The sequence below is a fragment of the Polaromonas sp. genome (assembly GCF_010365105.1).
Lineage (GTDB): Bacteria > Pseudomonadota > Gammaproteobacteria > Burkholderiales > Burkholderiaceae_C > Polaromonas.
In genome coordinates this window covers 1-56,042 of the sequence record NZ_JAAFGZ010000017.1, presented here as the reverse complement: position 1 = coordinate 56,042, position 56,042 = coordinate 1, and the positions used below count along the sequence as shown (strand labels likewise).

The window sequence follows — 56,042 nt, the reverse complement described above, 5'->3', positions numbered from 1 at the left end:
CCTGTCTACTCTTTTCGAGTCAAACGGCTGGGGGGATTTGTTCTAGATTGCTGCCCCCGACTCATGTCAATGCAGCTAAACAGGAGACATCATGATCGAATTAAGAACGTCTTTTTTGCGTCTAGTGCCAGTGAGCATGGTTTCACCGGAAAACTTTGACCAAGCCTCAGTAGCCCTGTTCGCCAGACTTATTGCACTCAAATTTTCGAATAATACGAAACTGGAGAGCTTGCAATGTGCAATTTGATTGAAGAAAAAGACGTTACCCCTGTGACGTTATCGTTGGAACTTGAAACTGCCGTAATTGAACATAAGTTAGAGCAAGATGAAGATATTTACGTCACTGAAGGTGGGGTTTTCCCATGCTGGATCAAGGTAATTAAAAACTCTGGATACATTGGATTCACGTCGTACATTATGTTCAGGAAAACATCCTCGTACTTGGATCGATTGGAATTAGCGAACCGCTTCAACAAAAGAAACTACATGACAACAAATCATGTTGACGGTGATAAATTAATGATCGATCATGTTCTTTGTTATAAAAGCGGCATTTTGAAGGAAACGTTCATTCGAGGCTTGCGCCAATATTCCAGCGCAATTTGCAACTCGATCACTGAAATTGATCCTGGCTACATAGTGCTGTTGCCACTAGGAGAAACTGAGTCAAATGAAACAACGAATGAACAAGCCGATAAACCAGAAGTCTAATAAGGAGTTTTTATGCCTTCAATAATTAATTGCGAATGGTCGATTTCTCGTCTTTATGTTGATTCGTCCGACGTGTCAGACGACAACCCAAACAAAGCAAAACTTGTAAAAGCAATACAGTTTCTTCGTGCCCGAGAAGGATTGAAAAAGAAAAAGGAAATTGACAAGCTCGAAGCCCAAGCTTGGAATGCCATGCTGCCTATGCAGCTCGAAGTGAATTTTTCAGATGGCGATATTTTTGATCTTGGTGGACAAGTCACAATTGAAATGAGTGACAAAAATACGTCTTGGAGTATTTGGACCGAACAAGAAAGTGTCGGGTTTCACCTTTCCGTGAAATTTGACCTCGAAGCGATGAGTAACGTGACTGAGAAACAACTTAGGGCATGGGAACGGAAGTCCGGTTGGGACTTTATTGGCGTATCCATCGCCACTGAAGGATACGAAATGGACAATGGCTCTGAAATTCAGTGTTCAGTGGTTGAGGAATAGGTGAGATACATGCATCCAGCCATATCCACTGACCGTCTTGGCCATGCTCGTGGTGCGCTGCTTGGATTGGCATGCGGCGATGCAGTAGGTACCACCGTAGAGTTCAAACCTCGTAATTCCTTCGCGCCGATGACTGACATGGTGGGTGGTGGCCCATTTCACCTCAAGCCTGGTCAATGGACAGATGACACCAGCATGGCCCTTTGCTTGTCATCGAGCCTGATCGAAAAAGGGTTTGATCCGCTTGACCAGATGAACCGTTATGTACGTTGGTATGAGCATGGATACATGTCTAGCAATGGCAGGTGCTTTGACATCGGAAACGCCACCTACGACGCGCTGATGACCTTTAAACGCACTGGTAACCCTCTTGCCGGTTCAATTAGCCCAGACAGTGCAGGTAACGGTTGCACTATGCGCTTAGCCCCTATTCCCATCCGTTACTTGGACATACCTGAACTGGCTCTTGACCTGTGCGTAGAGCAATCCAGAACAACGCATCAAGCCCCGGAATGTTTGATGGCTTGCCGATTACTGGGTGAAGTGCTGATTCGAGCCTTGCAGGGTAGGTCGAAAGACGAAGTGCTGGCACCATCGCAGCAAGTATTGAGACTGTCACCCGGCTTGAAGTCGGTTGCTTCCGGTAGGTACAAAACGAAAACAATGGATCAGATTCGCGGGTCTGGCTACGTCGTTCAAAGTCTCGAAGCAGCCTTTTGGTGCTTTGAGCGAACTGATAATTTTAAGGATTGCGTGTTGCTTGCTGCCAATCTGGGTGACGATGCTGATACAACTGCCGCCGTGGTTGGACAGATCGCTGGAGCCTACTATGGTCAATCAGGCATTCCTGTGGAGTGGCTGGAAAAGCTAACCATGGCTGATGAAATCGGTGTATTGGCGGAGCAACTCGTCAAGGGGGTCTGCGATAGCAAAAGTGGCTTTGAAAAAAGCCATCAATCGGGTTGATAAGTCAATCTATCAACCAAGGATGTGCAATGTTTTCAGAATCCATTATTGATGCAGTGACCCGTCAAGCGTACCTAGAGACTCACTACTACGTTCATGGAGACTTGCCTATGACTTTGCATGTGGGTGTGGCTAGTGAGCCGTTAGCAGCCTACTACAAGACCATGCAGGTCAACTGCTGCACCTTCATCACGGCTTGCAATCCCTACAGTCAATCACTAAAAAATTCAGTCAATGCAGAACGACACAAAGTTCTTGCGCATGAGTTGCGTCAGCTTGACATGAAATTTATCGAAAGCACTGGTCAGCATCCTTCAAACCTTTGGCCGGGTGAGGCCAGTTTTTTGGTATGGAACTTGTCATTGGAGGACAGCAAGAAGTTAGCCATAAAGCATGAACAAAACGCCATCATTTGGTGTGGAAGTGATGCAGTACCACAATTGGTACTTTTGCGGTAATAAAATAAAAGTTGTTGATTTAGATAATCTAGAACGGCTCGTCTGCCGACCATTCCGGTGAAAGACAACAGGGGGGATTTGATCCAGCTTGCGCACCCCGACAGTTTTTGTCAAAGCGCCTAAAAGGAAAGCCAAAACATGGTTGCTAGTACCGTTTTAAGCGTATCCACACGCATTCAGCAGATTTTGCTGATCACAGCGCGTCATTTTTTGATTCCAATACAGGGTCAACACAATCCTGTACTGTGTACTCCACAATCAAATACTCGACGTTCCAAATTTTTAGTAAACCGTGGTGAAATTAATCTTCTCCCACTCGTGATTGTCCGTGTTGCCTGAGATTATATATCATCCGTTTTAATACTGATTATACATGAAAAAACAAAATGAAAAATATAATTAATTATTTGTCACCAGAAGCAAAATCACGGTTATTTGAATATAAGCATTGTAATGTTGGATTTTTTATCAATAGCAATTTTGTGCCAAAAGAAATAATTAAGAATAGAGTTTACACAGTATGCCTATATCCAAAAAATACAGTATTTGATCAATCATCAAACGCTGGAAAAAGCATTACAGAATATCAAAAAAATCAACCATTACCTGTAAAATCTTTTACCGTTGTGGTCCGGGATTCGTCTTTTGATTCTGGTTATTTGTTTGGCGTTCTTGAAAAACATTCTACTCAGGGATTCTTATACAAACCATTTGATTCTGAAAATTTCAAAGATTTCGGGTGCGTTAGGTGTGATTACGCCAATACCGTGGCGAAGTTATTAGAGCCATACTCTTTTCGTAAAGGTGGTGGCAGGATGTATTAATTAAAAAAATTAAAAATGCGAAAAGTGAATCGATTTTTTATGTCGTAGTTATGCTGTCTTTATCAAACATAAAATGTAACTATCAATACTGTATTGTCTGACTAAAATTACCAAAAGGAATTTCTATTATTACTAAACTGCATTTGTCACGTTTGCTCTATGAACAAGACCCAAGAAATACCTGTTGCCGTGTTAATAAAGGAATGGAAGATGAATATGATAGAGTAGCTGGACACATTGTTCAGCAACTAAAGTTTGGTATTCCATTTAAAACTGCCTTTCATGATATTTTCTCATTCTTCTGGTGGAATGGTTGCATGATCGAAAATCCATTCGTTGTTGCCATTATTGAAGCACAATATTACAATCATATTATTCGTCAGGATGTTTAATAATAAAATTAAATGATTATTAAAAACTTCATTGCTTGCTTATTTAAAGACTAACAGAGCCAGATTTTCGACTAAATAAAGCACGTAGCTAAAAATGCAACAAAAAAGGAATCGTTGTGGTCATTACACTCTCTGCCGAGCAACAAGCCCAACTCTTTGCATGGCTTCGGCCAATCACTGAAGCCCATGTCAATGATGGCTGTGAGCCTCCGGGATACTCCCTTGAAATTCGTGTTGCTGGTGGTATATGGGGAAGTGATGCAATGGCGATCTGTGGTTCCCAAAGATTAGATTTGGGCGACGTTAAGGTGACAGTCTCTTGACATTCGATGTTTTACGTAAGCATCTTTTTGTGGGGGTGTGGCATTGTGGTTTTCATCCAGCCTTGTCGAAAATGGGCTTTTGCCACACAGCTTTGACTATCGAGTGACATCTCATAGCCACCCATCATGGCCAGAACGGCGTGGGTGAGGCTAATAGGTGAGTTGGGTAGTTCACCATTAATCCACCCCCAGAGCGCGGCAGGTTGATTCTAGTGTGGTCTGGTATTGGTAAGTAACTATTAATTGTTGCTAGCGTTTTAATCCACAACATCAATAATAGCTTGATAGATTGCTGGAACCAACTTTAGACCATCAGGTTAATATATGGAATGGCTTTCTAAGCTAATTTGGATTGAAAAATTGCTGAATTGGACAATAAGCCTGTTTTGATTAAACCATTTTAAATTAACAACTAAATAAGTTGACCTAATTCCAAAAAACGGTTTGTTTTCTTTTGATAAATATATTAGTCGATATTAGTCTCACTTTTATAATAAAATTAACAGAAGCAAACAGTGCCAAATCTACAATCCATCATTACTCTACTATCCTATTTGTGTTATTGTTCTATTTATGCCATATTACTTTTTTATATTTAAACTTTAAGTTAGATAGCAGGCTATAATGAAGGTTGTATTGAGTGGCTATATATTGTGCGTTGAATTATTAACTCTTAATGCGCCTATAGTTAGAGTGAATGTACGCTATATTTTTGTTCCGTATATGCTCATCGTAACTCTGCTGCAATATTAATGTAATTTTAATATTCTCTTGCTTTTGATGAAGAAATTTAATTTTCGCTGCCCACTCTGGATTCTCTAAAAACAATATTTGAAAATTATCTGGAATCTTTATAGAACTCCATTTTTCGCGATTGCATGGTCGGCAGGAAAAAACAAGATTGTATGATTTTGAAACTCCCCCTGATATAGGTGGAATCACATGATCTATTTCGCTGTGTTTCGGATTCACTATTCCGCAATATTGGCAGGTAAATTTATCTCTAATTGCTGTTTGTTTTTTTAATGCGAGAGTTGGCGGTAAAATTACGATGCCAAATTCATTGTATATTTTAATATGTTTGATAATTGAATATATAGTAGATGTTGAGCAATCAAAATCTGAAGCAAATATTTTGATAAATTTTGAAGGAATTTTATCGAAGCAACGCATCATGTTTTCAATGCAATACCTTCTAAAGTCAGCATAACTGTATTTTAGATTATCGCTAGGATATGGATAGCTAAAACGTCGCATAAAATATTGCATTCTTAATTACTGGTCTGAAGCTTCATCAATAATTTTCTTGATCCATTTGGAAGCTCCAAGAGATAGAAATTTTTGATGCTGGAAAGGTGTAACTCTTATCGATATCGACTTGCTTGCAGGATTAGTAGAAGGTGGCCTACCCGCGCCGCCACCGGGGTTTCGATAGCCATCATCTTCAATCTCATTTCCATACTCATCAAATTTTGGTTTCCTAATCTTCAATTGTTGCGGTCTATAAGACTCTTCTTCCGTTGTCGTGAACAATTTTCTTGATGGAGCAGGCTTTTCAGGACTAACGCTAATCAGCCAATGATTAAATTCGTTATCGAGTTCGTCTTCATCTAAGTCATAGTCGCGCATGTGGCAGATGCATTCAAATAATAATATTTAATATGTCAATGAGTTGACTTAAGACTAAATAGTTTTTGAGAATGCCAAATTTGAAACAAAGACATAGCGCAAAATCGATTATTTGGGGTTATTGTATTGCAGGGCCGTAAAGCGGTTATAAAGAGTCGGCAATGAGTTGGGCAGGGTAGGGAATTTTAAACGCCTCTGCGCCCTTTTAGTGGGTACTGGGACGGTTGCTGTAATGAGGATACTTGCGATTTTTTGTGATGACAAGTTCTAATTAAAACTTGACTATGACATACCTATATCAAAAGCTCGACAGCAGTTGAATGTGTTTCTAAGCCAAAATTCCAAAGTGCAGCGGAACGCATGGCTTTGACGATAGGCAGAACATCGGACTTTGGCAAATTACCCAAGTTTCAAGAATGAATTTGTCTAGCAAGTGAAGAATGGCACTGATCGTCACGTCGCCCACTTCACACGAATGATTTTCTGATCAAGATAACATTGAAGGCGGTCAATGTACTAGTGCTGCTACACAATGCAGTCGATCCAGTTGGCACTTTATGATTCCGGCCTATCCGCTGTGCTTCAATGGTAGACGGTCTGCACTTCGACAACAACTGCTCATTGCGCACCACAAAACCAAAAATTGTTAAACGCGGAAGTCTTTCTTATCCCGCCCACGCAAAAATACGGGCGGAATTCCAACCCCATTCCATGTTTCGCCAGATACGGGGTCTTTGTATTTCACCTCGGATGCAGATTTTGCTGCATTCCTACTTTTGTAGTCAGAGGGTCCGAACAGTTCTTCTTTGGTCAGGGTGTGTCTGTCAACAAGGGCAAGCACTTCTGTAATCGCTTTAGTGCGTTCGATAGCAATTAGTTCGGAAATTTGAACTTCGAGTGCTTCTTTTTTGGCGATCAATTCTTCAAGTGTTGCGGTCATTGGGCAGTGTGGTCTAGTGAAATTGTTATTTTACCTTTGCGACGCAGAATCATTCTCAAAGGTGGATATCGATGCGCAATCACTAGCCAAGAAACAATCCACAGTGATAGATACCTTTGAATTTCGAATAACAATCCTTGAAACACGTTGATTTTTTAATTCGATGTCTTTTTTGTTGCTAAGGATCAAGTGGAAGCTTGCTAGAAAGGCCGTGGCAGCGTTTTCGAGTGTAGGGTAGGGGGGTCTGTGGCTTGGATGCTGTTGCGTGCGTCTACGGTCGTTTAAATAGTTTTAGGTTCATTTTTCAATACTGTATTGATTTATCAATGACTATTCTAATAATAGTTGAATGGCTGGCAGTGCGTACTTAATATTGTTCTGAGTTTCGATCATTCCTGAATCAAAAATAGATATTGTTTTAAGAAATGAATTTCTCCACAGGAAATAGGTAAAAATCAACAATAATCGGATCGATCATCGATAGAATAAATATTTGTGATATAATGCAAGCGTTGATCGGTGGAATGGTTTTGCCGGTCAACTCCAGTCTCGGGAATAGATTCTTCAACAGTTGTAAAACCAAATGAATTTATTGCTAGGCACGGAAGTTCAATTGAAACTTCTGGCCGAGCAATGTTGTTTCTGGGTTTTTAATTAACGAAAAGGAATTTATGACCGATACGCGCAACCTCACCCCCACTTTGCCGATGGGGTGCCTCAAAAATGATCAGATAATTCGCATATCTGATCAAGTGATTTCAGTGGGAGAGAATCATGTTTGATTTCACCCAGCATCTGAAATTCCACAAACCTGTCCCTGTTCTTTCTTGTGACTTTTCATCTGAATACGATGAATCTGAGTTCCTTGGGTTAACACTGGGTGATGATGATGCATATGATCGATATGCCTTTATCAATCCAGAGAACGCAGGTACTAAAACACTGCCTCACTTGGGTGGACATTTCAGCAAACAAGTTGTTGCCCCTGATGAACAACGATTCTTGAAGGGTTCCCACACCAAAAAGCGATTGGCAACAGCCTTAGCTACCATGGGCAATGAAGGTTTGCTCAAAAAGACTCTACTGTGGCCAGCGGTCAGCAAATTAGAAGCAGATGATCTATTTCTGCGTTTTTGTCGCAAGGCAGCAAAAATAGATGAACGTGAAGCAGGTAAGGCAGCCAAAATATTGAATAGAAATGGCAGACCCTACAGAAGGGGCGAGAAAAGAACAAATCCATTCAGTACATATCAATCATTCAAGTTTTTGACTATTTTGCACAAAGTGGTTCATCTATGTGATGGTGAGGCAGTCAATGCAGTCAAGCAAATGATGTATCAGGTGAATGAATCTTTCAGTAGGGTATCTGGTGTTTCATGTCTAGGTGCGGCTGAATGCGAAATTATATCTCGACGGTTGATGCGTAAAATTCGTCAATTGACTATAGATGGCAAGAAAAGTCAGATTGATTTTAATGGTGGCTATATTTCGGTGGAACGAAAGAAAGAAATAGAAAAAACTATTGAAGCTCAAGAATTTAGAAAACTTAATGTTTGTGAAGGATTGAGTCTTGATAATGATGCTTCTTTGTATGCTAATGATGCGTCTGAAATATTGATTCATTTCCATGGCATTGTATGTGCACCATCGCATGCAAAATTCGATGAAATACTAAATGTTCTTAAAAGTAATTCAATGTGGCAAAAACAACCATGGCAGATCGAACTAAAGTGCTTGACTAAGAAGTATGGTAAAAAAGTTAAATCTGTGGTTAATAATTTTCGTGATATCAGTGACTACGTTGTCAAGGGTGGAAATGATTGGGTTGGGAAGAAGGCATACCTTCGGTACAAACTAAGATTTTCTAATGATATGCCATTAAGTGAAGAGGAAATGGATAACATCAATTGGCGTACTAATGAATTACTTAGGCTGGATAAAAAAGACCATGGACAGGTAAAAGATTTACTTTCGTTATCGGTTAATGAAATTAATATTTTGGCGAAAACAATAGATGCAATGATGAACTTAAAGAAAAACTGTAAAGGTCACATCTTCTGTTATGGTCATTGGTAAATCTGAAATCTTGAATTTTCATAGACATCAAATTACCATTTAGTGTATCTAGGTTGGATGATCAACCTTATGATTCCTGAGTGATCAAATTTGTTGGGTGTAGGGTAAGTTGAATTTTGTCCATAGATTTGTTGCAGGACAATTGGCTTGCAGCCCAATAGGCATGCGGGTCGTGGCATAGATTCAATGATACCTAAAAGAATGGCAATCACATGACTACATAAATTGGTGGTAAAAATACATGCTTTGTTAGAGTAAATTTCAGCGCCCAATTATCTGATATTTTGGTTGTTCTGATTTAAGCAATACCTTCTCAGCAACGAAAAAAGCCATTTGAAATTTCTTTCAAATGGCTTTTGATTTTTTGTTCAAGTCTATGTGCGACTTGTGTGGTTTATGTAGTAGATCAGTGTAGTAAATTTCTGTCATTAATTTTGGATGTAATCCATTCATCGACTTCATTTGATGGCCAAGCCACGGATTTTGATGTGATCTTGACTGGGCTTGGAAATTGACCTTCTCCAATCATTTTATAAATAATTGATCTACCTAGCCCCGTTTGATTTTTAACGTCATCAAGTCGGAGTAGGGTAATTTTGGGTGTTGGGTTTGTCATGAATTGCCTTTCAAAGCTTTGAAATATTTAATTGTTTCTGCTTCTTATTTATCCCAAAAAATACACGCGTTGTGAATCTCGGTGGACTTACGCGGAATTTGGTTGATATTTCCTATGTCTTTTTATGGCAATGCTGTTTTTCACGCTGCACGTACAGTGAGTACGTTGTTTGGCTTATTTTGAAGGAGGTCAAGCCTTTCACCCCATAACTTCCATGCTTCGCGCATAGGCCCCTCGTAGGTAGCTCGTTGATATATACGCTTCATCTTGCTTTCTTCAGTATGGTTCAAGCATTTCTCAACAACATCCGGTAGAGCACCTAGTTCAGCCATAGCAGTGGCTCCTGTGCGACGCAAGTCATGTGGCCGCCATTGACCACCTGCAAGCTGTAGCGCGTCAATTTGCTTGGTCCTGCCTGACATTGGCCCATTAGTGCGCTGGCGGTCGGCAACTTGCTTGGTCACTGTTTTGGGGTCTAGCGGCCCGGTTAGCTTTGAGTTGGGGAAGAGCCATGCTGTAGCGCCAGTGATGTTTCTCAGAATTTCAAGTTGACGTATCGCAAAGTCACTCAGCCATATTTGATGCGCTTTTCCATTTTTTGTATGAGGCAAAAGCCAGAGTTTCCGTTCGATATCCACATGTTCCCATCGTGCTGCCACAGTTTCCCCAATTCGTGTAATAGTCGCCATTTGAAGGAGAAGGGCACATTGCGAAGTCGTCGCCAAGCCTGACAAAGGTAGTTTTTTTAAGAGGTCGATCAATTCGGCTTCGTTCAAAACCCTTTCACGTTCACCGTCTGGTCCAATCTTTGCTTTTTTGATTCGCGCTGTCGGGTCTGAATCTACAAAATCTCGGTCCATCGCGAAGCCGAACATTTGTCGTAGGTCTGACAGGACGCGTTTTGTCATTCGAACAATGTCCCGCGCCATCATGGAATCAACAATATGTTGAACGTGCGCTTTCTTCACATCTGCCACGGCCATATCACCGATGAGCGGAAACACATCGCGCTCAAAGGCCCGTTGGGCTTCTGCTCCGTTGTCAACTCGATGTTTTAGAGAAAGCGTACGCCAAAGGTCAAATAAACCCCTGACGGTCAATCTTGCCTGTTTTTCTGCGATTTCTTCCAAACGGTCGAGTTGATGATGGTGTGCTTCAACCTTGTCAACTTCGATCTTCAGCTTGTCGGCAGCTTTTCGTTCGATAGGGTCAATCCCTTTTTTTACTTCGCTGCGCAGTTTGTCGCGTTCGGTTCGCAAAAGTTTGAGAGTGAGCTTGGGCCACGAGCCAATACGCATCTGACGGGTTTTGCCGTTTAGCTTGAACCTCCACTGGAAATCAACACTTACCGGATCGTTTTCATCCTTAGTTGCTCGTACCATGCCGAACATAGAACCGCCATCCGTTAGTCGCTTTCCGTTATCCGTGACCTTTAACGCCTCAAGTGCTTTTACCGTTATCAATGACATATCAATTGCCCCCACTATTGCCCCCACTGTGGGAGTGGCTCTAAGTGTAACTTGATGGCACTCAGTGGACAATAAAAAACTTATGTTCCGACAAGTATGTTGATTTATATAGAGATTTTTTTGTTTCTAGAAATGTGGTGGTTTTGCGTGGACGAGCCGGATGTAGCATGGGGTGCAAGGGGTCGAAGGTTCGAATCCTTTCACACCGACCAATAAAATCAAGGGGTTACAGATTTCGGTCCGTAACCCCTTTTGTTTTTTCATGCTGCGTGTCCTGCTGGCATCCGGTTTAGTCTCATAGCGCCTCAATTAATCCTGCACAGATCGTCAAATGCGCAGCAATTAAAACTCACCCTTTGCCTGATTTGCTGCGGGCAGCATCAGGAACGTTGAGGCGACTTCTGCTCACCGCGCGCAAGTGAGTGCTACAGACCATACTGCAACTTTTCAATTCAGCATGATTCCGTTTCAGGTGGAAATAGCTCTGTACGCGTTGTTCACGCTTTGACCGTTCATCGGGCAGTTCGGGTTGGATAAGCAACAACAGATTCCGCTTTGGGCCGCTCGATTTCGTCGCGTAAGTCTTCCGGTGGTTGACGGGGCACCATGGGCCGAACCTGATGCGAGTTTTTGATTTCTGACTCAATGCGGGCAATTCTTTCGGAATACATTTTTGCCAGTGCCGCATGGTGTTCTGCTGCTGCCTGATGCTCAACCCAAGCCAGATTCGCCTCTTCAAGGTACTCAAAGGATCTGCGAATGTGCGCTTCGATGCGTGGCCTGAATAAACGAAATCTCATGACGCCCTCCTGTCGAGATGTAGTCTGATGACTGTAAAAAACAAACCAGTCTGGAAAAATTTCTTGTCAAGACTGTTGAATCATTCATAACTGCCCAATCGGGTTTTGTCAATCAGACAACTCTGATTTCATGGCGTTCAACTTTGGCTTCGAAATTCGCAGCAGATATCTGCCGAATTTTTTCACTTCTGTTGCTCACAGAGACCAAACGCAATCTCACTCTGCCCAGCTGTTTTCTTCGAAATCTGTAACAGAAACCAGGCTTTCAATCCTGGTCGAAGCAACACTGCAAGGACTTGAAAATTTCACCTAACCGCCGTGCAATCGCCATGCGCGGTCTTTTCGGTCAGTTCGGCTTTTATGCGGCGGCGAGAAGGCGTTCTGGCGCTTGCCCGGCTGCTGCTGGCGGAGCCGATGCGTCCATGGACAACTCACCGCCTAGCGCTTCCAGCAGGTCCGGGATCAGCGCCGACAGCTCGCCTGTGACAATGGCGGCATCGGTGTCAAAGCCGTCGTCGTCCTTGCCGTTTTCCTGTACCCCGTCAAGCACCACGTCGAGCAGCTTGATCTTCCGGACCTGGGCCATGTCAGTCAGCACGAACGACACCCGCTCGTTCCAGGTCATGGCCAGCTGCGTGGGCACCTTGCCCGAAGCAATGTGCTCGGCCACTTCGTCGATCTCCAGCGTGTGGCGTGAATAGCGGACGGTTGACTTCTGGTCGTCAGGCATCTTGAGTTCGCAGTCGCGGTCTACGGTAAACCCGACGGGCGCTTCGCGGCTGGCCAGCCAATGCGCCATCGCGGCGCTGGCTGCCATGGTGGTCTGCACCGGCTTGGCCATCAGGCCGGGTCGGGAGCCGGGAATCTCGCTCAGTGCCTCGATCAGCTGGCTGACCACCTTGTCGGCACCGGCCAGGCTGGCTGAATCAACCACCAGGAACTTGTTGTCCGGATCGATCCACAGCGTCGTCGATGACCGCTTGGTGAAAGCGCGCGGCAGCAGTGACTGCAGGGCTTCTTCCTTGAACTCTTTCTTGATCTTGGCGCTGGCGCGTTCGCGACCGGTTTCCTGCTTGTACTTTTCGACGCGTTCTTCCACCTCGGCCTTGACGGCGGAGGCGGGCACCGGGCGGCGCTCGATGCTCAGCCGCAAGATGACCTGCGTGCCTACGGTTTCAACCATCACCGTGCTTTTATTGCCGCGCGGCGGCACCCAGCCGACCGATTCAGGCTGCGTTGCGCCGCAGGGCATGAACTGGGCTGTCTGGAGCACCTCTTCCAGCGCTTCGAGCGGTGGCAGAACAAAATCGGTGGCGATGCGAAAAAAAGAGGCGGATTTGAACATGGGGTTCCGGTGTTGGGGGATTCGGGTGAATAGGGAAAGCGTCAACGGCGAAAGCCGGAGCAGGAAGGCTGTAATAAAGAGAGGCGAAAGCGAAGCCTGAAATTCTAAGCCCGGCCTGCATGGCCAAATACGCCGGGCCCGGAGGGAAGCCGGGTAGGAAGGTCAGGAAACATCCAGCACATGAATGCCGAAACGGCCCTTGCGCCGATCGTCAAAATAGCATTCCAGCGTTTCCCTGACGGTTCGAAATGCAATCTCGTCCCACGGGATTTCGGACTCTGTGAACAATCTGGCTTCGATGGTTTCGTGGCCCGGATTGAAGTCGGTGCTCAGCAGCCTGGCCCGGTAGTACAGATGAACCTGGCCTACGCGGACCACATTCATGATGCTGAAGAGGTCCTGCATCTCATACTGCGCGCCCGCTTCCTCGTCGGTTTCGCGGGCAGCGCCTTCTGCCGTGGTCTCGCCCATTTCCATGAAGCCGGCCGGCAATGTCCATTTGCCCCAGCGCGGCTCGATATTGCGTTTGCACAGCAGCACCTGCCCGCCGTCCTCACCCCACACCGGCACCGTGCCGACGACGTTCAAGGGGTTTTCATAGTGGACGGTGTTGCAGCCCGGGCAGACTGCCCTCTGCTTGGTGTCGCCGTCATCAGGCAAGCGGTAAACCACGGCGGTGCCGCAGACGCGGCAGTGTTTCAGAGGGGGACGATGCATCAAATGAGTGTAGCGGCTTTGGCGTTTGACTTCGGTTCGTGGCAGTGTTCAGGGCTTTGATATGCTTCAAAAAGCATAGCTAAAAAAGCATGCCAGTAAAGCGCAGAGGGCATAAATGACCAAAAAATACAGTCAGGCCGTACGGGCCGACCGAGTTTTCCCGGGCGCCGGATGGCCGCCATTGCGGCCGCATCCGGCCACGGGCTTGATCGCTCAGGAAATCTGGATGCTCAGCGGCTCCAGGCCCGCGACGCCGCCCGTCAGGGTGTCGCCTTTCACCACCGCTGCCACGCCTTCGGGCGTGCCGGTGTAGATCAGGTCGCCGGGCTGCAGTTCCCAGGCGGCCGACAGGTGCTCGATCGATTCGGCAATCGACCAGATGAGCTTGGACACATGGCTTCGCTGCCGGTCCTGGCCGTTCACCTGCAGATAAATTTCAGCATGCTCCACATCGCCGGCCTGGGCTGCCGGGGTGATCGGACCGATGGGCGCGGATTGCTCGAACGCCTTGCCAATGCACCAGGGACGTCCCTGCTTTTTCATCTCGTTTTGCAGGTCGCGGCGCGTCATGTCCAGGCCCACTGCATAGCCAAAGATGTGATGCTGCGCGTCGGCCGCCAGGATGTTCTTGCCGCCCTTGCCAATCGCCACCACCAGTTCAATTTCGTGGTGCAGGTTGTGGGTCAGGCTGGGGTAGGGCATGCTGGCCTGGGAGCCGGCGTCCACCGCAACAATGGCGTCTGCGGGCTTGAGGAAAAAGAACGGTGGCTCGCGTCCGGTGAACCCCATCTCCTTCGCATGCTCTTCATAGTTGCGGCCGACGCAATAAATGCGGTGGACCGGAAAGCGGTCTTGCGTGCCGACGACAGGCACTGAAACGGTGGCGGGCGGCGTGACGACAAAAGACATGGCGGGAATTCCTTGACAGGTCTGTGCCCGGACCGACGGCCGGGCGGTTAAAAAAGTGGGAAACCTACACGAAGGCCTGGCAAAAGGCCCGCTGCGCAGTGTGCCACGGTGGCCGCAGCCAAACAGCTCAACCGCTAGCCATCCATCGCTGGCCTGGCGCTATTCAAGCCTGATGCCGCGCGTCTGGATGATGTTGCCCAGAATGGCGGTTTCGTCCTTGAGCCGGCTGCGCAGCCCGTCAGGCGATGTGCCGACGGCTTGCCAGCCCTGCGCAAACAGCTTCTGGCGCGTGTCGGCATCCCGTATGATGCGCGGCACTTCCTGGGCCAGCCGTGCCTGCGCCGCGCTGGACAGGCGGGCCGGGCCGATCAGCGCGGTCCACACCTCCAGGTTGACATTTTTCAAGCCAGCTTCGCTAAGGGGCGGCACGTCGGGTGCGAGCAGGCTGCGCCCGCCTGTCAGGCCAATCGCCCTGAGCTTGCCCGAGCGGATATGCGGCAGGGCGATGCCGGGCGGTATCAATGCCATCTGGATCTGGCCGCCCAGCATGGCCGTGACCACTTGCGGGTTGCCTGAATACGGGACATGGACCGGCGTCAGGCCGGTCGAGCGCTGCTTGATCAGTTCCATGCCCAGATGCCCGACCGATCCGTTGCCGACCGATCCGTAGTTCCACTGGCTGCCAGCCTGCCGCGCCGCCGTGAAGAATTCGGCTCCGCCCGGAAGGCTTGCCGGTGCAACCAGCATCAGCGGCGCGGTGGTGAGCAGCGAGAGGGGCGCAAAGTCCCTGGCAGGGTCGTAGGGCAATTTGGCATAAAGCTGCTTGGCCGAGGTCAGGTTGCCGTTGATGACGATGCCCAGCGTGTGATCGTCCAGGGCCTTGGCGACCAGGTCCGCGGCGATATTGCCCGACGCACCCACCCGGTTCTCGACAATGACCGGCTGGCCCAAGGCCCTGGATAACGGCTCTGCCAGCGTTCGGGCCGACATGTCCGGGGTTGATCCTCCGGGAAAGCCCACCAGGATGCGCACCGGCCGGGTCGGCCAGGTGGGTGCAGTTTGCGCGTTTTTGTCAGTGTTTTGCGCTGTTGCGCAAATGGGCAGGGCGCAAGCAGCTATCAAAAAAGTAGTATTTACGGCATGGGTTGAACAAGCGCGGCCAAGCCGTTTCAGCCGGCTGGGTATCAGGTCAGGAACTTTCATTTTTTTTAACGCAGTCTTTCATCAGACGGATTCCACTGCCAGATTGAAGTGCTCCACTGTGGGCGGGCCTGCAAAGAACGGTCCGACAATTGCCCGCCAGTCGGCAAATGCAGCCGACTCGCGGAAATCGACGGTGTGGTTTTCCAGCGTTGCCCAGCGGATTTGCAGCAGGTAACGCTCGGGGCTTTCGATGCCCTTGAAGACCTGGTAGCCCTGAAATCCTTTGGCATGGGCAATCACGGTACGAACGCCGCGTTCGATGGCTTCGTCAAAAGCGGTCTGCTGACCGGGGTGGATACGGATGTCGGCAAGTTCGAGAATCATGAATGCTCCGGTGAAGGGGGTGATTGCAAAGGCATCACTCTAGCGGCAAATTCATTCTGCACGGCCGTGTGCATGCGCAATCGGATCAGGATCGTTAAAAAAATCGTCAGCATCAATGACCTCTTTTGAAGTAGTGTTGATTTGTATCAGTTGTAACTTCGTTTTTGCGTTATTTAATGTTTCCAACGAATTTGAATGCACGACTACGGAGTAAATGATGCGCACAGACATGTTTCAGCAGGCGCTGGAGGACTTGAACGGCTCGACAGCCGACATCGAGGCTTCAGCGCTGATTTCGACCGACGGCCTGATGATTGCCTCGGCCCTGCCGCATGGCATGGACGAGGACCGTATCGGCGCCATGTCGGCTGCCTTGCTGTCGCTGGGCGAGCGCACCGCACGCGAACTGGCGCGCGGTACGCTGGCGCGGGTGCTGATCCAGGGTGAGCGCGGCTACGTCATCATGAGTTCGGCAGGGCCTGAGGCCGTGTTGACGGTGCTGGCCAAGTCGAATGCCAAGCTCGGCCTGATCTTTCTGGACATCAAGCGGGCAGCCGAAACGCTGTCCAAGCTGATCTAAGGGAGTCGCCATGCAACTTTCCGACATGACCCGGCCGACCCTAGATGCCGTCGAGTCCAGGCTGACCTACACCGACGGAACCTCCCGGACGGTTTTCACCACCGTTGTGGAAGTGCCGTTCCCCGAAGGGCGCCTGATTGTTTCCCGCACCGACCTGGAAGGCATCCTGACCCATGCCAACGATGCGTTTGTCGAACTGAGCGGCTGGGAGCGCGACGAGCTGATTGGCAAGCCGCACCATATCCTGCGCCACCCCGACATGCCCAAGGCCGCGTTCAAGGGGCTGTGGGACACGGTTGCCGAGGGCAAGAAGTGGCATGGCTATGTCAAGAACCTGCGCAAGGATGGCTCTTACTATTGGGTGTATGCCACCGCCGTTCCCAATATCCGCAACGGGCAGATTGCCGGCTACACCTCGGTTCGGCGCAAGCCGTCGCGCACCCGCATTGACGAGCTGATTCCGGTGTACCGGCAGTGGCTGGAGCAGGAACAGACTCAGGACCCAGAGAAAGCTGCACCATGACCCTCAATTTCCTGATCGCCCCTGATTTTTCACCCGAGCGTTTTGCTGGCTGGCACATGCTCAACACCCTGCTGCAACGCCGTTCCGGCATCAGGCTGCATCTGCTGACCCCGGCCAGCCCGCCGGAACAATCCAGCCTGCTTGCCGGGGGTGACGTTGACCTGGTCTATGCCAACCCGTTCGACGCTGTTGACATGATCCGCCACCAGGGTTACGTGCCGTTCGCCCGGCCCGCCGGGAAGTTTGACGAGATGGTGATTGCCACCGCCGCCGAATCGGCCTTGCAACGGCTGGAGGACATCCGGCCTGGCAGCCGCATTACGCTGACCGACAACAAGGACGTCAAGCTGATCGGCCTGCGCCTGCTGGAGCCGGCCGACCTGACGCAAGACCTGATCGAATGGGTGCCGGTGGACAGTTTCCAGGCGGCGGCGCGCCTGACGATCAAGGGCGATGTGCAGGCCGGGTTTTTCCTGGCCGAAGCCTATGCATCGCTCACACGCATGACCCGCAGCCAGCTGCGCATCCTGGTGGAAAGCCGTATCAGCGATATCTCGCACGTGGTGCTGGCGCACCCGCGCATGGCCGGCGACCTGCCGCGCGTCAGCCAGGCCTTGCTGGGCATTGGCAGCGAGCCTGCAGACCGCGACGTGCTGGACGCGTTGGGCCTTCCCCAAGGGTTCGAACCCATGAACCAGGAAGACGCGGAATTCATGATCGACCTCATGGACACGCTCCTTGACTGACACGGCACCAACGGATGGCACGGCACCGCGCCTTCGCGATGCCCGACTCGCCGTGCGGCGGCATGCGCGGCGCATGCTGCGCGTTCCGGCCGACCATGACGCCCATATGGCGCGCCTGCAGGCTGCGCTGGAACTGCCCGGCGCCGAACCGGTACAGGGGGCGCTGGCCGACCTGTTCAGCTGCTTTGGCGCGCCACACGCAATGCTCAAGCGCACCGCCCTGCAACTGGCAAAAGGACGGCTTTCGGCACATGCGGCCCGCTGGTTCGAAGCGCAGATCGGCCAGTCGCCCTTGCCCGTCATCAACCCGCTGGCCACGCGCTGGAGCGTGCTGGCCCATCCTTCGGCCGATATTTCCACCCGCTCGCGGCGCTGTAGCGCGGACGATTCGCGCCTGCTGGCCGGGCAGGCGGTGCGAGCCTTCGAGGCGGGGGATACCACGGCCCAAAATGAATTCCTGCACCACTGCGTGACTTGCCATGACAACCTGGCCTTCATGCTGGCGCGTCGCGACTTGCGCAAGTCGGGTGCGGACCTGCCCGACGACTGGGAAGCGGTCAGCCTGCAGCTGGAACAACCCCGGGAGACGACATGAACATCGCACTGGTCGGCCTGACGGCACGCGAAGAAGTGGCCCTTGGCATGCTGGTGGGCAAGACATTGCCCGGCTGGCAGTGCCTGCCGGCAACGGACGGACCCAGGGCGCCCATGCCAGCCGCAGACCTGTACGTGGTCGATCTGGCGGGCAGGGGAATGGCGCGCTGGACCGATGCGGCGCAAGGAGAACTGCTGGATTCGCTCGGCGGCGCGCCCGCCGTGCTGGTGGCGCCCGCTTTTGACCAGACCTGGTCGGCGCTGGATGCACTTCTCATTCAAGGCCAGCCGCTGGTGCTGCTGCACAAGCCCTACGGCGTCGAAGCCATGCGGGCTGCGCTCCAGCAGGCAGCGGCCCGGGCGGTCCCCGCACCATCAACGACCCTGCAGGCGAAAAAGCCAGCATCGCCTGGCAGGACGAGTGCCCCCCAAGCCCGTGCAGTTTCGCGGCCCTTGTTGCCCGTGGCGCCTGCCCCGACCCTACCTCCTGCCAGGGTACTACCCGCCCCCATGCCGACCGTAGCGGCACCGGTCCTGGTTGAGCGCACGCTGGCCTGCAGCGAGTTCCAGGCCCAGATGGGTCCCTTGAGCGGCAAGCCACTTTTTCTGCGAAGGCTGGCTGAATCGCTGGGGCAGCAGCATCCTTTCGAACTACGGATATCGTTTGTCAACCGGATGATTTTTCATCCCGGAGAGCAATGGGCCGCGAGCAATACGCCTGCGCCTGCGCTGGCGCAGCTGTGCCGGGACGAAGAATTGGCCTTTAGCGTCGAGATCGACCCGATCGACGGTCAGGATGCAAGGGCGCGTGCGGTGCGACTCGACATCCCCGCAGAGCCGCTGGAAGCCTTGCTGTGGACACTGGCGCACGACTTTGCCGACCCCCGGCCCTGAATCTGCCGCGCGTTTGCCAGAAAACCTTTTTTAACTTTCTCTTAGCCGAGCACCTGCCATGACCCTGACTGCATCCGAATGCTTCATGCTGACGCCTGCCGGCGTGCTGCATGCGTTTGCCCACAAGACGCCGGATGACACCGCCACCGCCCTGCAAAGCCTGCTGGTCGGCGAGCATTCATTGAGCCTGGCCGACTGGACTGCCGCCGAGCCGTCGGCGCCCGCTGTGCTGGCTGGCGCGCTGGAACGCGGCTGGGTGCAGGCGCTGCCCGGATCGCTTCAGGGTCCCGATGCCCGGCTGGACGATTTTTTGCAGCATGTGATTGCCTCGCTGTCGGGCGAACGCCGTGCAGTCCTGGCGTCTGAAGGCGGATTTTGCCTGGGCCGCGCCGGCGTCGGCCAAGATGAGGCCGAACTGCTTTGCGCTGCCGCTGCCGACTACTCGGATTTCGCGGCACGGCAGGCACGGCGCGGCTGGGACGGCGCCACGCGCTATGTGTCGTTTCACAGCGACCCGGAATTCTTGCTGCCTGACCAGGCTTTTCTGCCCTTTTGGGTGGACGGTGCCGGCTACTGGCTGATCGTGATGGGCGAACCCCTGCTGAACAATCCCGCGCTGGTCGAATTGCTCTGGAGCCTCAAGCAGGCCGGAACCCGCTTTGCCGCCATTGGCTGACCCGCCGGCCTGTATTCGTATTCACCCCATCTGCCAGCCCAGCCGCGGCGCTGCCGAAAAAGCAGGAAAAACGATCCCGGTTTATGCTTTCGGCTATGAAGCTGCATAACTATTTCCGTTCTTCGGCGTCGTTCCGGGTGCGCATCGCGCTGGAACTCAAGGGCCTGGCCTACGACTATGTGGCGGTCCAGCTCACTAGGGACGAGCACCGCAAAGCGCCCTATGCAGCGCTTTCTGCTGACGGCCTGGTGCCGCTGCTGGAAGCGGAGGGCGAAAATCTGTCGCAGTCGATGGCCATCATCGAGTACCTGGATGAAACGCATCCCGCGCCTGCGCTGCTGCCGGCCGACGCACTGGGCCGCGCCAAAGTGCGGGCGCTGGCGCAGTCGATTGCCTGCGAAATCCATCCCCTCAACAACCTGCGCGTCCTCAGGTACCTTGTGCGCGACCTGCATGTCAAGGACGAGGAAAAAAACCAGTGGTATCGCCACTGGTGCCGTGAAGGACTGGAGGCCTTCGAGCGGCAGCTTGCCCGCTTGCCCGATTCAGCCTATTGCTACGGCAACACCCCGACGCTGGCCGACTGCTGCCTGGTGCCGCAAATTTACAATGCCTCGCGTTTCGACGTGAGTTTGGATAGCCTGCCGCTCACCATGGCCGCCTACCATGCGTGCATGGCGCTGCCAGCCTTTCAGAAGGCCCAGCCGTCTGCCTGTCCTGACAGTCAGGCTTGAGGGTGTCCGGCCGTTTTCATTCTGACTGGCTGGTTCCGGACTGGCCCGCGCCGGCCGGTATCAAGGCCGTTTTCACCAGCCGCGCCGGCGGCGTTTCGGCTGTGCCGTTCGACACGATGAACCTGGGCAGCCATGTGGGCGATCTGCCCGCATCGGTTAACGCCAACCGCCAGCTGCTGAAGAGGGCCACGGGCGCCGAGCGCGCCGTCTTCCTCGACCAGGTGCATGGCGCCCGGGTGGAACTGCTGGACCCGGATACTCCCGACGGCCAGTCTGCAGATGCCTGCATGACGCTGCATCGCCAGCTGGCCTGCACCGTCATGGTGGCCGACTGCCTGCCGGTGCTGCTGGCCTCCCTGGACGGCACCAGGGTCGCCGCAGCCCATGCCGGCTGGCGGGGGCTGGCCGGCAGCGGTGATGCCGCAGGGCAGGGCGTCATCGAGTCGGTTTTTGAATCTTTGAGTGCTCTTGCGCAATACCAGCATGCACAAGCAGCTACAAAAATAATAGCTTGGCTGGGTCCGTGCATCGGGCCTGCGGCGTTTGAAGTGGGCCAAGAGGTGAGGGCCGCGTTTGCCGCACGGCAGACGCAAGCAGCGCATTGCTTTACCGCTATCGGGCCGGGCAAATACCTGGCCGATTTGCCAGCCCTTGCTCGCCTCAGGCTTCAGGCACTGGGTGTCACACAGGTGTATGGAAACGACGGGAGCGCCCCCTGGTGCACAGTGGGCAATCCCTCAAGGTTCTTTTCTCACCGGCGTGATACCGGTATCACTGGCAACGGCTTCGGCACCACCGGGCGCATGGCTGCCTGCATCTGGCTCGACGGCTGAAGCAGTGGCTGGAACCCCAACCTGACGGGTGGAGGCCAGATGGCTTGCCCGCGCTTCGGCCTCACGCTTTTTAATCGCCTTGTTGCGCGCAGGAGCTCCCATCAGGTAAACCACCAATATCACCGGACCTACGCCATAGAGTAAAAGGGTAACCAGCGCGCCCAAAACGGTTCCATTGCTGCTGGCGGCTTCGGCAGCGCTCATCATCAGCACGACATACATCCACGCGATTACGACCAAATACATAATGAATTCATGCTTTCTTGTCAGGATCTGAAAAGTAATTGATAGGATACTGGCTGCAAGCAAATGGCGTTTGCCAGCACACTGCATCACCGAGGAAACATTGATGAATTCTGAACTGAACTGGACACAGGCGAGCCAACAAATGCAGGAAACCCTAGGAGAAGGGATCAAGCAGGCGATGTCGTCCTTTGGCGCCAAGACTGCGCCCGGCTTTCCAGCGATGGACATGTCGGTGTTCAAGTCCCTCGCACCTTCCCAGCCGTCCATCACGTTCGAGCCTTCCAAGCTTCTTGAGCTTCAGCAGCAGTACATTGCCGGCGCGTCGGCTCTCTGGAACCAGGGCCTGCATGCCGGTGAAGAGGCCGTAAAGCCGGTTGACCGGCGTTTCTCCGATCCTGCCTGGCAGGCCAGTCCGGTGTCGAAATTCCTTGCCTCGGCCTATCAGCTCAACGCCACCACCCTCATGGGCCTGGCCGAAGCCGTCGAAAGCGACGCCAAGACCAAGGCGCGGCTGCGTTTCGCGGTCGAGCAGTGGATGGCGGCTTCAGCGCCCAGCAACTTTCTGGCGCTGAATGCCGAAGCACAGAAAAAAGCCATCGAAACCCGGGGCGAGAGCATCGCCAAGGGCATGGCGAACATGCTGCACGACATGAAGCAGGGCCATGTCTCCATGACCGACGAAAGCATCTTCGAGGTCGGCAAGAACGTCGCCACCACCGAAGGCGCCGTGGTGTTTGAAAACGAGTATTTCCAGTTGCTCGAATACAAGCCGCTGACGGACAAGGTCTATGAAAAGCCCTTCCTGATGGTGCCGCCCTGCATCAACAAGTTCTACATCCTGGACCTGCAGCCTGAAAATTCCCTGATCCGCTATGCCACGGCGCAAGGTCACCGGACCTTCGTGATGAGCTGGCGCAATCCCGACCAGACCATGGCTGGCAAGACCTGGGACGACTACATCGAGAACGCACCCATCAAGGCAATTGAAGTCGTGAAGGAAATCACCGGCGCCGACACCATCAATGCCCTGGGTTTCTGCGTTGGCGGCACGATCCTGAGCACGGCGCTGGCGGTGCTGGCTGCGCGCGACGAAAAACCGGTGGAAAGCGTCACACTGCTAACGTCGTTGCTGGACTTCAGCGACACCGGCATCCTGGACATCTTTATTGACGAAACATCGGTCAAGTACCGTGAAGCCGAAATGGGCAAGGGCGGCTTGCTCAAGGGCAAAGATCTGGCATCCACCTTCAGCTTTTTGCGCCCGAACGATCTGGTCTGGAACTATGTGGTCGGTAACTACTTGAAGGGTGAAACCCCACCGCCTTTTGACCTGCTTTACTGGAACAGCGATTCGACCAATCTCCCAGGACCCTTCTATGCCTGGTACCTGCGCAATACCTATTTCGAAAACAACCTGATCAAGCCCGGAAAAATGGTGGTGTGTGGCGAAAAGGTTGATCTCGGCAAGCTCGACATGCCGTTCTACCTCTATGGCTCGCGCGAAGACCATATCGTGCCGATTGGCGGCGCCTATGCGTCAACCCAGGTTCTGCCAGGCAAGAAGCGCTTTGTGATGGGGGCGTCTGGCCATATTGCGGGCGTGATCAATCCGCCCGCCAAAAAGAAGCGCAGCTACTGGACGAACGACCAGTTGACGTCCAGCCGCACGGCGGGCGACAAATACCCGGCGTCGCAGCAAGATTGGCAAAAAAACGCCACCGAGCATGCTGGCAGCTGGTGGACTGACTGGTCCGACTGGCTGCAGAGCCACGCCGGCAAGCAGATTGCAGCGCCCAAATCCTATGGCAGCCGCAAATTCAAGGCCATCGAACCCGCACCTGGCCGCTACGTCAAGGTCAAGGCCTGAAGCAGGCTGAACACTGTTGCAGGTTTCAGGTGCGGACACGTTCCATCCTCCCGGAGCTTTGATTCGGCAGCGCCCAGATGCAACTAATAATTTTTTAAGGAGACAACATGGAAGAAATCGTTATCGTGTCAGCAGGCAGGACCGCTGTTGGAAAATTCGGCGGCTCGCTGGCAAAAGTACCTGCCACCGAACTGGGTGCTGCGGTTATCAAGGCCGTGCTGGAGCGTTCGGGCCTGAATGCTGAACAGATTGGCGAAGTCATCATGGGCCAGGTGCTTGCTGCCGGAGCAGGCCAGAACCCGGCTCGCCAGTCCGTGCTCAAGGCCGGATTCCCCCAGGGCATCCCGGGCCTCACCATCAACGCCGTTTGTGGTTCCGGCCTGAAATCCGTCATGCTCGCCGCCCAGGCTGTGGCCACCGGCGACAGTGAGATCGTGATTGCCGGTGGCCAGGAAAACATGAGCGCTTCTCCGCATGTGCTGAACGGCTCGCGTGACGGCCAGCGCATGGGCGACTGGAAATTGGTCGATACCATGATCGTGGACGGCCTGTGGGACGTGTACAACCAGTACCACATGGGCATCACTGCGGAAAACGTCGCCAAGAAGTACAGCGTCAGCCGGGAAGCCCAGGACGCGCTGGCGCTCGCCAGCCAGACAAAGGCGGCTGCGGCCCAGGATGCCGGCAAGTTCAAGGATGAAATCATCCCCATCTCGATTCCCCAGAAAAAGGGTGACCCGGTGGTGTTTTCATCCGACGAGTTTCTCAACCGCAAGACTAGCGCCGAAGGTCTGGCAGGCTTGCGCCCGGCCTTCGACAAGGCGGGCAGCGTCACCGCAGGCAATGCCTCCGGATTGAACGACGGTGCGGCTGCGGTCATGGTCATGACCGCCAAAAAGGCAGCAGCCCTTGGACTGACGCCCCTGGCACGAATCGCCAGCTACGCCACAGCCGGTCTGGACCCCGCCTACATGGGCATGGGCCCTGTGCCGGCTTCAACCAAGGCCTTGCAGCGCGCAGGCTGGAAAGTGCAGGATCTTGACCTGCTCGAAATCAACGAGGCGTTTGCCGCCCAAGCCTGTGCAGTCAACCAGGAAATGGGCTGGGACACCAGCAAGGTTAATGTCAACGGCGGCGCGATTGCCATTGGCCACCCGATTGGCGCGTCCGGTTGCCGCATTCTGGTCACCCTGCTGCACGAAATGGTGCGGCGCGATGCCAAAAAAGGCATTGCCAGCCTGTGTATCGGCGGCGGTATGGGGGTTGCCCTCACGCTGGAACGCTGAATATCAGGTAAAACAGTCACGCGCGTTTGCCAGCAGGGCGTGAGCAGCTATTAGATTAATAGCAAAATTTTTAAATAAGTCCAACGATCCTAGGAGAAGACAATGAGCAACAAAGTAGCGTATGTAACGGGGGGCATGGGTGGTATCGGAACCGCAATTTGCCAGCGGCTGGCCAAAGACGGTTTCAAGGTCATTGCTGGCTGCGGCCCCACGCGTGATTTCACCAAATGGCTTGATGAGCAAAAGGCGCTGGGTTATACGTTTTATGCGTCGGTAGGCAATGTTGGCGACTGGGAATCCACCGTCGCTGCCTTTGACAAGGTCAAGGCAGAGCATGGCCCGGTCAGTGTGCTGGTGAACAATGCGGGCATCACGCGTGATGGCCAGTTTCGCAAGATGAGCAAGGCAGACTGGGATGCGGTTATCTCCACCAATCTGGACAGCATGTTCAACGTGACCAAGCAGGTCATCGAAGACATGGTGACAGCAGGTTTTGGCCGTGTCATCAACATTTCGTCGGTCAACGGCCAAAAAGGCCAGTTTGGCCAGGTGAACTACTCCACCGCCAAAGCCGGCTTGCATGGCTTTACCATGGCCCTGGCGCAGGAAGTGGCGTCCAAGGGCGTTACGGTCAACACGGTGAGCCCTGGCTATGTCGGCACCGACATGGTGAATGCCATTCGCCCTGAAGTGCTGGAAAAAATCGTTGCCGGCGTCCCGGCCAAGCGTCTGGGTAAACCCGAAGAAATTGCATCGATCATTGCCTGGATTGCATCCGACGAAGGCGGCTACGCAACAGGCGCCGACTTCTCGCTCAATGGCGGTCTGCACATGGGTTGATAATTTGGACGCTTTCGCTTTCAAATGAAAAAACCCGCTTTCGAGCGGGTTTTTTCATGGGCAATCGAATTAAGTGTTCAACCTAGACTCGTGTGCATTGAGACCAAGCCATGCGACAAGCGTCTGGCTATTTTTGGATTGGTTTTGCATCAACCATGTCTGCTCCGTAAGCTGCGCCGCCCACCGTCAGGCCTTGTGTAGACAACTTTGCTGCGCTTTTGTCGCCCAAACCCTTGATGCGTCCGATGAAATCTGCCCAGCTTTTAAACTCTGATTTTTTACGCTCGGCAACAATCAGCCGGCTGGTGGCAGGTCCGACACCCTTGATTCCATCGAGTTCAGCTTCGCTGGCTTGATTGACATCGACGGCGGCAAAGGCTGTCGAGAAGGAAAGCGCTGTAAAAAACGCCAGTAATTGTTTAAGCATTGAAAATCCTTGAACTGAATCGCTAGGTAAAGCGACACAAGCCTGTGTTCAATGCAAGCCTATGAAGGTTCACGACAGAAAAAATCGGGAATTGGAAACGCAGTTATTTCCTACTGTTGTTGAGCCACTGCATATAAGCTGCCACCCCGGTTTGCACATCAGCGAAGGCATGTCCGCAGCCTGCCGCTCGCAGGGCGCTCAAGTCGGCCTGCGTATAGCTCTGGTACTTGCCAACGAGTGCTTCGGGGAAACCGATGTAATCAATCATGCCTCCGCGCACGGCCTCTTCAAGACTCAATGGATCTGCATTCTGGCCTTGGCGCAAGGTGTTGACGACGGCAATCGCGACATCGTTGAACGGTTGGGCACAGCCTGTTCCGAGATTGAAAATGCCTGATTTTTCGGGATGGTCAAAAAACCAGAGATTCACGGCCACCACATCGTCGATAAAGACAAAGTCGCGCATTTGCCCGCCCGGGCCATAGCCGCCGTAGTCGCCAAACAGCTTGACCTTGCCCTCGGCCTGAAACTGGTTGTACTGGTGAAAGGCCACGCTGGCCATGCGGCCCTTGTGCTGCTCGCGCGGGCCATAGACATTGAAATAGCGGAAACCCGCAACTTGCGTCTGCGCATTTTCAAATCCCTTGCCGATCTCGCGCCGCAGGTGCTGGTCAAACAGCAGTTTGGAGTAACCGTAGACATTCAGCGGTTGTTCGAATTCCGGAGACTCGCTGAAGGTGTCCGAGCCCCCGTACGTGGCGGCTGACGAGGCATACAGCAGGCGGGTGTTCTGGCTCTGGCAGGCACGAAACAGATCACATGACAGGGTGTAGTTGTTGGCCATCATGTATTTGCCGTCGAGTTCCATGGTATCGCTGCAGGCTCCCTCATGGAAGACCGCCTCGATGTGTCCGAAGGCACTCTCAGCAAACTGACGATAGAAATCGGCGGCATCGATGTAGTCGGCAATCTTCAGGTCGGCAAGGTTGCGAAATTTGTCGCCTTGCGTCAGGTCATCCACCGCGATGATGTCATCAATGCCGCGCGCATTCAGTCCCTTGACCAGGTTGCTGCCGATAAAGCCGGCGGCGCCGGTGACTACGATTTTCATGAAATGTCCTAGCAGGTTAAGGGAGCTGAATCGCTCATAAAGCCGCAAAAAGCTCGCTGTAATTAACGGTGGCCGTTCCAAATTTTCCCACCACGATGCCTGCGGCACGGTTGGCAATACGTACCGCCTCGCGCAGACTCAAACCGGCCGCTGCCATGGTGGCCAGCGTGGCAATCACGGTATCACCAGCGCCGGTGACGTCAAACACCTCTCGGGCCACCGTGGGCACATGCAGTTCCCCCTGCGCATCAAACAGCGTCATGCCTTCCTCGCTTCGGGTGACCAGCAAAGCCTGAAGATTGAGCGCCGACCGCAAATTGTGGGTCTTGGTACGCAATTCGTTTTCACTGCTCCAGGGACCAATGACATGCTCCAGTTCTGCGCGGTTGGGCGTGATGATGCTGGCATTCCTGTAGCGTTCGAAATCCGAACCTTTGGGGTCCACCAGAACCACCTTGCCGGCAGCCTTCGCCTGGGCAATCATGGCCACAATGTGTGCCAGGCCGCCCTTGCCGTAATCCGAAAACAGGACTGCCTGATGTTCTGGGTAAAGGGTCTCAAAGGTGGCGGACTGGGATGCCAGAACTTCATGTTCAGGTGTGTTTTCAAAGTCGAGCCGCAGCAATTGCTGCTGGCGCCCGATCACGCGCAATTTGACCGTGGTTTTAAGATTTGCGTCACGGCCGAAGTAGGGCGTGATGCCGGTTTTCGCGACCAGGTCTTCCAGCGTATGGCTGGCTTCATCTTCGCCCACCACCGTCAGCAGGGAGGCCTGCGCGCCCAGCGTCACGATGTTGTAGGCCACATTGGCGGCTGCGCCAATCCGTTCTTCGGTACGGGTCACGCGCACGACAGGCACGGGCGCCTCGGGCGAAATACGGTCCACCGCACCGTACCAATAGCGATCCAGCATGGCATCGCCCACCACCAGGACGCGGGCCGATGCAATTTTTTCAGGAGTGATGGTCGGGTTCATTTTTATAAGTTCAACAGCTTTACAACTCTTCAATGCGGCGCACGGGGTAGCTGTCCCACGCCTGACAGCCTGGGCAATGCCAGAAATGCTGGGTGGCTTCAAAGCCGCAAGCGGCACAACGGTAGCGCATCAGGGGTTTGGTCGCCTGGTCCATAGCCCGCTGCACCAGCGTGTGGTGATATTCGTCTTCGAGTTTCTCTCCTGCAATCCACTTGCCGGCCGCCACCAGGGAAATTTCACGCTCCATGTGCGCCACATACCATTTTCGGGCGGACAAGGAATCTTTTTCAAGCTTGACAATAGCCTCGATCAGGTCAATCGAAGGGATCTGGGCATAGCCAGTCTTGAGCAGTACCAATGCGGCTTGCTGCTCGCCCATGCTTTGCGCCACGTTGGCCAACAGGTTGGCCGCCAATGGCAAGGCCTGTGGGGCAACCGTGGTGAGCGTGCGCAGTGTCTGAAATGCCTCCTGTCCCTGGCCTAGCTGATTTTGGAGCTTGGCCAGATCAATCAATGGCCTGGCGGAAGCAGGCGCCATCGCGACAGCCTGTGTCAGAAGATCAAGGGCCACACCGGCATCGCCTGTGGCGATGGAAGCACTCGCCTGCTCGCACAAATAATGCGATTGCCGTGTACTGAAACTGCCGTGGGTGGAATTCCCCAGTCGGGCGGCAATTTCAGTAGCATTGACCCAGTCACGCGAACGCTCGTAAATCGACAGTAGCGCAAGCCGGGCTTCCTCTTCAAACGGGGTGCCTTCGAGCTTGCGAAGTGCAGCCTCTGCACGATCAAGCAGGCCGGCTTTCAGGAAATCCAGTGCCAGTGCATGCTGGGCGCGCTCGCGCTCGGGCTGGGTCAAGTCGCCGCGCGACATCAGATGCTCATGAACCCTAACGGCACGCTCATATTCGCCACGGCGTCTAAACAGGTTGCCCAAGGCGAAGTGCAACTCGGACGTGTCGGGGTCGTTCTGGACAGCTTCAATAAATGCATCAATGGCCTGGTCTTGCTGCTCGTTGAGCAGAAAGTTCAATCCCTTGAAGTAGGCTTTGGGTGCCTGACGGTTTTCGATGCGCAGTTGCCGCAGATCCAGCCGGGATGCCAGCCAGCCCAGCGTAAAGGCAATGGGAAATCCGAGCAGAACCCAGGTGAAGTCAAATTCCATGTTGAAGCGGGACAGGGTTGTTCTCGGCTTCAGTGGGCACCGCAGTCGATTCAGCGGCTAAAGCAGCTTTGCGTTTTTTCCACCAGCGCGGCATCATGACAAGAATACCCATTGAAAGACCGCAGGCAAAGGTGACCAGCACCACCAGCACCAAGGGCGCTTGCCACAAGGTGCCAAAAAAGAAATGCACTGCAACCGTTTGCTGGTTGTTCAGCGCAAAAGCAAAAAGCGTAAAAAAAATGGCTGCCTTGAGCAGCCACATCAGGTATTTCACAGGCAATCCCCGGAGTGGTCTGGCAATTGTAGCCAGCCACCGAGCGAGAAAGCCGTACGAGTCAACTCGACAGCGGAACCTTAAGCAATTCTTCCGTTCGTGCATCGACCGCTTCGCGCAAGGCCTTGCCCGGTTTGAAATGCGGCACCCGTTTTTCAGGGATGGCCACACTCTCGCCGGAACGGGGATTGCGACCCATGCGGGGAGGGCGCCGATTGATGGAAAAACTGCCAAAACCCCGAATTTCAATCCGGTTGCCGCGCACCAGGGTGTCAGCCATTGCGTCAAGAAGTGTCTTGACCGCCAGTTCGGCATCACGGTGCGTCAACTGGCTGAATCGGGCTGCCAGTTCTTCGACTAAATCGCTTCGGGTCATCCGGAATTATCTGGTTGGGGACAGAGCACATGGGCGGCAAGCCGCGTCATGTGGACTGTCCCGCAAGATTACTTGGATTCGCTGCTGTCCAGCTTGGCGCGCAGCAGGGCGCCCAGGCTGGTCAGGCCGGCGCTTTCACGCGACGACTGCTGGCTCAGGGACGCCATGGCTTCTTGCTGGTCGGCGTTGTCCTTGGCTTTGACCGACAACTGGATGTTGCGGGTCTTGCGATCCACGTTCACCACGACTGCGGACACTTCGTCGCCTTCTTTCAGCACATTGCGCGCGTCTTCAACGCGGTCACGGCTGATTTCGCTGGCACGCAGGTAGCCAATGATGTCTTCACCCAGATCAATCTCGGCGCCCTTGGCATCCACGGTCTTGACCTTGCCGGTCACAATCGCGCCCTTGTCGTTGATCGACACGAACGTGGTGAACGGGTCGGAATCAAGCTGCTTGATGCCCAGGGAGATACGCTCGCGGTCCACATCGACAGCCAGCACGATGGCTTCGACTTCCTGGCCTTTTTTGTAGTTGCGAACAGCGGCTTCGCCGGGCTCGTTCCACGAGAGGTCAGACAAATGCACCAGGCCGTCGATACCGGCAGCCAGGCCCACAAAGACGCCGAAGTCGGTGATCGACTTGATCGGTCCCTTGACGCGGTCGCCGCGCTTGGTTTCCACAGCAAATTCCTGCCATGGATTGGCCTTGCACTGTTTCATGCCCAGGCTGATGCGGCGCTTGTCTTCGTCGATTTCCAGAACCATGACTTCGACTTCGTCGCCCAAGGCCACGAGCTTGCTTGGAGCGACGTTCTTGTTCGTCCAGTCCATTTCGGACACGTGCACCAAGCCTTCGATGCCTGGCTCGAGTTCCACAAACGCGCCGTAGTCGGCAATGTTGGTGATCTTGCCGAACAAACGGGTGCTTTGCGGGTAGCGGCGATTCACGCCCATCCATGGGTCGTCGCCCATTTGCTTCAGACCCAGCGAGACACGGTTCTTTTCGGTGTCGAACTTCAGGATCTTGGCCACGATTTCTTGTCCAGCCGTCACCACTTCGCTTGGGTGACGCACACGGCGCCATGCCATGTCGGTGATGTGCAGCAGGCCGTCAATACCGCCCAGGTCAACGAACGCACCGTATTCGGTGATATTCTTGACAATGCCCTTGACGGCAGAGCCTTCTTTCAGGGTTTCCATCAGCTTGGCGCGCTCTTCGCCCATGCTGGCTTCGACCACAGCGCGGCGTGACAGCACGACGTTGTTGCGCTTGCGATCGAGCTTGATGACCTTGAATTCCATGGTCTTGTTCTCGTACGGAGACAAGTCCTTGATGGGGCGGGTGTCGATCAGCGAGCCGGGCAGGAAAGCGCGGATGCCGTTGACCAGAACGGTCAGGCCGCCCTTGACCTTGCCGCTGGTCTGACCGGTGACGAATTCGCCGGATTCCAGGGCTTTTTCCAGGCTCATCCACGAAGCCAGGCGCTTGGCCTTGTCGCGGGACAGCAGGGTGTCGCCGTAGCCGTTTTCGACGGAGTCGATGGCGACGGAGACAAAGTCACCGACCTGGACTTCAACTTCGCCCTGGTCGTTCTTGAATTCTTCGAGGGGAATGTAAGCCTCGGACTTGAGGCCGGCGTTCACAACCACGTGGTTGTGATCGATGCGCACTACTTCAGCGGTGATGACTTCACCGGAGCGCATTTCAGAGCGTTCGAGTGATTCGTTAAACAGGTCGGCAAATGATTCAGACATGAATTTCCTAATCCACACAACAGGTTTCCAACAGCGAAATTGCTGTTGTTTTTAGGACTGCTTGCGGCGGTTTGGTGAGGTTTGGCGGTCTAACGACAGGTTGGACCGCGGGTTACTTAAAGTATCCCTGCCAACCCTGTGGCCCGTTAAGGGTGCGCATTGAGGGTCAGAAGGGCCGGGTGCCTTGCCACCAGTCCATTACCAGATCGAGAGATTCTTCAATCGAGAGATCTGAATTGTCCAGTAGCCAGGCATTTTCAGCAGGTTTTAACGGTGCGGCTTTGCGGGACATGTCCCGTTGGTCACGCGCTTCCAAATCCTGCTGAATGGCGGCGATTGTAATCGCAATTCCTTTTGAAATCAATTGCTTGTGCCGTCGTTCGGCGCGATGCAAGGCGCTGGCGGTCAGGTAAATCTTGAGCGGCGCGTCGGGAAACACGACCGTGCCCATGTCTCTGCCGTCAGCCACCAAACCAGGCAGTTGCCGGAAACTGCGCTGCAAGTCCAGCAAGGCACTTCGGACCTGAGGATGCGCCGAAACCTGTGAAGCTGCCATGCCGGCAACTTCCGTGCGAATAGCCTCTGAAACATCTTCCTCGGAATCGCCGTTAGTCAGAAAAATGCGGTCGCCCTTGAACCGCACCGGCAAGCTGCGGGCGATCTGCGCAACTGCGTCGCCGTCATCGAGTGACAGGCCGGCACGCAGGGCTGCGAAAGCGCTCAGGCGATACAGGGCGCCAGAGTCCAGGTAGTGATAACCCAGATGATGCGCTGTCAGTGCTGCCAGCGTTCCTTTTCCGGAGGCCGTGGGGCCGTCCACGCAAATCACGGGTATCTGGGCGTCTTGGGCTTCAGTGACCGAGAAAAGCGTTTCAAAATAGTCTGGAAAAGTCTTGGCAACGCACTTGGGGTCCAGAATCCGGACCGGCAGTTTGGCCGGGTTGAAGGCTGCCAGCGAAAAACACATGGCGATGCGGTGATCGTCATAGGTGTGAATGGACGCCGGGTTCCAGTCGCCAATCTGTTTGGGTGGAGAGATTTTCAAATAATCATCACCTTCTTCCACGATGGCACCAAGCTTTCGCAACTCGCAGGCCATGGCCGCGATGCGGTCGGTTTCCTTGACGCGCCAGCTGGCGATGTTGCGCAGAACAGTAGTTCCTTCGGCATACAGCGCCATCACGGCAAGCGTCATGGCGGCATCCGGCATGTGGTTGCAGTCCATGTCCACTGACTTGAGTGGCCATGCACCGCGCGACACGTGCAGCGAATTGGCCGTACTGTCGATGCGGGCACCCATCAGGCAGGCCGCTTCGACAAACTTGATATCGCCCTGAATCGAATCTGCGCCTACCCCCAGGATTTTTAAGCCATTTTGGCCATTTGCGCTGGTTGCTATTGCGCCAAGCGCTATGAAATAACTAGCAGAAGAGGCATCGGCTTCAACATGAATCTCACCGGGTGACTGGTAGACACTGCCGGCCGGAATCGTGAAACGCTGCCAGCCTTCGCGCTCGACCTGAATGCCGAAACGATTGAGCAGATTGAGCGTGATCTCGATGTAAGGTCGTGAAATCAATTCTCCGATGACTTCGATGCAGATGGCTTTCCTGGCCACCAACGGCAGCGCCATCAAAAGCGCAGTGAGAAACTGGCTGGAAACGTCGCCCCGGACACGAATCGCATGGTCAAGCTTCAAAACGCCGGGACGCAGCCGCAAGGGGGGAAAGCCCTCGTCCCCCAGGTAGTCGATGACGCATCCCAGTTGCCTGAGGGCATCAACCAGATCGCCAATGGGCCGTTCGTGCATGCGCGGCACACCCGACAGTTCAAACTCGCCCCCCAGCAGTGCCAGTGCAGCGGTCAGGGGCCGCATGGCGGTGCCTGCATTGCCCATGAACAGTGTGGCTTTGCGTTCGATGAGCTGGCCGCCCAGTCCGCCGATTACGGCGGTGTCGCCGTTTTGCATCACTGTGCAGCCGAGCTGCCTGAGCGCCGTGAGCATGACAGCGGTATCGTCAGAAGCGAGTAAATCATGAACCGTGGTCTGGCCACGACTCAACGCGGCCAGCAGCAAGACGCGGTTGGAAATGCTTTTGGAGCCTGGCAGGCGGACCTCGCCTGCGGCACTAGCCAGCGGCGGAAGGTCGAGAAACTCGGTGTCGTACATGAAACGGTGCTTTACTTGGGTGCGTTTTGCGAGGAGATACGCCACCTGGCGCGTGTTTCACTGGCTTGGCCGATTTGTGATTCCAGTGCTTTTCCATTACCGCTTGAAATCAGCTGTTCAAGCGATTGCAGGGACTGCTGAAAAATCCTGGACTGTGCGAGCAGCTCTTCGCGGTTAGCCATCAGGATATCTCGCCAGACCTCCGGGGCACTGGCGGCGATGCGGGTGAAATCACGAAAACCCGGTCCGGCCAGTGCCATGTAGTCAGAACCCTGCGCCTGGGACGTGATGCCATTGATCATGGCAAAAGCGATCAGATGAGGCAGGTGGCTGACCGCTGCATAAGCGGCATCGTGTGCCTGGGGTGACATGCGCAACACCTGGCAGCCCAAGGCTGTCCAGACCTCCGTTGCCTTTTGCAACTGTGCGCTCAGGGTATGTTCGGTTGGCGTAAGGATAACCTGCTTGCCGGCGTAGAGGTTTACGTCCGCATGTTCGACCCCGGAGACTTCCTTACCAGTGATCGGATGGCAGGGCACAAATGAGCCGACGTGCTCACGCAGCACCCGGCGTGCTGCGTCCACGACGTCGCGCTTGGTGGAGCCGACATCCATCACCAGCGTTGTGGGTCCGATAAGGTGCCTGATGGCCTTGAAAGTGGCTTCTGTGGCTGATACGGGAATGGCCAATAAAACGATGTCTGCACCGGAAACTGCCAGAAGCGCCGATGAGGCTTCCACGTCGATTACCCCCATCTGACGAGCCCGCTCGGTGGTGGATGGCGATTTGCTGTAGCCAACAACTCGCCTCACCAGTCCGGCACGCTTGAGCGCCAGCGCGAAAGAACTGCCCATCAGGCCGCAGCCGATGAGGCCTAATTGTTCGAACATGCTGCATTCCTGAAATTGTGGTGATGGACTGGCTCGGGTCTGTCCCGCGGTGAATACCGCATCAGTCGCTGACGGGGTAGGTGCCCAGGACCTTGTAAAACGCGCAAAGCTGCTGCAGGTCTGCCAGTGCAGCTTTCACGTGGTCCTGGGAACGATGACCCTGCAGATCGATATAAAAATAGTATTCCCACTGACCCGAGCGGGCGGGTCGCGATTCAAATCGCGTCATGGAAACGCCATGGGTTTTCAAAGGCGCCAGGATGTCATGCACTGCGCCCGGCCGGTTGGGCACTGAAACAACCAGGCTGGTGCAGTCCTTGCTCGATGGGGGTGGGGTCGGAAGCGTCTGCGGCAAACAAACCACCGCAAAGCGGGTGCGGTTGAAGGCGTCGTCCTGGATGGCATGCGCTGGCGTGTGCAGTGAAAACTGCGTGGCGGCGCGGGCGCCGGCAATGCCGGCCCAGGCAGGATGGGTGGTGGCCAGACGTGCGCCTTCCGCGTTGCTGGAAGCGGCACGGCGCTCGGCATGGGGCAAATGGGTGGTCAGCCATCCCTGGCATTGGGCCAGCGCTTGCGGGTGCGCAAAGACAACTTCGATACCTTCCAGGGAGTCTGAAAGCCGCAGCAGGTTGTGCCGCACCATCAAACTGACTTCTCCCACGATGTGCAGCGGCGAATTGAGCAGCAGGTCGAGCGAGCGCGACACGACGCCCTCGGTCGAATTCTCAACCGGCACCACGCCATATTCGGCCGTACCTGCCGTGGCAGCCCGAAACACCTCATCAAAACTTGTGCAGGGAACGTGTTCAATGCTGGACCCGAAAAACTGCACGGCGGCTTCTTCGCTGAAGGTTCCGGCAGGGCCCAAGTAGGCCACCCGCACCGGTGACTCAAGCGCCAGACAGGCCGACATGATTTCCCGCCAAACTGCGGCAACATGTTCATTTTTAAGCGGACCCTGGTTGGTCTGCTGGATCTTTTCTATGACCTGCGCAACCCGGTCAGGCCTGAAAAAAGGGGTCCCTTCGCGCTTTTTGACTTCTCCGACCTGTTCCGCAACCAGTGCGCGTTGGTTCAGAAGGGTCAGCAATTGTTTGTCGAGTGCGTCAATCCGGACGCGCAAATCAGCAAGGTTGGCAGTCATGTCAGGCGTGTTTTTGTTCGAATTCTTGCAGATAGCTCACCAGTGCCTGGACACCGGCCAATGGCATGGCGTTGTAGATACTGGCGCGCATGCCACCCACAGATTTATGGCCCTTCAGTTGCAACAGGCCGCGTGCTTTTGCGCCAGCCAGAAAGGCGTCGTTGCGTGATTCGTCGCGCAAAAAGAACGGCACGTTCATCCGGGAGCGGCAGTCCTTGCTGACCTTGTTGAGATACAGCTGAGAACGGTCGATGGCGTCATACAGCAGTTGCGCCTTGGCCACATTGTGCTTTTCAATGGCTTCGATGCCGGTTGCTTCGCCTTCCTGTTGCCGCTTGAGCCACTGAAAGGTCAGTCCCGCAATATAGATGGCATAGGTTGGCGGCGTGTTGTACATCGAGTCATTGTCTGCAACCGTCTTGTAATTGAAGGCACTCGGACAGACAGAAAGGGCATGGCCCAGCAAGTCTTCGCGCACCACCACCAGCGTCACGCCAGCAGGTCCCAGGTTCTTTTGTGCACCGCCAAAAGCCAGGCCAACCCTGGACCAGTCAACGGGCCGAGATGCCACATGCGATGAAAAGTCAATCACCAACGGTGCGTCGCTGCCCAGTGCCCTCAGATCTGGCAACTCCTGAAACTCGACCCCATGGATGGTCTCGTTGGTGCAGAGATGCACATAACTGGCATCGCGGCGCAACTGCCAGGTGTCCAGGGGCGGCAGGCTGGTAAAGGCGCTGCCTTCAGTCGTGGCGGCAATCTGGACATCGCAGTATTTACGCGCTTCCTTTTGCGACTTGTCGCTCCAGCTGCCGGTCACCACAAAATCAGCTGAGCCACTACGCGACAGATTCAGCGGGACAATGGCATTTTCTGCCAGTCCGCCGCCCTGCATGAAAAGGATTTTAAAATTTTTGGGAATGGCCATCAATTCCCGGAAGTCCTCTTCAGCATTTTCGTAAATCGAAATGAATTCCTTGCCCCGGTGGCTCATTTCCATCACGCTCATGCCGCTGCCATGCCAGTCGAGCATTTCGGCCGCTGCCTGCTGCAACACAGCTTCTGGCAAATTGGCAGGACCGGCCGAGAAGTTGAAGGGCCGGGTCATTTCTTGGCAGGCGGGGTGGCCTTGGGCGCCGCCGCAGGCCCACCGACAATTTTCAGCGCTGCTGCGTCAAACTGCTTGGCCCGGGCAAGCACATCGGCCCTTGAAGCGTCTATCAGTTTCTGCACAAACATATTCCCAAGTTCAGGTGAACTGGCCTGGTATTTCTTGATGGCGGGTGATTCGAAGAACGTGGCAATCTGCTGCAGTTCCTCAAGCGTAAAACGCTCGGCATAGGCGGGCACCAGAACATCGGTGCTGACTTTGCTGACCTGTTTTGCAATCAGCTGATTGGTGTCGTCAGAATACTTCTTGAGTTCGGCGTTCAGCGCTTCCGAAGCTTTTTGCTGGTTGGCCTTGGCCACATTCGTTTCTAGCCGGGGTCCCCAACTGGCGATCAGTTCCTGCGTTGTACTCCCAGCCAACTGGGCTATTAGCCGATCTAGTTCAGGCCCCTGCTGAAGCTTGACGACCTTGGCTGCCAATTCGGTCTTGGCATCGGTGGTTTGGGCATGCAGGCCCGTGGTGAAGGCAAGGCTGGCAAATGCCAGCGTGGTGATCAGTTTGTTCATCAATTTTGTTCCGGGTTGACGGCATCGCTGCCTGCGTCGTTTTCAGTGTCCATATCAAGACTTTCGTCTGCTTCTTCCAGTGCCGCATCGTTTTCAACAATGCGCTGGAGGCCGCTTAGTTGCGAACCTTCATCGAGGCCTATCAGCGTAACACCCTGAGTGGCGCGCCCCATTTCACGAATCTCGCTGACGCGCGTGCGCACCAGCACACCCCTGTCAGTGATCAGCATGATCTCATCGTCGGCATGAACCAGTGTTGCCGCGACGACCTTGCCGTTGCGTTCGCTTTGCTGGATGGCAATCATGCCCTTGGTGCCCCGGCCGTGACGGGTGTACTCTGTAATGGAAGTGCGTTTGCCGAAACCCTTCTGGGTGGCCGTGAGCACACTTTGTTCGCCATCCTCTGCAACCAGCATGGCGATGACTCGCTGACCCTCCTCCAGATTCATTCCCCTGACACCTCGCGCATTGCGACCCATCGGGCGGACATCGTTTTCATCAAATCGAACCGCTTTACCGCCGTCGCTGAAAAGCATCACGTCATGTTTCCCATCAGTCAGGGCCGCGCCGATCAGATAGTCCCCTTCGTCCAGTGCCACGGCAATGATGCCTCCCTTGCGTGGATTGCTAAAGTCGTCCAGCGGGGTTTTTTTGACCGTTCCCATGGACGTGGCCATGAACACATACTGGTCAGCCGGAAAGCTGCGCTTTTCGCCTGTCAGGGCCAGGACCACAGTGATTTTTTCACCTTCCTGCAGCGGGAACATGTTGACAATTGGCCGGCCACGCGAGCCGCGTGATCCCGCCGGTACTTCCCATACCTTTAGCCAGTAGAGCCGGCCACGGTCTGAAAAACAGAGGATGTAATCATGGGTATTGGCAATGAACAACTGGTCAACCCAATCGTCCTCCTTGGTTGCGGTGGCCAGTTTTCCGCGACCACCACGCTTTTGCGCCCGGTATTCCGATAGTGGCTGGCTCTTGATATAGCCCGTGTGCGACAGTGTGACCACCATGTCTGTCGGGGTGATCAGATCTTCTGTACTCAGGTCAAACGAACTGTGCTCGATATGGCTGCGCCGCGCGCCCAGCTTGGTCTGGCCGAATTCCAGCTTGATGGCGCCCAGCTCTTCACCAATGATGGTGGAAACCCGCTCTGGCTTGGCCAGAATATCGAGCAGGTCGTCAATCTCGGCCATGACCTCCTTGTATTCAGCAACGATCTTGTCCTGCTCCAGGCCCGTCAGGCGCTGAAGGCGCATCTGCAGAATTTCCTGCGTCTGGGTTTCTGACAGCCGGTAGAGTCCGTCGCTGCCCATGCCAAATGATTTCTCAAGCCCGTCGGGACGGTAATCGTCTGCATTGACGATGCCGCCATCGGTCCGCGCACGGGTAAGCATTTCGCGCACCAGGCTGCTGTCCCATGCCCGGGTCATCAACTCGGCCTTCGCCACAGGCGGTGTCGGTGCATTGCGGATGATCGCAATGAATTCGTCGATATTGGCCAATGCGACGGCCAAGCCTTCCAGCACGTGACCGCGCTCGCGCGCCTTGCGCAGCGTGAAAACCGTGCGGCGCGTCACGACTTCACGGCGGTGTGAGATGAAGACCTGAATCAGGTCTTTCAGGTTACACAGTTTGGGCTGGCCATTGATCAGCGCCACCATGTTGATGCCGAATGTATCCTGTAGCTGCGTTTGCTTGTACAGATTGTTCAGTACCACTTCAGGCACTTCGCCGCGTTTGAGATCAATAACCAGGCGCATCCCTGATTTGTCGCTTTCGTCCTGGATGTGGCTGATACCCTCAATCTTTTTCTCGTGAACCAGTTCGGCCATGCGCTCCTGAAGCGTCTTTTTATTCACCTGATAAGGCAGTTCATCGACGATGATGGACTGGCGCTGGCCCTTGTCGATATCCTCAAAATGGCACTTCGCTCGCATCACCACCCGGCCGCGTCCGGTGCGATAGCCATCTTTCACGCCATTGATGCCATAAATAATTCCGCCGGTGGGAAAGTCCGGCGCCGGAATGATTTCCATCAGTTCATCAATGGACGCTTCCGGATGTTTCAGCAGGTGCAGGCAGGCATCCACCACTTCATTCAGGTTGTGCGGCGGAATGTTGGTTGCCATGCCGACGGCAATGCCGCCCGAGCCGTTGACCAGCAGGTTGGGCAGGCGCGTAGGCATAACCAGTGGTTCCTGCTCGCTGCCGTCGTAGTTGGGGCCAAAGTCAACCGTTTCCTTGTCCAGATCGGCTAGCAGCTCGTGTGCGATCTTGGACAGCCGTATTTCCGTGTAACGCATTGCCGCAGCGCTGTCGCCATCGACCGAGCCGAAGTTGCCCTGGCCATCCACCAGCAAATGGCGCAGTGAAAAGTCCTGAGCCATGCGAACGATGGTGTCATAGACCGATTGGTCACCGTGGGGATGGTACTTTCCAATGACATCGCCCACGATACGGGCCGACTTCTTGTAGGGCCGGTTCCAGTCGTTGTTCAATTCGTGCATGGCGAACAGCACGCGACGGTGTACCGGTTTGAGTCCGTCGCGAGCGTCAGGCAGAGCCCGGCCCACGATAACGCTCATCGCATAGTCGAGGTAGCTTCTTCGCATTTCCTCCTCTAAGCTGATGGGCAGGGTTTCTTTTGCGAACTGGGTCATGAAAAGCCTGGTTTGAGAAGTGTCAACGTATAAAAGAAAAGTACTTTGATTTTAAGGCTTGAGTTTAAAACGGCTTGTTTGTGGCAGGTCTGCAACATATTTGGAAGAAACGCTGCTCTGTGTCAGACGAAGGCTACAGCGAGCTTGAAGGCCAGAATGTGTGTGGCACAATCAATGTAACTCCTCGAGTGATGGTCACTTGGGGCGTGTAATCTTAATAATCGCAGCAAGTCTGCGGCTTTTCTCTAGAGGAGAATCATGAACAAACTCAACAAAGTGGCAATGTTGTTTGCTTCCGCAGCGCTTGTTACCGCCGCTGGTGCGCAAACAATCGATAACTGGAAAAACGGCAACAACGAATTGGTCTGGAAAAACGGCACCAACGAACTGTGCTGGCGCGACAACTTCTGGACCCCAGCAACTGCTGCTCCAGGTTGTGATGGCGCAATTGTTCCTGTTGTAGCTCCTGCGCCTGTGGCTGTTGCTCCTCCTGTAGCCGCTCCTGCTGTTGTTCCAGTAGCGCCGCCTGCTGCTACCAAGGTGACCTACGCTGCCGATGCTTTCTTTGACTTTGACAAGTCAGTGATCAAGCCAGCAGGCAAGGAAAAGCTGGATGATCTGATCGGCAAGATCAAGGACATCAACCTTGAAGTCATTATCGCTGTCGGTCACACCGACTCTGTTGGCAGTGATTCCTACAACCAGAAACTGTCGGTTCGCCGCTCAGAGGCTGTTAAGGCTTATCTGGTCTCCAAGGGCATAGAGAAAAACCGCGTTTATACCGAAGGCAAAGGCGAGAAACAGCCTGTTGCTGACAACAAAACCGCCGAAGGCCGCGCCAAAAATCGTCGCGTGGAAATCGAAGTGGTTGGTACCCGCGCCAACAAGTAATTCTTTTCGAATTACCCAAAAAAACCGCGCATTAGCGCGGTTTTTTTATGCCTCAACGATAATGATCCGATGTCCACAATCAAAAATTTCGACCCTGCTGAATTGGCTAAATTTTCTGACCTTGCCCATCGCTGGTGGGACAAAGAAAGCGAGTTTCGCCCACTACATGAAATCAACCCCCTAAGGCTTGAATGGATTGCAGGTCTTGCACCACTAAGTGGAATGCGCGTACTCGATGTAGGTTGCGGTGGCGGTATTCTGGCAGATTCAATGGCACGCAAAGGTGCCACTGTGCTCGGCATAGACTTGGCAAGCAAGGCATTGAAAGTTGCCCAACTTCACGCGCTTGAGGCACAGACCCAAGGCGTGGAGTACCGTGAAATCAGTGCGGAAGCGCTTGCGGCAGAGCAGCCTGGTACTTTTGATGTGGTCACCTGTATGGAAATGCTTGAGCATGTACCGGATCCTGCTGCAGTGGTCAAAGCCTGTGCAACTTTGGTCAAGCCGGGTGGATACGTGTTTTTTTCGACCATCAATCGAAATGCCAAAGCGTTTCTTTTTGCCATCGTCGGTGCAGAATACGTGCTCAATATGCTGCCCCGTGGCACGCATGAATATGCGAAGTTGATCAAGCCCAGCGAAATTGCCCGTTATTGCCGGGCAACCGGTCTCGATTTCGTGCAGACCAAAGGCCTTGAATACAACCCGCTGACGCGCCACTACTGGCTGAGTGTCAACACCAGTGTGAATTATCTTGTGGCTACTCAAAAACCCGAACGAGCATCAAGCCATGCTGAAGATAAATCAACAGCGGCATGATGAACAACATAAGCGCCGTACTGTTTGACCTGGACGGTACGCTGATCGACAGCGCCCCGGACCTGGGTGCAGCCGCCGACAAAATGCGTACTGACAGATCCCTTGAGTCACTGCCTTTGTCTCTGTATCGCCCAATGGCGGGAGCTGGCGCCAGAGGAATGATTGCCGTGGCTTTTGGCTTAACGCCTCAAGACGCAGCCTTCGAAGCGTTGAAGGAAGAGTTTTTTTCCAACTACGAAGCACGGCTGGTAAAAACTACCTATGCGTTTGATGGCGTAGCCGAACTGATTGCCCGAATTTGTGATTCCGGACTCAAATGGGGTGTGGTTACCAACAAATCAGCCCGATTTACACTTCCGTTAACCCAGGCAATGCCGCTTTTCATGACAGCGCAGACCATCATCAGCGGTGACACCACGCCTCATGCAAAGCCGCATCCTGCCCCTCTGCTGGAAGCAGCACGCCAACTTGACTTGTCCCCGAATTGCTGTGTTTACGTTGGTGACGATGAGCGCGATATCGTCGCAGGCCGTGCAGCCGGCATGCCGACAGTGGCTGCAGCCTACGGTTATCTGGGAAACGTCAGTGATACAAAAAGCTGGAACGCTGACTTCACAATCATTAAACCTTCAGAACTCTTGAACTTATTGAAAATGGCTTAAGATGCTTAGCTTGGGGCTGCATTGGTTTCGACGTGGGTTCGGACGCGGTGTGGTGCATGTCGAGCTGAGTGTGCTCGTAAAACTGATTCAAACAAACTAACTGCAAACGACGAACGTTTCGCACTCGCAGCTTAATTGCCTGTGAGCTTTACAACAGCAGGCCGATGGGCTGGGCAAGGGGTTTTTAACGCAAGTTGAAGATTCCAGGCTGTAAAGATAATTTTATCGGCTGGCTCCAGGCTGGGTACCTTAACCCGGGGCAAGAAAATAGGGTGCTGGCGTCCTGTATAGCATGCGACTGTGCGATGCAGGTGGCGAGACTTAAATCAGACCGCTAAACATGTAGATCTGCCCGAACAAGGCTTGCGGACGGGGGTTCAAATCCCCCCAGCTCCACCATACGACCCGATAAAGGCCGCTAACGACATACAGTTAGTGGCCTTTTTCTTTTTTCGTGGCCACGTCGGCAAGCTGTCACAACTGCGATTCCAGCAGCAAGGCCAGCCGCTCCATGAATTTTTCTTTAAGTGGCCGGGCTGACCATTGGTCGTAAGTTACCTGGCGGGATTTTTTTAGATCTTCTTCAAAGATACGTGTTTGGCGCTCCGAAAAAGCCGTGTCGTAAATGTTCAGGTTGGCCTCGTCGTTCAGGCGAAACGAGCGGTTGTCAAAATTGGTCGAGCCGACCGACACCAGCAGCTTGTCCACAATCATCACCTTGCAGTGATACATGCTGGGCACGTATTCGTATATTTCGGCGCCGGCCTTGAGCAGCGGTCCCCAGGTGCCGCGAGAGGCCGCGCGCACCGTATCAGTGTCGATGATGTCGCCGGGCGTGATGATGCGGATTTTCACGCCGCGCTTGAGTGCATCTACCAGGGCCCGGGTGGTGAGGTCATCGGGGACAAAGTAAGCGCTGGACAGGTCAATAGCGTCCTTGGCGGCGGTGATGGACAGCTGGTACATCAGCTGCATGCTTTCGCTACCGCCCGAAGGCGAGCTTGAAAAAACCTGGGCGTCGCTGTTGCCCAGGGCTTGCAGCGCCGGAAAGTAATTCTCCCCATGCATAACCTGGCCGGTGACCTTGAGCCAGTTGTCCATGAACACCGCTTGCATCTGTGCGACTGCCGGGCCTTCTATGCGGAAATGGGAGTCGCGCCAGTGGTCGGCATCCTGGCCGTTGCCGGTCCATTTGGGGGCAATGCCGACGCCGCCTGTGAATCCCGTCTTGCCATCGACCACCAGCAGCTTGCGGTGGGTTCGGTTGTTGAGCCGGTGCAGGTTGTACCAGTTCGGCTTGTGGAACTTCTTGATCTGCACGCCAGCGTTGCGCATTTCTTCCAGAAAGCTGTCGTCGATCTTGGCGCTGCCGAGCCAGTCAAGCAGAACATGCACCTTCACCCCCGCCTTGGCACGCTCGGCCAGCGCATCGGCAAACTCGCGGCCAATGTCGCCCGACCAGTAGATATAGGTCTCGAAGGTGATGCTCTGCTGGGCGCTGCGAATCGCCGTCAGCATGGCCGGGAAGATCTGCTCGCCATTGATCAACTCCTGCACCCGGTTGCCGCCCACCAGCGGTGGACCCAGCAGCGCGCCGATGGCGCGGCGAAACTGCGGATCGTGGGTCGAATACAGGCGTGGCAGTTCGCGGCTGACATCTTTTTCACCGCTGCTGAAATTCACCACAATCAACAGGCTGATCAGCGTGAGAAAGAACGTGGCAGCAATCACCAGCGCAAGGCGTTTCTTTTTAAGCATCTTGGAATGGCAAGGTGGCAAAGTGTGAAATGGAAGAAGAAAGGCTTGGTCCTGTCTCGACAGGTTCAAGCTCAAGCATTATTCGGCAGGCGGGCCATTTTGTCTAAAGCCGATTCCCTGCAGGCCGGTAGTCCGACAGCTTGAACGCCGGGCGACAATAGCGCCATGGCAAAAACACACATGCAATTGCAGGAAATCCTTTTTTCCCAGGGGTTTGGCACACGGCGCGTCTGCGCGGGGCTGGTTCAACAGGGTTTTGTGGCAGTAGCGGGCGTTCCGTGTACCGATCCAGCTATGGATTTCGTAGCGAATGGCCTGCAGTTCACGGTGCAGGGCGTGGCTTGGGCATACCATGAAAAAGCCTACCTGATGCTGCACAAGCCGGCCGGTTACGAGTGCTCGCAAAAGCCGAGCACCTATCCAAGCATCTACACCCTGTTGCCAGCGCCGATCCGCCAGCGTGGCGGCGGCGCGGCAGCCGGCGTGCAGGCGGTCGGGCGGCTCGACCAGGACACGACCGGTTTGCTGCTGCTGTCGGACGACGGCAAGTTCATTCACCGCATGAGTTCGCCCCGGCACCATGTGCCCAAGGTCTACCAGGTCAGGGCCAAGCATCCGGTGGACGCGCAGCAGATCAGCAAACTGCTGTCCGGCGTGGTGCTCGACGACGACCCCAAGCCGGTTCGGGCGGCCGCCTGCGAGCAGACCGGCGAATCGCAGCTGAGCCTGACGCTGACCGAAGGAAAATACCATCAGGTCAAGCGCATGATCGCCGCCGTGGGCAACCGGGTGGAAGACGTGGGCGGCCTGCACCGTTCCTGCATCGGCTCGCTGGCGCTGCCGGCAGACCTCAAGCCCGGCGAATGGCGCTGGCTGACGGCACACGACCTGGCCAGCATTGCCGGCACCGCAGTGAAGGAACTTCCCTGACGTTTCCTGACGAAAGGGGGCATGGCCTTGCGTGGTTGATAAGGCCTTCGACGCACCACGGCAAGGGCCGTTCATGACCGGCCGCTACACTAGCGGATTGACTTTGGAAAGAACCGATTTGTGAATGCATATTCCCGTTTCCCGGCTCTTTGCATGGCTGCCTTTTCGGCCTTGCTGTGCTTGTGTGCATCCGCACAAACTGCCCCCGTTCCGGCGGCCGCGCCGGCAAGGGCCGTCATCACCACGCCGGTGTTCGTGCTCAACTCCCTGGAAGACAGCGTCAGCGTGATCAATCCGGTCACCTGGACCGAGATCAAGCGCATCGAGACCGGCAAGCAGCCGCACCACCTCTACCTCACGCCGGATGAAAAATCGGTGATCGTGGCAAATGCGCTGTCGGATTCGCTGACCTTCATCGATCCGAAAACCGCCGAAGTCCAGCGCACCGTGCGCGGCATCATCGATCCCTACCACCTGCGGTTTTCGCCTGACATGAAGTGGTTCGTGACGGCTGCCAACCGACTCAACCATATCGACATCTTCCATTGGGATGGCAAGGACATGACCCTGGCCAAGCGCATTGCCACCGGCAAGACGCCCAGCCACTTGTGGATCGATAGCAAGAGCAGCACGATCTACTCGACCATGCAGGAAAGCGACGAACTGATCGCCATCGACCTGGCCACGCAGACCATCAAGTGGCGCACCCCCACCGGCTCGACGCCCGCCGACCTGTTTGGTACGGCCAACGACAAATTCGTGCTGGTGGCCCTGACCGGCGGCGACGGGGTCGAGGTATATGACGTGAGCGGCACCGCGCCCAAGCGCGTCAAGTTCATCAAGACGGCGCTGGGCGCCCATGCCTTTCGTGCCTTCGGCGACAAGCGCCATGTGCTGGTCAGCAACCGGGTGGCCAACACCATCAGCATGATCGACCTGCAGACGCTCGAGGTGGTGAACAGCTTTCCGGCACCCGGCGGCCCCGACTGCATGGACGTGAGCCGTGACCTGAGCCAGATCATCGTGACGTCACGCTGGATTCGCAAGCTCACTTTTATCGACGTGGCCAGCCGCAAGGTGGTGCGTCAAATCAACGTTGGCAGGAGTCCCCATGGCGTCTGGACACTCGATCACTCGCCGAGGTAGGTGGCCCCCATGCTCCCCCACTGCGTGTGGGTCGCTGCCGCCCGAGGGGGCCGCTGCGCCTGCGGCCCGGCGAAGCCGGTTCCGCGGCCCTGGCTTGGGCAGGAAGTCCGGCTGGTTGCTGGTTACTACATTTTTCATAGCTGCTTGCGCTAACGCAGCAAGCGCTGAGACCACATTGGATGCAAAAAATCCAGCCCCAGGCCCTTCCTGCAAGCCGGTTTACCTGACGCTGGACACCGGCCACATGGAGGTGGCGCCGCTGATCGCCGACGTGTTGAAACGGCATCACGTCAAAGTCACGTTCTTTGCCGCCAACGAGCGCACCAAGAGCGGAGATGGCAGCATGGGAGCGTACTGGGCTCCCTGGTGGAAGGCGCGCGCGGCGGAAGGCCACGAGTTCGCCTCGCACACCTTCGACCACACCTATTGGCGGGCCGACGTGCCGGGCGCCTCGGGGGCGCCGACGCAATTCAGCGTACGCCCTACGGCCGGTCCATCCGAGGGCAAGACGTTCACCTGGACGGCCAGGCAATACTGCGAGGAAATCGGCCGTGCCAGCGCGCGCCTGCAGGATATCACCGGCAAGAAACCGCTGCCACTGTTCCGCGCGCCCGGCGGCAAGACCTCGCCGCAGCTTCTGGCCGCCGCCCGGTCCTGCGGCTATGCGCATGTGGGCTGGTCGCCGGCCGGCTTTCTGGGGGACGAGTTGCCCAGCGACAAATACCCCAACGCCGCGCTGCTGAACAAGGCGCTGCAGGGTGTCCGGGCGGGCGATGTGCTGGTCGCGCACCTGGGCATCTGGTCACGCCAGGACCCGTGGGCGCCGGCGGTGCTGGAGCCCCTCATCACTGGCCTGCAGTCGCAAGGCTTTTGCTTCAAGACACTGCGCGAGCACCCTGAGTACAAGGCCTGGATTGAAGCGCAGCCGCTTGCCTTGACAAAACTGACTGGAAAATAAGCCTCATGGACTGGTTGTCTGGAATTTTCGCGAATGTGCAAGGCTGGCTGTTCCAGTCGCTGGTGCAGCCCGCCCTGTTCGCGCTCGACATGGGCAGCCTGTTCGAGGACGCGTACGCGGCGACGGCCTGGTTCATGATGGGCGTCCTGCAGATCATCATCCTGCTGGCGGTGATTGGTCCGCTGCAGCGCTGGCGGCCGGTCGAGGCCATGGACTCGCCCGCTGAGCGGGCCAGCATCCGCATCGATGTGCTCTACACGCTGATCCACCGGCTCGGACTGTTCCGGCTGGCGCTTTTTTTCACCCTGGGCCCATGGTTCGATGCGGCCTTCGGCGCGCTGCGCACCGCCGGCTACGGCACCTTTCACCTGGACCAGCTGTGGCCCGGCGTGACCGACCAGCCCGTTGTCAGCCTGCTGATTTACCTGCTGGTGTTCGACTTTGTCGCCTACTGGGCGCACCGAAGCCAGCATCAGCTGGAGTGGTGGTGGCGGCTGCATTCGTTGCACCATTCGCAGCGGCAGATGACGATGTGGAGCGACAACCGCAACCACCTGCTCGACAGCATCCTGCTCGACAGCATCATCGTGGTCGTCGCGCATCTGATCGGCGTGGCGTCTGACCAGTTCATCCTCATCGTCGCGCTGACGCAACTGAGCGAAAGCTTCCAGCATGCCAATGTGCGGGTCTGGTTTGGCCGGGTGGGCGAGCGGCTCTGGGTCAGCCCGCGCTTTCACCGGTTGCACCACAGCATCGGTGTCGGACATGAAACACCGGTCCATGCAAAGTACAGCACAACGGCAAGCACGCAGGCGTTGCCTCCCTTTTCATCAGTCAGGGCCGCGGAACCGGCTTTGCCGGGCCGCAGGCGCAGCGCCCCCTTGGGGGGTAGCGAACCACACGAAGTGGGGAGCGTGGGGGCTGTCAAGCTAGGCGGACACAATTTCGGCGTGCTGCTGCCGTGGTGGGACATGCTGTTTGGCACGGCCAATTTCGAGCTTCGCTATGACCCGACCGGTGTGCGCGATCAGGTCGAACAGCAGCGCGACTACGGCAGCGGCTTCTGGTCGCAGCAGTGGCTGGGCATGAAGCGGCTGTTCGGACGGGCTTGAAACATCCATGAACACCATGCTGGATTCCTTCTGGCGGGCAGTGATGTACTGCCTGCATCCCCGCGTCATCGTCCTGTCCATCCTGCCTGTCGTCATCATGGGGATGCTCTCGCTGACGCTGGGCTACCTCTACTGGGAGGATGCTCTGGTTGCAGTGCGCAGCAGCCTGGAAAGTTTTGAGCTGGTCAACGCCATGGTGCACTGGCTTGACGGCATCGGGCTGGGCAGCCTGCGCCTGGTGCTGGCGCCGGCGCTGGTGCTGTTTTTGTCCATTCCGGTGATCGTCATAGTGACCCTGCTGCTGGTGGCAGTCTTCATGACGCCCAGCATGGTCGCGCTGGTGGCGAGCCGGCGGTTTCCGCAACTGGAGCGCAAAAAGGGCGGCTCGATGTTCGCCAGCATCATCTGGTCCCTGGGTTCGACCTTGCTGGCCATCGTGGCGCTGGTGGCGACGGTCCCGCTCTGGCTGGTGCCGCCGCTGATTTTGATCCTGCCGCCGCTGATCTGGGGCTGGCTGACCTACCGCGTCATGTCCTACGATGCCCTGGCAGACCACGCCAGCCGCGAGGAACGCGAGCAGCTGTTCCGGGAAAACCGCCTGCCGCTGCTGGGCATTGGCGTGCTCAGCGGTTACCTTGGCGCCGCGCCCAGCCTGCTCTGGGCCTCGGGCGCCATGTTCATTGCCATGGCGCCGATCCTGGTGCCGCTGGCGATCTGGATCTACACCCTGGTGTTCGCCTTCTCTTCGCTCTGGTTCGCCCATTACTGCCTGGCCGCGCTGGAGCAGCTTCGCAAAAGAAACAGTGCTGCAGCGCAGGCGCCACCGGCACAAGCTGCTACCGAATTAATAGTTGATGAATCGCCTAAGCATGTTTTGACCCGACCGACAGCCGGCGGCTTGCCGGATTCACCGACCAAACTCCAGGACCCTTTTGCATGACCCCTTCATTCGGACTCATCATCATTGGCGATGAAATTCTTTCAGGCAAGCGCACCGACAAGCATTTGCCCAAAGTCATCGAACTGTTGGCCACCAGGGGCCTGCCGCTCGCTTATGCCGAGTATGTCGGCGACGACCCGGCGCGCATCACCGCGACGCTGGCGCGCGCCTTTGCCGCCAGCCGCGCGTCGGGCGATGTGGTGTTCTGCACCGGCGGCATCGGCGCCACGCCGGACGACCATACCCGCCAGTGCGCAGCCCGGGCGCTGGGCGTGGAACTGGCGCTGCACCCCGAAGCCAAACGGCTGATTGAAGAACGCATACGCGACACGGCCAAAGAGCAGGGCGCCGCCTACGAGCCCGACCGCCATGACAACCTGCACCGCCTGAACATGGGCGTGTTTCCGGTCGGCGCCGAGATCATTCCCAATCCCTATAACAAGATTCCGGGTTTCAGCTTTTTTGTCGAGCCCGAGGAAAGCGAAAGTCGCTCCACTCCAGCTATGTCTCCAGCCCAGTCAGGGCCGCAGGACCGGCTTCGCCGGACTGCAGGCGCAGCGGCCCCCTCGGGAGGCAGCGACCTACACGCAGTGGTGGAGCGTGGGGGTATTCACTTTTTTCCAGGCTTTCCTGTCATGGCCTGGCCCATGATCGAATGGGTGCTTGACCAGCGTTATGCCCATCTGCATCAGCAATCGCCTTCCGTTGAAAAATCGGTCATCGTGATGGGGTCGATGGAAGCCACGCTGACGCCTTTGATGCTGGCGATTGAAGCCGAACACGACGGCGTCAAGGTGTTCAGCCTGCCCAGTGTGGACCATCCGCAATATGGCCGCCATATTGAGCTTGGCGTCAAAGGCCAGGCGGAGGCCGTCAACCGGGCTTATCCCGCTTTGCTGGCAGGCTTGCACCAATTCAATCTTCAGCTTGGCCCTGAATTGGTGCGCTAACCAAAAAATTTTCACATTAAGCCAATATATGCACCGTAACAGTGCATTGATAGGTTAATTTTCAAAACAGCGGTTTCAAAACAAGTCAATCGCCATTCAGTAGCGACAATAGCGGCGGCACAATAAAGGGTTTGGCAAAAACCCCGGCGTTCCCGGCTTTGGCACAAAAAGTGCATTCAACAGCAGCTGAACCGAATTTTTAAACCACCATCCAGCACAGGAGATTCTTGAATGGCAAAGACCGTCGCAGACGTCATGAACATGGTCAAGGAAAACGAAGTCAAGTTCGTTGACTTCCGTTTTACCGACACCCGGGGCAAACAGCACCACACCACGGTGCCCGTGTCTCACTTTGATGAAAACAAATTCACCGACGGCCATGCATTCGACGGATCGTCCATCGCGGGATGGAAGGGCATTGAAGCCTCGGACATGCAGCTGATCCCCGACCCCAGCACGGCCAACATCGATCCGTTCTTCGAAGAAACGACGCTGATCATGACGTGCGACGTGATCGAGCCGACGGACGGCAAGGCCTATGAGCGTGATCCGCGCTCGATTGCCAAGCGCGCAGAAGCTTATCTGAAGTCCACCGGCCTGGGCGATACCGCCTACTTCGGACCAGAGCCGGAATTTTTCATCTTCGACGGAGTGCGCTGGAGCACCGAGCCGGGCCACAGCTTTTATGAAATCGAAGAGTACGAAGCACCGTGGAACAGCGGCACCAAGCTCGAAGGCGGCAACCGCGGCCATCGCCCGACCAACAAGGGAGGCTATTTCCCCGTTCCGCCTGTGGACAGCACGCAGGACATGCGCGCCGAAATGTCCCTGATCCTCGAATCGCTCGGCATTCCGGTCGAGGTGTTCCACCATGAAGTCGCTGGCGCTGGCCAGAATGAAATCGGCACGCGTTTTTCGACCCTGGTCGAGCGCGCTGACTGGACCATCCTGCAAAAGTATGTAGTGCACAACGTCGCCAACGCCTATGGCAAGACCGCCACCTTCATGCCCAAGCCTTACGCTGGCGACAACGGCTCGGGCATGCATGTGCACCAGTCGGTGTGGAAAGACGGCAAGAACCTGTTTGCCGGCGACGGCTATGCAGGGCTGAGCGACTTTGCGCTGCACTACATTGGCGGCATCATCAAGCACGCCCGTGCCCTGAACGCCATCACCAACCCTGGCACCAACAGCTACCGCCGCCTGGTTCCGCACTTCGAGGCCCCGGTCAAGCTGGCGTACTCGGCCAAGAACCGCTCGGCGTCGATCCGCATTCCGTACGTGGCCAACCCCAAGGGCCGCCGCGTCGAAGCACGCTTCCCCGATCCGCTGATGAACCCTTACCTGGGCTTTGCGGCCCTGCTGATGGCCGGCATGGATGGCGTGGAAAACAAGATCCACCCAGGCGAAGCCGCCACCAAGGACCTGTACCATCTGCCGCCGGAAGAAGACAAACTGGTGCCGACCGTCTGCCACAGCCTGGATCAGGCGCTGGAAGAACTTGACAAGGACCGTGCCTTCCTGACCAAGGGCGGTGTGTTCACCGACAGCATGCTCGATGCCTACATCGAACTGAAAATGGGTGAAGTCAACCGCACCCGCGTTGAAGTCGCGCCGGTCGAATTCGACATGTACTTCTCGCTGTAAACACGGCCTGGCCGCCGGCTTCCCTGGCAGCCAGGAAGGCCAGCGGCGCTTAAAAAAAGGATGGCAGATGCCATCCTTTTTTTGTGGGCGTGTGGAATAGATGCATTGCAGATTTCGCATTTTTTCCGCTTTGACGCATACTCTCAGGCGATTCCTGTTTCCACCCTGCACACTGCACGCAAGCGGCTCCAGACGCTGGGCACTTTCCAATGAAAAACACCTCATCCTCGTATTGCCTGCCATCCATTTCGACCCTGACTCTGGTTTCCCTGCTGCTGCTTGGCACGGGCACCAGCGGCTGGGCGCAACAGATTTTCCGCTGCGCTGGCGTCGGCGGCGCAGCGCCTGAATACATCAACAACGTCAAGGATGCGCAGTCGCGCAACTGCAAGCCGGTTTCCGGCGGCAATGTCACGGTGGTGCAGGGTACGCCGGTTCCGAAGGCGCCGGCGCGCGTGGCCGCCAGCCCGGCGGCGGGTAGTTCGCGTGCAGACAGCAGCCCCGATCAGCGGGCGCGCGACAGCGATTCGCGCATCATCCTGGAGTCGGAACTCCGGAAATCCGAGGCCCGGCTGGCTGAACTGCAAAAGGAATACAACAACGGCGATCCCGAGAAGCAGGGCATTGAGGGGCGCAACTACCAGCGTTACCTGGACCGTGTCAGCGACCTGAAAGACAGCATTGCGCGCAGCCAGAGTGACATTGCCGGCCTGAGACGCGAAATTTCCCGCTTGCCTGCGGTAAATTAAACCAGAGGCCCCCCGCTTCTGGATGAAAATGGGGCGCTTGAAAAAGCCATCCATCCCCACCTTTTTGTCTTCCTTCCCGGCTTCGGGAACCCTGCGCTTCCAGGCCTTTGACCTGCTGGCTACCCTGGTTGCCGTGGTCCGCACCAATGGCTGCGTGGTGTTTGCCAATGCTGCGCTTGAAGACGCCCTCGGCACCTCACGCCGGACCATCGAGGGCTCGCAACTGCCCGAATGCTTCACCGAGCCGCAGATCCTCAAGCATGCGCTGGAAGGCGCTGGCAGCAATGAATTTGCCGCGCTGCGCTACGACGCCTGGCTGCGCCGCCTGAACCACGAGCCGATGCCGGTGCATGTTGTAGTAGCCCAGACCGACACGCCCGGCGAAGCCATCGTCGAAATGCTGCCGCTGGAGCAGCAGGCCAAACAGGACCGCGAAGAACGCCTTATCGACCAGGCGCAGGCCAACAAGGAGCTGATCCGCAACCTGGCGCACGAGATCAAGAACCCGCTGGGCGGCATTCGCGGCGCGGCGCAACTGTTGCAAATGGAAATTGGCAAGGACCTGACCGAATACACACAGGTGATCATCCACGAAGCCGACCGTCTGCAGTCACTGGTGGATCGCCTGCTGGCCCCGCACCGCCGGCCGCATCTGGTGGGCGACGTGAACATCCACGAGGTCTGCGAGCGCGTGCGTTCGCTCATCCTGGCCGAGTTTCCCAAGGGGCTGCGGGTCGTGCGTGACTACGACACATCGATTCCCGAATTTCGCGGCGACCGTGAGCAATTGATTCAAGCCGTGCTGAACATTGCCCACAATGCGGCCCAGGAACTGGCGCAGCACATCACGGCAGGCGACGCCACCATCACTTTCAGGACGCGGGTGGCGCGGCAGGTAACTTTTGGCAAGCAGCGCTATCGCCTGGCACTGGAATTGCATGTGATCGACAATGGGCCGGGTGTGCCGGACTCCATCAAAGACCGTATCTTTTATCCCCTGGTCTCAGGGCGTGAAGGCGGTTCGGGGCTGGGGCTGACACTGGCGCAAACCTTTGTCCAGCAACACCACGGCTTGATTGAGTGCGAAAGCCGGCCCGGCCACACAGACTTCAAGCTGCTGATACCGCTGCCCTGAAGTCTGCTGTCTTTGATTTCAAAGATAACCACGCTCCAAGCAAAGGGACCCCCAAGCATGAAACCGATCTGGATTGTTGACGATGACCAGTCCATCCGGTTTGTTCTGGAAAAAGCGCTGCTGCGCGAAGGCCTGCCCACCCGCAGCTTTACCAATCCGCGCGAAGTCCTGGCAGCGCTCGACATTGCCACCGAAGGCGACGGACCGCAAATCCTGGTCAGCGACATCCGCATGCCGGGCGGCTCGGGCCTGGACCTGCTTGAAAAAGTCAAGGCCAGGCTGCCCGGCCTGCCGGTCATCATCATGACGGCCTTTTCCGACCTGGACAGCGCCGTGTCCGCTTTCCAGGGCGGGGCGTTCGAATACCTTCCCAAGCCGTTCGACCTGCACAAGGCGGTCGAGCTGATTCGCCGTGCCGTCGAGGAAAGCCAGCGCGAGGAAGTCGCCGAGGAGCGCATGGCCGCCGCGCCCGAAATGCTGGGTCAGGCGCCAGCGATGCAGGACGTGTTTCGGGCCATTGGCCGGCTGAGCCAGAGCATGGTTACGGTGATGATCACCGGCGAATCAGGCTCGGGCAAAGAACTGGTGGCGCGCGCGCTGCACAAGCATTCGCCGCGCGCCAACGGGCCGTTCATCGCCATCAACACTGCCGCGATCCCGAAGGATTTGCTGGAAAGCGAGTTGTTCGGCCATGAGCGCGGCGCCTTTACAGGCGCGCAGACGCTGCGCCGTGGCCGCTTCGAGCAGGCCGACGGCGGCACGTTGTTCCTTGATGAAATCGGTGACATGCCGTTCGACTTGCAGACCCGGCTGTTGCGCGTGCTCAGCGATGGCAATTTTTACCGCGTGGGTGGGCACAACGCCGTCAAGACCAACGTGCGGGTGATTGCCGCGACGCACCAGGACCTGGAGCAGCGCGTCAAGGAAGGCGGCTTTCGCGAAGACCTGTTTCACCGCCTGAACGTGATCCGTTTGCGCCTGCCGGCGCTGCGCGAGCGGCGCGAGGATGTGTTCATGCTGACGCGGCACTTCCTGCAGCAAAGCGCCAAGCAACTCGGCGTCGAGCCCAAGCGCATTTCAGAGGCGGCGCTGCAGCAGCTGAGCCTCTTCGGTTTTCCCGGCAATGTGCGCCAGTTGGAAAACATCTGCCACTGGCTGACCGTCATGGCGCCAGCCCAGGTTGTCGAGCCAAAGGACCTGCCGCCCGAAGTCCTCGGCTCGACGCCGGTGTGGAAATCCGGCACGCAGCAGGCTGAAAAAACCGACGCGTCCAAGCAGGAGTGGACCGGCGATGTCGACAGTCAGCCCGCCGTCGTGCATCCGCCAGAATCACCCGCGCTGCCAGCGCAGGAGGTACGCGCAACCGGCGCCGAGAGCGGCGCGCTGCCGTCGCCGTGGGAAACCGGGCTGGAAGCCGAGGCGCTGGCCTTGCTGGTGTCGGGACGCAGCGATGTATGGGACGTGCTGACGCGCCGCTTTGAATCCCGCCTGATCATGACCGCGCTGGCCAATACGCACGGCCGGCGCATTGAGGCGGCGCACAAGCTCGGCATTGGCCGCAACACCATCACGCGCAAGATCCAGGAACTCAATCTTGAGTAAATAAGCCTGATTAGCGACTTACCTCAGAGCACCTTGAACCTTGCGCCATTGCTGTACTCCAACAGCAGATGCCGAGTCATCGGCCAAGGAGCAGGCA

At 55.5% G+C, this 56,042-nt stretch carries 57 protein-coding genes and 1 other RNA gene; 32 read left to right on the top strand and 26 right to left on the bottom strand.

Annotated elements, in window-relative coordinates:
* Positions 1-234: 234 nt before the first annotated feature.
* From GZ092_RS12670 to GZ092_RS12645, 6 genes are all read left to right on the top strand, one after another.
* A complete protein-coding gene (locus GZ092_RS12670; RefSeq protein WP_293636880.1) occupies positions 235-711 on the top strand; it encodes a YbjN domain-containing protein in 477 nt (158 codons plus the stop codon).
* A gap of 12 nt (positions 712-723) precedes the next feature.
* Entirely contained in the window at positions 724-1,203 is a 480-nt protein-coding gene (locus GZ092_RS12665; RefSeq protein WP_293636879.1) for a hypothetical protein, read from the top strand.
* A gap of 9 nt (positions 1,204-1,212) precedes the next feature.
* Positions 1,213-2,169, top strand: a complete 957-nt coding sequence (locus GZ092_RS12660) for an ADP-ribosylglycohydrolase family protein (protein WP_293636877.1) — start codon at positions 1,213-1,215, stop codon at positions 2,167-2,169.
* A 29-nt stretch (positions 2,170-2,198) separates the two neighbouring features.
* Positions 2,199-2,627, top strand: a complete 429-nt coding sequence (locus GZ092_RS12655; RefSeq protein WP_293636875.1) for a DUF3293 domain-containing protein — start codon at positions 2,199-2,201, stop codon at positions 2,625-2,627.
* Between the two features lie 386 nt (positions 2,628-3,013).
* Positions 3,014-3,451, top strand: coding sequence for a hypothetical protein (locus tag GZ092_RS12650; RefSeq protein WP_293636873.1), 438 nt, complete (start codon positions 3,014-3,016; stop codon positions 3,449-3,451).
* A gap of 143 nt (positions 3,452-3,594) precedes the next feature.
* On the top strand, positions 3,595-3,843 hold the full coding sequence (locus GZ092_RS12645; RefSeq protein ID WP_293636872.1) for a hypothetical protein: 249 nt from the start codon (positions 3,595-3,597) through the stop codon (positions 3,841-3,843).
* A gap of 989 nt (positions 3,844-4,832) precedes the next feature.
* Here the strand turns inward: GZ092_RS12645 and GZ092_RS12640 are convergent.
* The 3 genes from GZ092_RS12640 to GZ092_RS12630 form a co-directional block, all read right to left on the bottom strand.
* Positions 4,833-5,435, bottom strand: a complete 603-nt coding sequence (locus tag GZ092_RS12640; protein ID WP_293636871.1) for an HNH endonuclease — start codon at positions 5,433-5,435, stop codon at positions 4,833-4,835.
* A gap of 6 nt (positions 5,436-5,441) precedes the next feature.
* On the bottom strand, positions 5,442-5,795 hold the full coding sequence (locus tag GZ092_RS12635; protein WP_293636869.1) for a hypothetical protein: 354 nt from the start codon (positions 5,793-5,795) through the stop codon (positions 5,442-5,444).
* A 646-nt stretch (positions 5,796-6,441) separates the two neighbouring features.
* On the bottom strand, positions 6,442-6,735 hold the full coding sequence (locus tag GZ092_RS12630) for an H-NS family nucleoid-associated regulatory protein (protein ID WP_293636868.1): 294 nt from the start codon (positions 6,733-6,735) through the stop codon (positions 6,442-6,444).
* Positions 6,736-7,509: 774 nt separating this feature from the next.
* Between GZ092_RS12630 and GZ092_RS12625 the strand changes: the two genes are divergently transcribed.
* Entirely contained in the window at positions 7,510-8,811 is a 1,302-nt protein-coding gene (locus GZ092_RS12625) for a hypothetical protein (protein ID WP_293636866.1), read from the top strand.
* A 406-nt stretch (positions 8,812-9,217) separates the two neighbouring features.
* Here GZ092_RS12625 and GZ092_RS12620 read toward each other — a convergent pair whose 3' ends face one another.
* From GZ092_RS12620 to GZ092_RS12585, 8 genes are all read right to left on the bottom strand, one after another.
* On the bottom strand, positions 9,218-9,427 hold the full coding sequence (locus tag GZ092_RS12620; RefSeq protein ID WP_293636864.1) for an AlpA family transcriptional regulator: 210 nt from the start codon (positions 9,425-9,427) through the stop codon (positions 9,218-9,220).
* A gap of 140 nt (positions 9,428-9,567) precedes the next feature.
* Positions 9,568-10,896, bottom strand: a complete 1,329-nt coding sequence (locus GZ092_RS12615) for a tyrosine-type recombinase/integrase (protein ID WP_293636862.1) — start codon at positions 10,894-10,896, stop codon at positions 9,568-9,570.
* 512 nt (positions 10,897-11,408) lie between these two features.
* Complete coding sequence (locus GZ092_RS12610) at positions 11,409-11,696, bottom strand: hypothetical protein (RefSeq protein ID WP_293636861.1); 288 nt, start codon at positions 11,694-11,696, stop codon at positions 11,409-11,411.
* A gap of 358 nt (positions 11,697-12,054) precedes the next feature.
* The gene (locus GZ092_RS12605; RefSeq protein ID WP_293636860.1) at positions 12,055-13,041 is read right to left on the bottom strand and encodes a recombination-associated protein RdgC; all 987 of its coding nucleotides are present in this window, start codon (positions 13,039-13,041) and stop codon (positions 12,055-12,057) included.
* A gap of 162 nt (positions 13,042-13,203) precedes the next feature.
* Positions 13,204-13,758: an NUDIX hydrolase gene (locus GZ092_RS12600; protein ID WP_293636859.1), complete on the bottom strand. Its 555-nt coding sequence runs from the start codon at positions 13,756-13,758 to the stop codon at positions 13,204-13,206.
* Positions 13,759-13,971: 213 nt separating this feature from the next.
* Positions 13,972-14,667, bottom strand: coding sequence for a fumarylacetoacetate hydrolase family protein (locus GZ092_RS12595; protein WP_293636857.1), 696 nt, complete (start codon positions 14,665-14,667; stop codon positions 13,972-13,974).
* 159 nt (positions 14,668-14,826) lie between these two features.
* Complete coding sequence (locus GZ092_RS12590) at positions 14,827-15,870, bottom strand: tripartite tricarboxylate transporter substrate binding protein (protein WP_293636855.1); 1,044 nt, start codon at positions 15,868-15,870, stop codon at positions 14,827-14,829.
* Positions 15,871-15,891: 21 nt separating this feature from the next.
* Positions 15,892-16,194, bottom strand: coding sequence for an antibiotic biosynthesis monooxygenase family protein (locus GZ092_RS12585; protein WP_293636853.1), 303 nt, complete (start codon positions 16,192-16,194; stop codon positions 15,892-15,894).
* Positions 16,195-16,411: 217 nt separating this feature from the next.
* On the opposite strand from GZ092_RS12585, the gene GZ092_RS12580 reads away from it, so the two are divergent.
* From GZ092_RS12580 to pgeF, 8 genes are all read left to right on the top strand, one after another.
* Positions 16,412-16,774 carry a roadblock/LC7 domain-containing protein gene (locus tag GZ092_RS12580; protein WP_011802192.1) on the top strand — a complete coding sequence of 121 codons (363 nt, stop codon included), beginning with the start codon at positions 16,412-16,414 and terminating at the stop codon, positions 16,772-16,774.
* Between the two features lie 10 nt (positions 16,775-16,784).
* Positions 16,785-17,297, top strand: a complete 513-nt coding sequence (locus GZ092_RS12575) for a PAS domain-containing protein (protein ID WP_293636848.1) — start codon at positions 16,785-16,787, stop codon at positions 17,295-17,297.
* Positions 17,294-18,043: a phosphate/phosphite/phosphonate ABC transporter substrate-binding protein gene (locus GZ092_RS12570; RefSeq protein ID WP_293636847.1), complete on the top strand. Its 750-nt coding sequence runs from the start codon at positions 17,294-17,296 to the stop codon at positions 18,041-18,043. Before GZ092_RS12575 ends, GZ092_RS12570 begins: the two co-directional genes overlap by 4 nt.
* Positions 18,036-18,638, top strand: coding sequence for a hypothetical protein (locus tag GZ092_RS12565; protein ID WP_293636846.1), 603 nt, complete (start codon positions 18,036-18,038; stop codon positions 18,636-18,638). The genes GZ092_RS12570 and GZ092_RS12565 overlap by 8 nt, the downstream gene beginning before the upstream one ends.
* Positions 18,635-19,531 (top strand): hypothetical protein, encoded by an 897-nt coding sequence (locus GZ092_RS12560; RefSeq protein WP_293636845.1) that lies wholly within the window; start codon positions 18,635-18,637, stop codon positions 19,529-19,531. Before GZ092_RS12565 ends, GZ092_RS12560 begins: the two co-directional genes overlap by 4 nt.
* A 58-nt stretch (positions 19,532-19,589) precedes the next feature.
* Positions 19,590-20,207 carry a hypothetical protein gene (locus GZ092_RS12555; protein WP_293636844.1) on the top strand — a complete coding sequence of 206 codons (618 nt, stop codon included), beginning with the start codon at positions 19,590-19,592 and terminating at the stop codon, positions 20,205-20,207.
* A 95-nt stretch (positions 20,208-20,302) separates the two neighbouring features.
* Positions 20,303-20,941 carry a maleylacetoacetate isomerase gene (gene maiA / locus GZ092_RS12550; protein ID WP_293636842.1) on the top strand — a complete coding sequence of 213 codons (639 nt, stop codon included), beginning with the start codon at positions 20,303-20,305 and terminating at the stop codon, positions 20,939-20,941.
* A gap of 2 nt (positions 20,942-20,943) precedes the next feature.
* Positions 20,944-21,774: a peptidoglycan editing factor PgeF gene (gene pgeF / locus GZ092_RS12545; RefSeq protein ID WP_293636840.1), complete on the top strand. Its 831-nt coding sequence runs from the start codon at positions 20,944-20,946 to the stop codon at positions 21,772-21,774.
* Here the strand turns inward: pgeF and GZ092_RS12540 are convergent.
* Complete coding sequence (locus GZ092_RS12540) at positions 21,679-22,191, bottom strand: hypothetical protein (protein ID WP_293636838.1); 513 nt, start codon at positions 22,189-22,191, stop codon at positions 21,679-21,681. The genes pgeF and GZ092_RS12540 overlap by 96 nt on opposite strands.
* Here GZ092_RS12540 and phaC point away from each other — a divergent pair.
* The 3 genes from phaC (at position 22,124) to phbB (ending at position 26,013) form a co-directional block, all read left to right on the top strand.
* Positions 22,124-23,887 (top strand): class I poly(R)-hydroxyalkanoic acid synthase, encoded by a 1,764-nt coding sequence (gene phaC / locus GZ092_RS12535; protein WP_293636837.1) that lies wholly within the window; start codon positions 22,124-22,126, stop codon positions 23,885-23,887. The genes GZ092_RS12540 and phaC overlap by 68 nt on opposite strands.
* 107 nt (positions 23,888-23,994) lie before the next feature.
* Complete coding sequence (locus GZ092_RS12530) at positions 23,995-25,173, top strand: acetyl-CoA C-acetyltransferase (protein ID WP_293636836.1); 1,179 nt, start codon at positions 23,995-23,997, stop codon at positions 25,171-25,173.
* Between the two features lie 102 nt (positions 25,174-25,275).
* Entirely contained in the window at positions 25,276-26,013 is a 738-nt protein-coding gene (phbB, locus tag GZ092_RS12525; protein WP_293636835.1) for an acetoacetyl-CoA reductase, read from the top strand.
* A gap of 127 nt (positions 26,014-26,140) precedes the next feature.
* On the opposite strand, the gene GZ092_RS12520 is transcribed toward phbB, so the two are convergent.
* The 13 genes from GZ092_RS12520 to gyrA all read right to left on the bottom strand — a co-directional run bounded on the left by GZ092_RS12520 (position 26,141) and on the right by gyrA (position 40,646).
* The gene (locus GZ092_RS12520) at positions 26,141-26,440 is read right to left on the bottom strand and encodes a helix-hairpin-helix domain-containing protein (protein ID WP_293636834.1); all 300 of its coding nucleotides are present in this window, start codon (positions 26,438-26,440) and stop codon (positions 26,141-26,143) included.
* Positions 26,441-26,543: 103 nt separating this feature from the next.
* The gene (gene rfaD, locus GZ092_RS12515; protein ID WP_293636832.1) at positions 26,544-27,551 is read right to left on the bottom strand and encodes an ADP-glyceromanno-heptose 6-epimerase; all 1,008 of its coding nucleotides are present in this window, start codon (positions 27,549-27,551) and stop codon (positions 26,544-26,546) included.
* A 34-nt stretch (positions 27,552-27,585) separates the two neighbouring features.
* Positions 27,586-28,527 carry a D-glycero-beta-D-manno-heptose-7-phosphate kinase gene (gene rfaE1, locus GZ092_RS12510; RefSeq protein ID WP_293636831.1) on the bottom strand — a complete coding sequence of 314 codons (942 nt, stop codon included), beginning with the start codon at positions 28,525-28,527 and terminating at the stop codon, positions 27,586-27,588.
* 19 nt (positions 28,528-28,546) lie between these two features.
* Complete coding sequence (gene lapB / locus GZ092_RS12505) at positions 28,547-29,692, bottom strand: lipopolysaccharide assembly protein LapB (protein ID WP_293636830.1); 1,146 nt, start codon at positions 29,690-29,692, stop codon at positions 28,547-28,549.
* Positions 29,682-29,966, bottom strand: a complete 285-nt coding sequence (locus tag GZ092_RS12500; RefSeq protein ID WP_293636829.1) for a LapA family protein — start codon at positions 29,964-29,966, stop codon at positions 29,682-29,684. The genes lapB and GZ092_RS12500 overlap by 11 nt, the downstream gene beginning before the upstream one ends.
* Before the next feature lie 61 nt (positions 29,967-30,027).
* Positions 30,028-30,342 carry an integration host factor subunit beta gene (locus tag GZ092_RS12495; RefSeq protein ID WP_293636828.1) on the bottom strand — a complete coding sequence of 105 codons (315 nt, stop codon included), beginning with the start codon at positions 30,340-30,342 and terminating at the stop codon, positions 30,028-30,030.
* A gap of 68 nt (positions 30,343-30,410) precedes the next feature.
* Positions 30,411-32,099, bottom strand: coding sequence for a 30S ribosomal protein S1 (gene rpsA / locus GZ092_RS12490; protein ID WP_293636827.1), 1,689 nt, complete (start codon positions 32,097-32,099; stop codon positions 30,411-30,413).
* A gap of 166 nt (positions 32,100-32,265) precedes the next feature.
* Entirely contained in the window at positions 32,266-34,269 is a 2,004-nt protein-coding gene (locus tag GZ092_RS12485) for a bifunctional 3-phosphoshikimate 1-carboxyvinyltransferase/cytidylate kinase (RefSeq protein ID WP_293636826.1), read from the bottom strand.
* Between the two features lie 11 nt (positions 34,270-34,280).
* Complete coding sequence (locus tag GZ092_RS12480) at positions 34,281-35,159, bottom strand: prephenate dehydrogenase (RefSeq protein WP_293636825.1); 879 nt, start codon at positions 35,157-35,159, stop codon at positions 34,281-34,283.
* Positions 35,160-35,220: 61 nt separating this feature from the next.
* On the bottom strand, positions 35,221-36,303 hold the full coding sequence (gene pheA, locus GZ092_RS12475; protein WP_293636823.1) for a prephenate dehydratase: 1,083 nt from the start codon (positions 36,301-36,303) through the stop codon (positions 35,221-35,223).
* Between the two features lies 1 nt (position 36,304).
* Positions 36,305-37,411, bottom strand: coding sequence for a 3-phosphoserine/phosphohydroxythreonine transaminase (gene serC / locus GZ092_RS12470; RefSeq protein WP_293636821.1), 1,107 nt, complete (start codon positions 37,409-37,411; stop codon positions 36,305-36,307).
* Positions 37,408-37,980: a DUF2059 domain-containing protein gene (locus GZ092_RS12465; protein WP_293636819.1), complete on the bottom strand. Its 573-nt coding sequence runs from the start codon at positions 37,978-37,980 to the stop codon at positions 37,408-37,410. Before GZ092_RS12465 ends, serC begins: the two co-directional genes overlap by 4 nt.
* Positions 37,980-40,646, bottom strand: a complete 2,667-nt coding sequence (gene gyrA, locus GZ092_RS12460) for a DNA gyrase subunit A (RefSeq protein ID WP_293636817.1) — start codon at positions 40,644-40,646, stop codon at positions 37,980-37,982. Before gyrA ends, GZ092_RS12465 begins: the two co-directional genes overlap by 1 nt.
* A gap of 258 nt (positions 40,647-40,904) precedes the next feature.
* On the opposite strand from gyrA, the gene ompA reads away from it, so the two are divergent.
* The 4 genes from ompA to ssrA all read left to right on the top strand — a co-directional run bounded on the left by ompA (position 40,905) and on the right by ssrA (position 43,417).
* Complete coding sequence (gene ompA / locus GZ092_RS12455) at positions 40,905-41,537, top strand: outer membrane protein OmpA (protein ID WP_293636815.1); 633 nt, start codon at positions 40,905-40,907, stop codon at positions 41,535-41,537.
* Positions 41,538-41,606: 69 nt separating this feature from the next.
* Positions 41,607-42,356 carry a bifunctional 2-polyprenyl-6-hydroxyphenol methylase/3-demethylubiquinol 3-O-methyltransferase UbiG gene (gene ubiG / locus GZ092_RS12450; protein ID WP_293636813.1) on the top strand — a complete coding sequence of 250 codons (750 nt, stop codon included), beginning with the start codon at positions 41,607-41,609 and terminating at the stop codon, positions 42,354-42,356.
* Complete coding sequence (locus tag GZ092_RS12445; RefSeq protein WP_293636811.1) at positions 42,353-43,018, top strand: HAD-IA family hydrolase; 666 nt, start codon at positions 42,353-42,355, stop codon at positions 43,016-43,018. Before ubiG ends, GZ092_RS12445 begins: the two co-directional genes overlap by 4 nt.
* 12 nt (positions 43,019-43,030) lie before the next feature.
* Positions 43,031-43,417, top strand: a transfer-messenger RNA (tmRNA) gene (gene ssrA / locus GZ092_RS12440).
* 75 nt (positions 43,418-43,492) lie between these two features.
* Here the strand turns inward: ssrA and GZ092_RS12435 are convergent.
* On the bottom strand, positions 43,493-44,776 hold the full coding sequence (locus tag GZ092_RS12435) for a phospholipase D-like domain-containing protein (RefSeq protein ID WP_293636809.1): 1,284 nt from the start codon (positions 44,774-44,776) through the stop codon (positions 43,493-43,495).
* A gap of 180 nt (positions 44,777-44,956) precedes the next feature.
* Between GZ092_RS12435 and GZ092_RS12430 the strand changes: the two genes are divergently transcribed.
* The 10 genes from GZ092_RS12430 to ntrC all read left to right on the top strand — a co-directional run bounded on the left by GZ092_RS12430 (position 44,957) and on the right by ntrC (position 55,945).
* On the top strand, positions 44,957-45,706 hold the full coding sequence (locus GZ092_RS12430; protein ID WP_293636985.1) for a 16S rRNA pseudouridine(516) synthase: 750 nt from the start codon (positions 44,957-44,959) through the stop codon (positions 45,704-45,706).
* 153 nt (positions 45,707-45,859) lie between these two features.
* Positions 45,860-46,852 carry a YncE family protein gene (locus GZ092_RS12425; RefSeq protein WP_293636807.1) on the top strand — a complete coding sequence of 331 codons (993 nt, stop codon included), beginning with the start codon at positions 45,860-45,862 and terminating at the stop codon, positions 46,850-46,852.
* A 175-nt stretch (positions 46,853-47,027) separates the two neighbouring features.
* Positions 47,028-47,810 carry a polysaccharide deacetylase family protein gene (locus tag GZ092_RS12420; protein ID WP_293636805.1) on the top strand — a complete coding sequence of 261 codons (783 nt, stop codon included), beginning with the start codon at positions 47,028-47,030 and terminating at the stop codon, positions 47,808-47,810.
* Positions 47,811-47,815: 5 nt separating this feature from the next.
* The gene (locus GZ092_RS12415; protein WP_293636803.1) at positions 47,816-48,922 is read left to right on the top strand and encodes a sterol desaturase family protein; all 1,107 of its coding nucleotides are present in this window, start codon (positions 47,816-47,818) and stop codon (positions 48,920-48,922) included.
* 7 nt (positions 48,923-48,929) lie between these two features.
* Positions 48,930-49,862, top strand: a complete 933-nt coding sequence (locus tag GZ092_RS12410) for an EI24 domain-containing protein (protein ID WP_293636801.1) — start codon at positions 48,930-48,932, stop codon at positions 49,860-49,862.
* A complete protein-coding gene (locus GZ092_RS12405) occupies positions 49,859-50,812 on the top strand; it encodes a molybdopterin-binding protein (RefSeq protein WP_293636799.1) in 954 nt (317 codons plus the stop codon). Before GZ092_RS12410 ends, GZ092_RS12405 begins: the two co-directional genes overlap by 4 nt.
* 231 nt (positions 50,813-51,043) lie before the next feature.
* On the top strand, positions 51,044-52,459 hold the full coding sequence (glnA, locus tag GZ092_RS12400) for a type I glutamate--ammonia ligase (RefSeq protein ID WP_293636797.1): 1,416 nt from the start codon (positions 51,044-51,046) through the stop codon (positions 52,457-52,459).
* Positions 52,460-52,668: 209 nt separating this feature from the next.
* Entirely contained in the window at positions 52,669-53,208 is a 540-nt protein-coding gene (locus GZ092_RS12395; protein ID WP_293636795.1) for a hypothetical protein, read from the top strand.
* A gap of 28 nt (positions 53,209-53,236) precedes the next feature.
* Positions 53,237-54,343 (top strand): nitrogen regulation protein NR(II), encoded by a 1,107-nt coding sequence (glnL, locus tag GZ092_RS12390; RefSeq protein WP_293636794.1) that lies wholly within the window; start codon positions 53,237-53,239, stop codon positions 54,341-54,343.
* Between the two features lie 57 nt (positions 54,344-54,400).
* Positions 54,401-55,945: a nitrogen regulation protein NR(I) gene (ntrC, locus tag GZ092_RS12385; RefSeq protein ID WP_293636793.1), complete on the top strand. Its 1,545-nt coding sequence runs from the start codon at positions 54,401-54,403 to the stop codon at positions 55,943-55,945.
* The last annotated feature ends 97 nt before the right edge of the window (positions 55,946-56,042 follow it).

What these genes read in the sequence shown, in the direction of transcription:
- GZ092_RS12670 (WP_293636880.1), top strand. Translation starts at nt 235, where the DNA reads ATGTGCAATTTGATTGAAGAAAAAGACGTTACCCCTGTGACGTTATCG.
- GZ092_RS12665 (WP_293636879.1), top strand. Translation starts at nt 724, where the DNA reads ATGCCTTCAATAATTAATTGCGAATGGTCGATTTCTCGTCTTTATGTT.
- GZ092_RS12660 (WP_293636877.1), top strand. Translation starts at nt 1,213, where the DNA reads ATGCATCCAGCCATATCCACTGACCGTCTTGGCCATGCTCGTGGTGCG.
- GZ092_RS12655 (WP_293636875.1), top strand. Translation starts at nt 2,199, where the DNA reads ATGTTTTCAGAATCCATTATTGATGCAGTGACCCGTCAAGCGTACCTA.
- GZ092_RS12650 (WP_293636873.1), top strand. Translation starts at nt 3,014, where the DNA reads ATGAAAAATATAATTAATTATTTGTCACCAGAAGCAAAATCACGGTTA.
- GZ092_RS12640 (WP_293636871.1), bottom strand. Translation starts at nt 5,435, where the DNA reads ATGCAATATTTTATGCGACGTTTTAGCTATCCATATCCTAGCGATAAT.
- GZ092_RS12635 (WP_293636869.1), bottom strand. Translation starts at nt 5,795, where the DNA reads ATGCGCGACTATGACTTAGATGAAGACGAACTCGATAACGAATTTAAT.
- GZ092_RS12630 (WP_293636868.1), bottom strand. Translation starts at nt 6,735, where the DNA reads ATGACCGCAACACTTGAAGAATTGATCGCCAAAAAAGAAGCACTCGAA.
- GZ092_RS12625 (WP_293636866.1), top strand. Translation starts at nt 7,510, where the DNA reads ATGTTTGATTTCACCCAGCATCTGAAATTCCACAAACCTGTCCCTGTT.
- GZ092_RS12620 (WP_293636864.1), bottom strand. Translation starts at nt 9,427, where the DNA reads ATGACAAACCCAACACCCAAAATTACCCTACTCCGACTTGATGACGTT.
- GZ092_RS12615 (WP_293636862.1), bottom strand. Translation starts at nt 10,896, where the DNA reads ATGTCATTGATAACGGTAAAAGCACTTGAGGCGTTAAAGGTCACGGAT.
- GZ092_RS12610 (WP_293636861.1), bottom strand. Translation starts at nt 11,696, where the DNA reads ATGAGATTTCGTTTATTCAGGCCACGCATCGAAGCGCACATTCGCAGA.
- GZ092_RS12605 (WP_293636860.1), bottom strand. Translation starts at nt 13,041, where the DNA reads ATGTTCAAATCCGCCTCTTTTTTTCGCATCGCCACCGATTTTGTTCTG.
- GZ092_RS12600 (WP_293636859.1), bottom strand. Translation starts at nt 13,758, where the DNA reads ATGCATCGTCCCCCTCTGAAACACTGCCGCGTCTGCGGCACCGCCGTG.
- GZ092_RS12595 (WP_293636857.1), bottom strand. Translation starts at nt 14,667, where the DNA reads ATGTCTTTTGTCGTCACGCCGCCCGCCACCGTTTCAGTGCCTGTCGTC.
- GZ092_RS12590 (WP_293636855.1), bottom strand. Translation starts at nt 15,870, where the DNA reads ATGAAAGTTCCTGACCTGATACCCAGCCGGCTGAAACGGCTTGGCCGC.
- GZ092_RS12585 (WP_293636853.1), bottom strand. Translation starts at nt 16,194, where the DNA reads ATGATTCTCGAACTTGCCGACATCCGTATCCACCCCGGTCAGCAGACC.
- GZ092_RS12580 (WP_011802192.1), top strand. Translation starts at nt 16,412, where the DNA reads ATGCGCACAGACATGTTTCAGCAGGCGCTGGAGGACTTGAACGGCTCG.
- GZ092_RS12575 (WP_293636848.1), top strand. Translation starts at nt 16,785, where the DNA reads ATGCAACTTTCCGACATGACCCGGCCGACCCTAGATGCCGTCGAGTCC.
- GZ092_RS12570 (WP_293636847.1), top strand. Translation starts at nt 17,294, where the DNA reads ATGACCCTCAATTTCCTGATCGCCCCTGATTTTTCACCCGAGCGTTTT.
- GZ092_RS12560 (WP_293636845.1), top strand. Translation starts at nt 18,635, where the DNA reads ATGAACATCGCACTGGTCGGCCTGACGGCACGCGAAGAAGTGGCCCTT.
- GZ092_RS12555 (WP_293636844.1), top strand. Translation starts at nt 19,590, where the DNA reads ATGACCCTGACTGCATCCGAATGCTTCATGCTGACGCCTGCCGGCGTG.
- maiA (WP_293636842.1), top strand. Translation starts at nt 20,303, where the DNA reads ATGAAGCTGCATAACTATTTCCGTTCTTCGGCGTCGTTCCGGGTGCGC.
- phaC (WP_293636837.1), top strand. Translation starts at nt 22,124, where the DNA reads ATGAATTCTGAACTGAACTGGACACAGGCGAGCCAACAAATGCAGGAA.
- GZ092_RS12530 (WP_293636836.1), top strand. Translation starts at nt 23,995, where the DNA reads ATGGAAGAAATCGTTATCGTGTCAGCAGGCAGGACCGCTGTTGGAAAA.
- phbB (WP_293636835.1), top strand. Translation starts at nt 25,276, where the DNA reads ATGAGCAACAAAGTAGCGTATGTAACGGGGGGCATGGGTGGTATCGGA.
- GZ092_RS12520 (WP_293636834.1), bottom strand. Translation starts at nt 26,440, where the DNA reads ATGCTTAAACAATTACTGGCGTTTTTTACAGCGCTTTCCTTCTCGACA.
- rfaD (WP_293636832.1), bottom strand. Translation starts at nt 27,551, where the DNA reads ATGAAAATCGTAGTCACCGGCGCCGCCGGCTTTATCGGCAGCAACCTG.
- rfaE1 (WP_293636831.1), bottom strand. Translation starts at nt 28,527, where the DNA reads ATGAACCCGACCATCACTCCTGAAAAAATTGCATCGGCCCGCGTCCTG.
- lapB (WP_293636830.1), bottom strand. Translation starts at nt 29,692, where the DNA reads ATGGAATTTGACTTCACCTGGGTTCTGCTCGGATTTCCCATTGCCTTT.
- GZ092_RS12495 (WP_293636828.1), bottom strand. Translation starts at nt 30,342, where the DNA reads ATGACCCGAAGCGATTTAGTCGAAGAACTGGCAGCCCGATTCAGCCAG.
- rpsA (WP_293636827.1), bottom strand. Translation starts at nt 32,099, where the DNA reads ATGTCTGAATCATTTGCCGACCTGTTTAACGAATCACTCGAACGCTCT.
- GZ092_RS12485 (WP_293636826.1), bottom strand. Translation starts at nt 34,269, where the DNA reads ATGTACGACACCGAGTTTCTCGACCTTCCGCCGCTGGCTAGTGCCGCA.
- GZ092_RS12480 (WP_293636825.1), bottom strand. Translation starts at nt 35,159, where the DNA reads ATGTTCGAACAATTAGGCCTCATCGGCTGCGGCCTGATGGGCAGTTCT.
- pheA (WP_293636823.1), bottom strand. Translation starts at nt 36,303, where the DNA reads ATGACTGCCAACCTTGCTGATTTGCGCGTCCGGATTGACGCACTCGAC.
- serC (WP_293636821.1), bottom strand. Translation starts at nt 37,411, where the DNA reads ATGACCCGGCCCTTCAACTTCTCGGCCGGTCCTGCCAATTTGCCAGAA.
- GZ092_RS12465 (WP_293636819.1), bottom strand. Translation starts at nt 37,980, where the DNA reads ATGAACAAACTGATCACCACGCTGGCATTTGCCAGCCTTGCCTTCACC.
- gyrA (WP_293636817.1), bottom strand. Translation starts at nt 40,646, where the DNA reads ATGACCCAGTTCGCAAAAGAAACCCTGCCCATCAGCTTAGAGGAGGAA.
- ompA (WP_293636815.1), top strand. Translation starts at nt 40,905, where the DNA reads ATGAACAAACTCAACAAAGTGGCAATGTTGTTTGCTTCCGCAGCGCTT.
- ubiG (WP_293636813.1), top strand. Translation starts at nt 41,607, where the DNA reads ATGTCCACAATCAAAAATTTCGACCCTGCTGAATTGGCTAAATTTTCT.
- GZ092_RS12445 (WP_293636811.1), top strand. Translation starts at nt 42,353, where the DNA reads ATGATGAACAACATAAGCGCCGTACTGTTTGACCTGGACGGTACGCTG.
- GZ092_RS12435 (WP_293636809.1), bottom strand. Translation starts at nt 44,776, where the DNA reads ATGCTTAAAAAGAAACGCCTTGCGCTGGTGATTGCTGCCACGTTCTTT.
- GZ092_RS12430 (WP_293636985.1), top strand. Translation starts at nt 44,957, where the DNA reads ATGCAATTGCAGGAAATCCTTTTTTCCCAGGGGTTTGGCACACGGCGC.
- GZ092_RS12425 (WP_293636807.1), top strand. Translation starts at nt 45,860, where the DNA reads ATGGCTGCCTTTTCGGCCTTGCTGTGCTTGTGTGCATCCGCACAAACT.
- GZ092_RS12415 (WP_293636803.1), top strand. Translation starts at nt 47,816, where the DNA reads ATGGACTGGTTGTCTGGAATTTTCGCGAATGTGCAAGGCTGGCTGTTC.
- GZ092_RS12410 (WP_293636801.1), top strand. Translation starts at nt 48,930, where the DNA reads ATGAACACCATGCTGGATTCCTTCTGGCGGGCAGTGATGTACTGCCTG.
- GZ092_RS12405 (WP_293636799.1), top strand. Translation starts at nt 49,859, where the DNA reads ATGACCCCTTCATTCGGACTCATCATCATTGGCGATGAAATTCTTTCA.
- glnA (WP_293636797.1), top strand. Translation starts at nt 51,044, where the DNA reads ATGGCAAAGACCGTCGCAGACGTCATGAACATGGTCAAGGAAAACGAA.
- GZ092_RS12395 (WP_293636795.1), top strand. Translation starts at nt 52,669, where the DNA reads ATGAAAAACACCTCATCCTCGTATTGCCTGCCATCCATTTCGACCCTG.
- glnL (WP_293636794.1), top strand. Translation starts at nt 53,237, where the DNA reads ATGGGGCGCTTGAAAAAGCCATCCATCCCCACCTTTTTGTCTTCCTTC.
- ntrC (WP_293636793.1), top strand. Translation starts at nt 54,401, where the DNA reads ATGAAACCGATCTGGATTGTTGACGATGACCAGTCCATCCGGTTTGTT.